We start from the raw sequence: 52,438 nt of genomic DNA on the forward strand, positions 1-52,438 counted from the left end.
CGGTACCAGATACGGGCTGCGCCCGCAAGGGGAGATTTACCACGAAACGGAGATGTGGGTAAAGTCCTGCAAAAATCCCCTTGATCGGGTTTCGGGGTCTAGTATACTGGAAGCCGTACCTCACGAGGAGGGAAGCTATGAAAGGACGCGGTTTGGCAACCCTAAGCCTTTTGGCCCTTGGCCTTTGGGCCTGCACGCCTCCGCCCCCGCCTCCCCCTCAAGGCCTCCAAGGCCACGTCTTCACCAGCTCCAGCGCCGGAGGGCAGCCGGTCCACGGGGCCAAGGTGGTGGTGAAGGTGAGCAACCAGACCCTCCAGGCCACCACCGGTCTGGACGGGGGTTTTGCGCTCCAAATCCCGGGCAACGCCCAGACCTTCACCCTCACCGTCATCCCCCCGGCGGGCCAGGGAATGGCCGCCCTCACCTACGAGAACGTCCCCGTGGCCGCCTACAAGTCTCCCTACGGGGCCGCCTCGGAGATGAACATCTACCTCCCGGCCCCGGCCTCGAGGACGCTCCCCGGCTACCCCGCGCGCACGGGGTACGTGGCGGGCACGGTGACCCTAGACGGCAACCCGGTGGCGAGCACTACCCCAAGAGGGCTTTCCCAGCTTTTTGACCCGCCCACCCCTTGCGAGGACGGCCTGGTGGTCTTCGGGGGTTCCCGCACCGTAACCACCGACGGCAGCGGCCAGTACCAGATCCCCGTGACCTCCACCAACAACCTCTACGCCGCTTCAGGAAGCCTTTGGGCCGGAAACTACACGGGAACCGATACGGGGAATTGCAACACCGCCACCGAGTACTACTGGAGCGAGTTCCAATACATCCCTGAGGTCAGGGTGTACCTGAACGGCTCCACCACTTCCCAAAACGTGGCCCTAGAGGCCTTTGACCCCGGGATCAACTCCAGCCGGGTCGTTTCCCTCCAGGTAACCCACGATTACTCCGGCCTTTCCGGGTTCCACTTTAACCCCAACGACAGCAGCTGGAACGCGTACGCCGTAAGCATACCTTCCTTTGTTCACGCCATCCACTCGGGGGAGGTAGAGCTGGGGCAGTATTACTTCTTCGGAGAAAGCTCCAAGACCCTCCGGGTATACAAGATTTCCTCGGGAACCACCTCCCAGCAAATCTCCCTTTCCCATGGGGCCTTACGCTTTGACCCCAACACGTTCACTCTCCAAGACGCTTCCTTTGTTTACCAGTGGCGGGACGGCACCAACCTCAACCAAGGCCTCACCGCCACCTTCCTGGACACCCCCAAGCTCCAGGTAAACGACGGGGCGACCCTAGGCACCAACCCCACCCTCTCCTGGAACCCGGTGAACGGGGCCAAGGTCTACGTGGTCTCGGTGTACGATGCCCAAGGCGCCCTGGTCTGGGCGGGCTTCACCCCCAACACCTCCATCACCGTGCCCATCGGCCTACAAAGCGGGGCCACTTACTTCTGGGACGTCTACACCGACGACCAGACGGAGATACTGGACTACATCGGCATGGACCCCGCAGCCTTGCAAGCCAGGCTTTACGTGGACCTAAACCACTACCCACGCCTGAAGGGCCTCCAGACCTCCCCGGTCAACCGCTACCGAGGCGAGCTGGCCCGGGCCTTCCGGGAAACCCTGGGGTACCTTCCCGGTCCCCAGGCCGCCTACCAGGACCTCCTACAAAACGGTTACCGGGAAAGCGTGAGCGAAACCCGCTCCTTCACGGTCCAGTAAGGAGGTAGCCATGCGCTTCTGGAAGAACCTGATCCCTCTTGTTCTACTGCTTGCCGCCTGCGGCCAAAACCCGCAAACCCAGACGCCCTCCCTCGGGCCCCGGCTCACCTCCATCGGGGGCGAGCCCGCGGTGGCGGGGGAGATCCTGGTGAAGTACAAGCCCGGCCTCCACCCACAAAACCTAGCCCCCTTGGGGCAGAGCGTGGCCGTTCAAAGCCTCTCCGACCCCGCTTGGGGAAGCCTGGTGCGGGTGAAGGTCCCCGAAGGCCAAGAGGAAGCCTATATCCAGGCGTACAGCGCACACCCCGAGGTGGAGTACGCCGAGCCCAACTACTGGGTGACCAACCCTGCCCGGGAGGTCCTTTCCACGCTAAGCCTGCCCCAGAAGCCCCAGGGTCTAAGACCCCAGGCCTACTCGGATAACGTGACCGACCCCTACTTCACCAACGTTCCGCCGGGGGACCCCTTGGCGGCCACAGGGGCGGACGGCACGTCCTACACCAACGTCCCTTACCTCTGGGGCATCCACCGCATCCGGGCCCCGAAAGTCTGGGACCAGGGCTACCGGGGCCAGGGGGTGGTGGTGGCCGTGGTGGACGAGGGGATAGACCTAACCCACCCCGATCTCCAGGCCAACCTTTGGACCAACCCCAACCCCAATAGTGCTACCTGCCCCGGCCTCCACGGCTACGATTTCGTGGACGACGACCCCGACCCGTCCGACTCCGGCGGCCACGGCACCCACGTGGCGGGCACCATCGCCGCCGCGGCCAACGGGCAAGGGGTGGTGGGCGTGGCCCCCGAGGCCAAGCTCATGGCCCTGCGGGGCCTTGGCTACTTCGGCGGCACCAACTACATGCTGGTCCGGGCCCTCAAGTACGCCGCCGACTGCGGGGCGAAGGTGGTGAACAACTCCTGGGGCTCCGGGGCCCGGAGCAAGGCCTTCCTGGACGTCCTGCAGTACGGCACGGGCAAGGGGGTGGTCTACGTCTTTTCCGCCGGTAACAGCTACCGCTCGGGCAACCGGCCCTCCTACCCGGTGAGCTACAGCACCCTTATCCCCGGGGTCATCGGCGTGGGGGCCAGCAGCAACGACAACCGCCGGGCGGGCTTCTCCAACGCCGGCCCCTACGTGACCGTGGTGGCTCCTGGGGCGGCGATCCTCTCCACGGTGCCCGTGGCCCAAAACCCCGGCGACCCCTACGCCTTCCTGCAAGGCACCTCCATGGCTTCCCCCCACGTGACCGGGGTGGTGGCCCTCCTCCTCTCCGCCAAGCCCAGCGCCACCCCAGAAGCCATCCGCCTCACCCTGGAGCAAGGGGCCAACGCCACACTCACCGCCCAGGCCGCCAAGCCCGACTACGCCGCCGGGGGGCAGTACGGCTACGGCCTGGTGGACGCCAAGGCCAGCCTGGATATCCTCCTCGGCCAGTAGGCGATACCCGGTTGGGGCCCCCGGTCTGACCCGGGGGCCCTTTCGGCAAAAAGGAGGCCTATGCGTTGCAAAGCTCTTCTGTTCTTGCTACTCCTAGGGCTCGCCCTGGCCCAAGCGCCCGTTCCCCGGCCCAGGCCCCCCGAGGAACCCAAGCCCGCCTGGTCCTTGCGAATAGAGGTGGCCAAAGCCGGTGTGCCCTTGCCGGGGGTCCTGGTTCTACTCCAGGAAATAGCCCCCAACCGCCTGCCCATCCGGCAGACCCACCCGCGGCTCACCGGCCCCGAGGGCTGGGTGGAGCTTCCCCTCGAGGCCAGCCCGGAGCGCTTCCTCCTGCTCCTCTATAGCCGCGAGGAAAACCTCAGGCTCCAGGCGCCCCTTCACCTTCTCCTGGGCACCTGGAGCCTGGGCCCCTACCGCCTAAGCCTGGCGCTGCGAGCGCCCTAGAGGTGAATGGGCTTCTCCCACGCCGCCAAGGCGGCCTCCTTGAGGATCTCGGAAAGGGAGGGGTGGGCGTGGGGGGCGCGGCCTAAGTCCTCGGCGCTGGCCTTGAAGAAGATGGCCAAGCTGGCCTCGGCCAGGATGTCCCCCGCCCGGGCCCCGATGGCGTGGACCCCCAGGATGCGGTCCGTCTTGGCGTGGGCCAGGACCTTGACGAAGCCCTCCGTCTCCCCCATGGCCCGGGCGCGGCCGCTGGCGGAGTAGGGGAACTTCCCCACCTTGTAGGGGATGCCCTTCTCCCTTAGTTCCTCCTCGGTGTAGCCTACCCCGGCGATCTCGGGGTGGGTGTAGACCACGCTGGGGATGGCCTGGTAGTCCACGTGGCCAAACCCCGTGGCCATGTGCTCCACGGCGGCGATGCCCTCTTCGCTGGCCTTATGGGCCAGCATGGGGCCCCTTATGACGTCCCCGATGGCGTAGATGTGGGGCACACGGGTCCTTAAGTGCTCGTCCACGGGGATCCTCCCCCGCTCGTCCGTGGAAAGCCCGGCGTTTTCCAGGGAAAGCCCCTCGGTGTAGGGCCTCCGGCCCACGGCCACGAGGACCCGGTCCGCCTCGAGGACCTCGCCCCCCTCCAGCTCCACCCGGGCCCCCTTGGCCTGGGGCACCACGGCGGTAACCCGCACCCCGGTGCGGATGGCGAGGCCTTCCTTCTTGAAGACCCTTTCCGCCGCCCGGGAAAGCTCGGCGTCCATGGTGGGGAGGATCCGGTCCATGTACTCCAGGACGAGGACCTCCGCCCCCAGGCGGTGCCAGACCACGCCAAGCTCCAGCCCGATCACCCCGCCCCCCACCACGATGAGCCTCTTCGGCACCTCGGGGAAGGAAAGGGCCTCGGTGGAGGTCACCACCCTTTCGTAGTCCACCTGGGCCCAAGGGGGGATGAGGGGGGTAGAGCCTGTAGCGATGAGGATGAAGCGGGCTTCTAGCTCCTCTCCCGTTTCCTCCACCAGGACCTTCCGCTCCGAGAGGAAGCGGGCCGTGCCCTGGTGGCGGGCGATGCCGTTTTTCTTGAAGAGGAACTCAATGCCTTGGGTGTTGGCCTGGACCACCTTGTCCTTGTGGACCATGAGGGCGGGAAGGTCCAGGCTAAAGCCCTTCACCTTGGCCCCAAGGAGGCCCTTTTTCACCTCGTAGATCCGCTCGGTGGTCTCTAGGAGGGCCTTGGAGGGGATGCACCCCACCCGGAGGCAGGTCCCCCCGAGGGCCCTCTCCTTCTCCACCACCCCCACCTTCATCCCCAGCTGGGCGGCCCTGATGGCGGCCACATACCCGCCGGGGCCAGCGCCGATGACCAGGAGATCGTACACGCTACACCTCCAGAAGCAGGCGGACCGGGTTTTCAATGAGCTCCTTCACCCGGCGGAGGAAGGTCACCGCCTCCCGCCCGTCCACGATGCGGTGATCGTAGGAGAGGGCCAGGTACATCATGGGCCTTATGACCACCTGGCCGTCCCGGGCCACGGGCCTTTCCTGGATGGCGTGCATGCCCAGGATGCCCACCTGGGGTGGGTTGAGGAGGGGGGTGGAGTTCAAGGAGCCGTAGATCCCCCCGTTGGTGATGGTGAAGGTGCCCCCCATGAGCTCCTCGGGCTTGAGCTTCTTGGTGCGGGCCCTTTCGGCGAAGTCGGCGATCTGCCGCTCAATCTCGGCGAAGGAGAGGCGGTCGGCGTCGCGGATCACCGGCACCACCAGCCCCTCGCCCCCGCCCACGGCGATGCCAATGTCGTAGTAGCGGTGGTAGACGATGTGGTTGTCCCGGATCTCGGCGTTGAGCTCGGGGATCTCCTTGAGGGCCTGGACCACGGCCTTGACGAAGAAGCTCATGAAGCCCAGCTTGACCCCGTGCTTCTTCTGGAAGGCCTCGCCCAACTCCTTCCTAAGGGCGATGACCGCCGACATGTCCGCCTCGTTGAAGGTGGTGAGCATGGCCGTGGTCTGTCGGACCATGAGGAGGCGCTCGGCGATCCGGCGGCGAAGGGGCGTCATGGGCACCGCCTCGCTCACCCGCCAGGGCCTGTCGGCGGGGGCCTGCGTGGGGGTGGAGGGCGGGGGCGCGGGGCGGGCGGGGGGAGGGGGCGGGGCTTCCTGGGGCTTGGCGGGGGCGCTCTCCAGGTGGCGCAGCACGTCCTCCTTGAGGATCCGCCCCCCAAGGCCCGTCCCCTGGACCTCCGCCGGGAAGACGCCCTTTTCCTGCATGAGGCGCTCGGCGGCGGGCATGGCAAGAGGCCCTTGGGCGGGCTCCTTGGGGGCCTCGGCGGGGGCCTGGGCCTGGGGCTTCGCCTCCGCTGCCCCCGCCTCGAGAAGGGCGATGGCCTCCCCCACCCGGGCGGTCTCCCCGGTCTGCTTCAGGATCCGCTTCAGGGTCCCGGCGAAGGGGGCGGGGAGCTCCAGGGTGGCCTTGTCGGTGATGAGCTCCACCAAAGGCTCGTCCTGGGCGAAGCTTTCCCCTTCCTTCTTGAGCCAAGCGCCGATCTCCACTTCTACGATGCTTTCGCCCACGGAGGGCACCTTGAGTTCCTGCACGGCTACCTCCTTACCTGAACGCTTCCTCTAAAAGCTCTTCCTGCTCCAGCTTGTGGACCTTGGAGGAACCCACGGCGGGGCTTGGGGACTCGGGCCGGGCCACCACGGAGAAGGGGTGGCCGTAGATCTCCCCGCAGAAGCGGGCGGAGAGGTACCACCAGGCCCCCTGGTTGATGGGTTCCTCCTGCACGTAGACCACCGGCACCTTCTTGGGGTAGAAGCCCAGGGCCTCCTTGAGCTCGGCCTCGGGGAAGGGGTAGAGGAGTTCCAGCCTCAGGATGGCCACGTCCTCCGCCTGAAGCTCCTTGCGCTTCTGCAGGAGGTCGTAGTAGACCTTGCCCGAGGTGAGGAGGACCTTCCGCGCCCCCTTGACCCTCTCCGGGATCACCTTCTGGAAGCGCCCCTCCGCAAGCTCCTCCAGGGCGGAAACCACCTCGGGGTGGCGAAGGAGGCTCTTGGGGGTCATGACCACCAGGGGCTTGCGGATCTTCCGCTTCACCTGGCGGCGGAGGAGGTGGAAGAACTGGGCGGGGGTGGTGGGGTAGGCCACCTGGAGGTTGTCCTTGGCCCCAAGCTGCAAGAAGCGCTCTAGCCTCGCGGAGGAGTGCTCGGGGCCTTGGCCCTCGAGACCATGGGGCAGGAGGAGCACAAGCCCGGAAAGCCGTTGCCACTTGGCCTCGGCGCTCGCCAGGAACTGGTCTATGTAGACCTGGGCCACGTTGACGAAGTCCCCGAACTGGGCCTCCCAGAGGACGAGGCCCTCGGGGTAGTCCAGGCTGTAGCCGTACTCAAACCCCAAGACCCCGGCCTCGGAGAGGGGGGAGTTGTAAATCTCCACCTCCGCCTGGCCCTCGGCCAGGTGCTGGAGGGGAATGTAGCGCTCCCCGGTGCGGTGGTCGTAAAGGGCAGCGTGGCGCTGGGTGAAGGTGCCCCGAAGGGCGTCCTGGCCCGTGAGGCGCACCCGGTGCCCCTCCACCGCCAAGGTGGCGAAGGCCAGGGCCTCGGCGGCGGCCCAGTCCACGGGCCGCTTCTCCTCGGCCATCTCCCGGCGGGCCTCGAGGAAGCGCTTGAGCTTGGGGTGCACCTGGAAGCCCTCCGGCACCGAGCTAAGCCGCAACAGGAGGTTCTTAAGCCCCTCCTTGGGGAAGGAGGTGTCCGCCTCGGGCACCAGGTGGTCGGGCCCCCCCACGTAGCCCTGCCACACCCCGCCCAGGGCGCTGTAGACCACGGGGGTGGCCTCGGCCTTCACCCGGGCGAACTCGCTTTCCAGCCGCTCCAGGTAGGCCTCCTCCCAGGCCTTAAGCTCCTCCTCGGAGACCAGGCCCTCCGCCAAGAGCCTCTCGGCGTAGACCCGCCAGGGCTCGGGCTTCTTGGCGATGAGGGCGTACATGGGGGCTTGGGTGAAGGTGGGCTCGTCCGTCTCGTTGTGCCCGCGGCGGCGGTAGCCCACCAGGTCAAGGACCACGTCCTTGCCGTAGCGGCTCCGGTACTCCAGGGCGAGGGCGAGGACGAAGAGGAGCTCGTCCAGGGCCTCGGCGTTCACGTGGAAGATGGGCGCCCCCACCATCTTGGCGATGTCCGTGGGGTAGCGGCCGGAGGTGTACTCCGAGGGCAGGGTGGTGAAGCCCAGCTGGTTGTTGGCCACGATGTGGAGGGTGCCCCCCACCCGGTAGCCGGGAAGCTGGGAGAGGTTTAGGGTCTCCTGGACGATCCCCTCTCCGATGAAGGCCGCGTCCCCGTGGACCAAGACGGCGAGGCCCCGCTTCCTCTCCCGGTCGCCGAAGCGGTCCTGCTTGGCCCGAACCCTCCCCAGGGCCACGGGGTTCACGAACTCCAGGTGGCTCGGGTTGAAGTTGAGGGAGATGTGCACCTTGCCGAAAGGGGTCTCCACGTCCGTGGAGTGGCCCAGGTGGTACTTCACGTCCCCCACGTACCCCTCGGGGAAGAGCTCCTCAAACTCCCGGAAGATCGCCTCAAAGGGCTTCTCCACCACGTGGGCCAGGACGTTGAGCCGGCCCCGGTGGGCCATGCCCAAGACCACCTCCCGCACCCCGAAGCGGGCCGCCTCCTGGACCGCCTCCTGGAGGAGGGGGATGAGGCTTTCCAGGCCCTCCACGCTGAAGGTCTTGGCCCCCAGGTACTTCCGTTGGAGGAAGGCCTCAAAAAGGCTCGCCTGGAGGAGGCTCCGCAAGACCCGCCGCCGCACCTCGGGGGCGGGCTTGGGCCAAGGGGCCTCAATCCGGGAAAGGAGCCACGCCCTTTCCTCGGGTTCCACGTGGGCCAGCTCAAACCCCACGGGGCCCAGGTAGGTGGCCTCGAGGCGCTCAAGGAGCTCCCCCAGGGTGGGGGCGCCGAAGAGGGGGGGAAGGGGCCTTTTCAGGTCCTCCGGGGAGAGGCCGTGGGCCTCGAGGGAAAGCGCCTTGGGCCTCGGCCGCTCCCGACCCAAGGGGTCGGTCCGGGCCGCCAGGTGCCCGAGCTCCCGGTAGGCCTGGCGCAAGGCCTCCACCTTGAGGAGGAAGGCGCCGTCCACGGCCTCGGCCATGGGCACCGGGGGCCTGGGTTCTCGTCGGCCGTCCTCCCAGGACTCCAGGGTGAGGGCCGAGAAGTACCGCCGCCACTCCTCCGGCAGGGAAAAGGGATCCTCCAGGTACGCCCGGTAAAGGGCCTCCAGGTAGCCTTGGCTTTCCAGCGTGAGCTCCATGCCTCGCCTCCAGGGGGGCGGTATACCCCTTCATCTACGCTACACCAAAAACCGGTGTAGGTGCGCCGCCCCTTACAATGGGGGCATGGTGCTTCGCGAACGCCAGGGAGGGGTGCTCCTCCTCACCCTCAACCGGCCTGAAAAGCTCAACGCCCTGACCGCCGAGCTTCTGGAAAGCCTTTACCAAAGCCTAAAGGAGGCCAACCAAGACCCTTCCGTGAGGGCGGTCCTCCTCACGGGGGCGGGCAAGGCCTTCTCGGCGGGGCAGGACCTCAACGAGTTCGGCGAGGAGAAGCCCGACTACGAGGGCCACCTCCGCCGCTACAACCGGGTGGTGGAGGCCTTGAGCGGCCTGGAGAAACCCCTGGTGGTGGCGGTGAACGGACCGGCGGCGGGGGCGGGGATGAGCCTCGCCCTCTGGGGAGACCTGCGCTTGGCCGCGGTGGGGGCGAGCTTCACCACCGCCTTCGTGAGGATCGGCCTGGTCCCGGACTCGGGGATGAGCTTTCTCCTGCCCCGCCTGGTGGGCCTGAGCAAGGCCCAGGAGCTTCTTTTCCTCTCCCCCAGGCTCTCGGCGGAAGAAGCCCTCGCCCTGGGCCTGGTCCACAAGGTGGTCCCGGCGGAAAGCCTCCTGGAGGAGGCCCTGGCCCTGGCCCAGACCCTGGCCCAGGGGCCCACCCGGGCCTACGTCCTCACCCGGAAGCTCCTCCTGGAGACCTACCGCCTCTCCCTCACCGAGGCCCTCTCCCTCGAGGCCATCCTCCAAGGGGAGGCGGGCCGGACCCAGGACCACGAGGAAGGGGTCAGGGCCTTCCGGGAGAAGCGCCCGCCCCGCTTCCAGGGCCGATGATCCGCTACCTCCAGGGCCAGGTCCTGCGGAAGGAGGAAGGGGGGTTCCTCCTCCGGGTGGGGGGGGTGGGGTTCTGGGTGCAGGCCCCCGCACCCTTCCTAAAGACCTTGAAGGAGGGGGATGAGGTGGCGGTCCACACCCACCTCCAGCTCAAGGAGGAGGGCCTTTTCCTCTACGGCTTCCCCGAGGAGGCAAGCCTCAAGCTCTTTGAGCTCCTCCTCTCGGTGAGCGGGGTGGGCCCCAAGGTGGCCCTGGCCCTTCTCTCCGAACTTCCCCCCAAGCTTTTGGCCCGGGCCCTGGCGGAAGGGGACACGAAGCTCCTCGCCTCGGCCAGCGGTGTGGGCAGAAAGCTTGCGGAAAGGATCGCCCTGGAGCTCAAAGGCAAGGTCCCCGCAAGCCTCCTAAGCGGGGAGCAACCGGACAGCGCCGCCGCCGAGGAGGCCATCTTGGCCCTGGCCGCCCTCGGCTTCAAGGAGGCCCAGGCCCGGGCCGCGGTCCTGGACCTCCTGGCGCAAAACCCCAAGGCCAAGGCCCAGGACCTCATCAAGGAGGCCCTGAAGCGGCTCCGTTAAGGGGAAGGACAAGCCGGACCCGAAGCCCCGAGGGCCGGTTGGGGAGGAGCTCCAGCCTCCCCCCATGGGCCTCGGCCACCTTCTTGGCCACGGAAAGCCCAAGCCCCTCCCCGGGCTTGGGCGAGGCCCGGAAGAAGGGCCTTCCCGCCGCCTTTAGGGCCTCCTCGGGCATGCCCGGCCCCTCGTCCTTCACCTCCAGAAGGAGGGTGTCTCCCTGCGTGGCTAGCCTCACCTCCACCCCCTTGCCTTCCCCGTGGAGGAGCGCGTTTCGGACGAGGTTCCGCAGGGCCTGGGCGAGGAGGAGGGGGTCGCCCTGGTAGGGGAGGGTTTCGGGCCCCTGGTAGGGCACCCCGAAGGCCCTGGCCTCCTCCCGGGCGAGGGCGGCGAGGTCCAAGGGCACGGGCGTCACCCGGCCTTCCCGCGCCAGGATGAGGAGGGCCTCCACCAGCCGCTTCATGCGGAGGAGTTCTTCCTTCGTGGCCTGAAGGGCCTCACCCTCGGACAAGTAGCCCGCCTCCGCCGCCTCCAGCTGGGCCAGGGCGGCGGCCACCGGGGTCCTGAGCTCGTGGGCGGCGTCTTGGGTGAAGCGCTTTTCCCGCTCCACAAAAGCCTGTAGCCGCTCCAGCATGTGGTTGAAGGCCTCCGCCAAGGCCCTAAGCTCCCCCCCGCCCTCCGGGGCCACCCGCAGGGAGAGGTCCTGGGCCTCGGCCACCCGCCGGGCCACCTCTGTGAGGCGGGAAAGGGGCCTTAGGGCGGCCCCCGCCAGGCTTTGGGCCAGGAGGGCGAAGCCCAGGGTGAGGAGGGCCCCCACCCCAAAGAGGGCCAGGCGGAAGCGGCTTAGGGCCAAGGCGGCCCCGGGGTCGTACCGGGCCACGCTCAAGGTACCCCCGGGAACAGACAACACCAAGACCCGCCACCCCTCCCGCCAGTAGCCCCCCGGGGGGAGGTCGGGGAGGTCGGGGAAGTTGGGGCTTTGCTGCCGGGCCTCCCCGCGGACCAGGCGGAAGGCGAACTCCCCTCTAGGGGGCCTCCGCCCCTGGGAAAGGGCCTCCACGTAGAAGAGGAGGGAGCGGTCCAGATCCGCCTCCACCAGGCGCTTAAAGGCCAGGTAGCTCAAGGACCCCTGGAAGAGGAGGGCGAGGCCGATGGCCAGGGCGAAGAAGAGGGCGAGGCGGGTTCTAAGGCTCATTCCCAAGCCGGTACCCCCCAGGCACGGTGCGCACCACCTCAGGGGAAAGCTTCTGCCTCAGGTAGTGGACGTAGACCTTCACCGCCCCCACCTTCTCGGGGTCGCCGAAGACCTTCTCCGCCAGCGCCTCGGGGGAAAAGACCCGGCTCGGGTTCAGGGCGAAAAGCTCCAGGAGGGCGAACTCCTTCAAGGAAAGGTCCACCCGCCGCCCCTCCCAATAGGCCGCCCGCCCCGCCAGGTCCACCTCCAAGCGCCCGAGGCGCACCCGGCTTTCCTTCACCTCCGAAGCCCGGCGCAAAAGGGCCCGCGCCCGGGCGAGGAGCTCCTCCAGGTGGAAGGGCTTCACCAAATAATCGTCCCCCCCCAGGTCCAGGCCCAAGACCCGGTCCTCCAGGGCGTCCCGGGCGGTGAGGAAGAGGATGGGGCCCTTGTAGCCCGCTTCCCGCACCTCCTTGGCGAAGCGGAAGCCCCCGTCGGGGTCCAGGGGAAGCCGCACGTCCAAAACCAGGAGGTCGGGCTCCAGCTCCAAGAAGGCCTCCCGGGCCTCCTCGAGGCTTTGCGCCCAGCGGACCCCCCACCCCTGGGCCCTGAGGGCCCCCAAAACCGCCCGGCCCAGGTGGGGCTCGTCCTCAAGAAGGAGCACCTGCACGCCCCCAGTATTCCCCAAGGCGGTTAGCCAGGGGTTATCCCCTGGAGGAAGGCCAGCACCGGGTCCACCGCCTCCCGGGGGAGGTAGAGGGTGCCCTTAAGCCCACCGGGGCCCAGGGCGCTGGGCACGAAGCGGACCCCGGGGAACGCCTCTTCCAAAGCCCTCCAAGCCGCCTCCGAGGGCAGGGAGGCCTCGAGGCCCAAAACCTCCCCCTTAAAAACCGAGCTCCCCGCCAAGGCGGCGTTGGGCACCCAGACCTCGCCCATAGGTCCCTGAAGGCAGACGTGGCTTAGGGTGATCTCCTGCACCTTCCCCTGGTGGGGCACGCCCCCCAGGTGGAACCGCACCCCCTCCCCCACCCGCACCGCCCCGCTGAAAAGGAGGAGGAAGCCGGAAAAGACGTTGGCCAGGGCAGTCTGGGCGGCAAGCCCCACCAAAGCCCCCACCACGGCCCCCCCGGCCAGGAGGGCCGTGGGCGGGTAGCCCAAAGCGGCGAGACCCAAGGCGGCCACCCCCAGGTACCCGAGGACCTCCAGGAGAAGCACCCCCGGCAAAAGCCCCTCCTGCCCCGCGGCCCGGAGAAGCCCCCGGCCGGTTTCCGCCAAGCGCCGCACCAGGAGGACCCCAGCCAGGGTGGCCCCCAGCGCCGCATAGGGGCGGAGCCAGGAAAACCCAAGCCCCTCCCACAAGGGAAGAAGCCCCAAAAGGAAAAGGAGCCCCAAACTGTAGGCCAGCCAATGCCCCATGAACCCAAGTTAACGCTCGGCTAACCGCCCGCTCCTACCCTTTAGGCCATGGGCCGGCATGGAGCCAGATGGGAAGGGGTTTTGGGAAGCTTCCTGGAGGTCCAGGTGGAGGCCCCCTTTCTTCACAGGGAGCGGGTCTTCCGGGCGGTGCTTGAGGAGGTGGCCCGCCTCGAGGGGGTCTTCAGCCGCCACCGGGAAAGCGAGCTCACCCGCCTCCTTGGCCAAGGAGGCGGCAGGCCAAGCCCGGAGATGCGGGAGGTCCTGACCCTCGCCCTTAAGCTCCAGGAGGCCACGGGAGGCGCCTTCCATCCCGACCCCCGGCACGGGCGGGACACCCCGGGCATCTGGAAGCTTTTCCTGGACCTCTCCGCGGCCTTCCTGGCCCTGGTGAGCCTCACCGGGCTTCTCCTCGGGTGACCCTGCCCCGGACCCGCAAGGCCGCCCTCCTCACCTTGGCCCTCGGGGGCTTGGGGTTTTTGCTCCTCGCCCTCTGGGCCGCCCGCTAGCCCAGATCGTCCAGGGCCTCCCGGAAGCCCCGGGGGGCCGCCAGATACCCCCCTTCGGCCACGGCCAGGGGGAAGAGGCGCTCCAAGGAACCTTCCAGAAAGACCACCCGGCGCCCCGAAAAAAGCCTCACCCCTTCCGGCGTAGCCGCCTCTAGCCCCCGGGGGAAAAAGGCCAAGAACCCTTCCCTTGGGGCCTCCTCCCCCTGGTCCAGGAAGAGGGCTTTGGGCTCCAAAAAGCCCAGGAAGCGGGCCCGGTTCACCTCCCGCCTTAGGGCCTGGAGGGCCTTGGGGCTTGGGGCCCCTTGGAAGAGAAGGAGGTCGGCCTCGTGGGAAAACCCCACCAGGCTATAGGCCCGGAGGAACCCCTCCTTGGCCTGCCAGCGGGCGAGGAGGGCGGCGAAGTCCTCTTTAAGGTGCTCCTGGAGCTCGGCCTCGAGGCGGCGGAACTCGGGCAGGAGGCGGAAGAGGCTTAAGGACCAGAACACCCTTCAGTCTACCCCCAGGAAGCGGGCGAGGGCCTCTTGGGAGAGGTACTTCCCCACATAGAAGGGCCCAAACTCGCCGAAGCGGGCCGAGACCTCGTCAAAGCGCATCTCGTAGACGATCTTCTTGAACTGGATGGGGTCCTCGCTGAAGAGGTCCACCCCCCACTCCCAGTCGTCCAGGCCCTGGGCCCCGCTGATCACCTGGAGGACCTTCCCCTGGTACTTCCTCCCCGTCTCCCCGTGGGCCTTCATCAGCTGGGCCCTTTCCTTGGCGGGGAGCATGTACCAGTTGTCCTGGCCCTGGCGGCGCTTGTTCATGGGGTAGAAGCAGACGTACCCCCCCTTGGGCACTTTGGGGGTGAGGCGGGGCTTCACGTAGGGGCTTTCGGGGTCCAGGGGGCCCGTCTGGCTTCCCAGCTCCACCACGGAGTAAAAGCCGTAGGCCGGGCGCAAGAAGCGGGCGAAGGCGCTCTTGTTGAGGGCCTCCTCCACCTCCAAGAGGGCGTCCAGGCTCTCCCGGAGGTTCAGGAAGAGGAGGTCCGCCTTGTGGGTGACCACCTGGTACACCCCAAAAGCGCCTTTCCCCTCGGCCTCCACCCGCTCCCAGGCGGAAAGGAGGCCCTTTAGCTCCTCCCAGGCCTCCCGCCGGGCCTCCTTGGGGGCGGAAAGCCACCCGGGGAAGTCCAAAAAGCGGAAATCGTGGAGGATGTGCCAGCCCTCGAGGGTGAAGGTAGGCTCGGGAACATGCCTCTCCATGCCCCCATGATACCGGTATAGTAGCGGTATGGCCCTGGTTCATGTAGCGCTGGTTCTGGTCCTGGTGGCCCTTTTGGGGCGCTACGGGGGCTGGCTTTTCGCCCGGCTGGCCCAGGCAGTCCCGGGCGCCCGGAATGACCTTTTCTTCCGCCTTCTGGGCTACGCCTGGTGGGCCCTTTTGGTCCTGGCGGGGGCCTCCTACCTGGTCCACGCCCTCGGCCTCCCCTACGAGCCCTTCCGCTCCTGGGGGGAAGGCCTGGTGCGCTGGGCCGGGGCCAAGGGGGTGGCGGCCTTGGGGGTTCTGGCCCTCACCTACCTGGCCTACCGCCTCACCCCCCTCCTTCTGGGGTGGCTTCCTCCCCCGGAGGAAGGGGAGCTCACCCGCGAGGTGGTGCGCCGCAAGACCCTAAGGACCGTGGGGGAGTCGGCCCTTAAGGTGGTGGTCCTGGTCCTGGGAGGGCTTTTCTTCCTCTCCAACCTGGGCCTCAACGTGGCCGCCCTCCTGGCGGGGGCCGGGGTGGCGGGGCTTGCCGTGAGCTTCGCCGCCCAGAACCTGATCCGCGACTTCATCAACGGCTTTTTCATCCTCCTGGAGGACCAGTACGGGGTGGGGGACATCGTCCAGATCGGGGGGGTGGGGGGGCAGGTGGAGCGCTTCAACCTCCGCCTCACGGTGCTTAGGGACCTGGAGGGGCGGGTTCACTTCATCCCCAACTCCGAGGTGCGCCAGGTCACCGTCCTCACCCAGGAGTGGAGCCGGGCGGTGGTGGATGTGAGGGTGGCCTACAAGGAAGACGTGGACCGGGTCCTCGAGGTCTTCCGGGACGAGGCGGACCGGCTCTACCAGGACCCCGAGTGGCAGGAGCGCTTCACCGCTCCCCCCGAGGTCCTGGGGGTGCAGGACCTGGTGGACTCCGCCGTGGTCATCCGGGTCCTCTTCAGCACCAAGCCCGGCCAACAGTGGGCGGTGGCCCGGGAGTTCCGCCGCCGCATCAAGAAGCGCCTGGACCAGGAGGGGATGGAGATCCCCTTCCCCCACCGGACCCTTTACTTCGGCGAACCCCTTAAGGTGAAGCAGGAGGGCTAAATGGACGTGGCCGGCGTCATCCTGGAAGCCTTAAGGCCCCACCTGGGGCCAAGGGCGGAGGCGGTGCTGGAAGAGGGGCTTAAGCGGCTGGGCAGGGGGGCCCGGGAGCTTTCCCCCGAGGACGGGGCCCTCCTCCTCAAGGGCCTCGTCTTCCGGGAGCTCCAGGGGCGGCTTAGGCCCGAGGAGGCCAGGCGGGTGGTCCAGGAGGCCCTAAGGCGCCTCGAGGGCCAAGGGCCCTCCCTGGAGGAGCTGGAAAAGGCCCTGAAACGCTTCGGCCTCTACGTGGACTGGCCCGAGGTGGGGCGGCTTAGGGCCCTTTGGAACCGGCTCCGCCAAAGCCCCGACCCCGCCCTTCTCGGGGAGGCCAAGGCCCTGCTGGAGGCCCTGGAAGAGCGGCTGGAGGAAGCCCTCCTCCGCCAGGCCAAGGACCTGGCCTACCTGGAGGAAAGCCTGGAGCGGGTGCGCCACCTGGGAGGGGCCAAGGTGCGCCGCCTGGAAAACCTGGTGGCCACCATCCGCAAGGCCCAGGAGGAAGGCATCTGGGCCCAAGGGGAGGTGGAACGGGCCCGGGGCCTGGCCCTGGACTTGAGGAAGCTCCTGGAGTCCAGCGCTGTCCAGGCCCCCACCCTGCCGGAGATGGTCTTTGAAACCCAGGAGTTCTCCCCCGAGGAAGAGGTCTACCTCACGGTGGAGGACGCCTCGGAGCTGGAAGGGGAGCTCGTGGTGGACCTGGGCACCCTCCCTGAGGAGGCCGCCCAGAGGATCCTGGCCCTGGAGGTGGAGGAGGAAAGGCGGAGGCTGGAGGAGCTTCTCGCCCGCTACGGCCACCTCCTGGAAAGGACCACGGTGAGCCCCCTCCTCGCCGAGGTCCAGGCCCTCCTCGAGGCGGGAAAACCGGCCGGAGAGCGGCTTAAGGCCCTGGAGGAAGCCTTCAAGGAGGCGGAGGCCAACTTCCGGGCGGAAAGAAGGGCCCGCCTGATCCAGCTCCAGGAGGCCCTTAGGGCGCTTCCCCTTCCCCCGGAGGAGAAGGCCTCCCTCCAAGAGACCCTGGCCCTGGCGGAGGAGACCCTGAAGGAGGGGGGCTACCCCGACCTCGCCCCCCTGGAGGCGGAGCTTGGGCGCCTCGAGGCCCTGGCCCAGGCGCGGGAGGCGGAGGAAAAGCGCCTCTTGCAGGAGAAGGAGGCCCTCCTCCGGGAGCTCGCCCAAAAGGGAGAGGCCTTCCAGGACCTCCTAAAGGAGCTCCAGGCCCTAGGCGGGCCCGCCCTACGGGAAGGCCTAGACAGGATCCGGGCCCGCTACGCCGAAAGGCTTAAGGCCCAGGGGGAGGAGGCCCAGTACCGGGGCAAGCTGGAAGAAGCGCAAAAAGCCCTGGAGGCCCTCAGGGAGGAGGCCAAGGCCCTAGGCCTAGAGGGCCTTCTGGAGGAGGCGGCCCTCCTCCTTGCCCAAGGCAGGCTCCCCGACCTGGAGGGCCTGAAGGCCCGGCTCCAAGAGGCCAAGGAGGAGGCGAGAAGGCGCGCCCTGGAGGAGCTTTCCCGCCTCCAGGCCCTGGCGGAGCGCTTCCGGGGCTTCGGGGGGGAGGCGGCCCTCAAGGCCCTGGAGGAGGAGAAGCAAAAACCCCTCCCCGACCCCACCCCCGTCGCCCGGACCCTCCACGCCTTAAGGCGCCGCCTCGAGGCCAAGCGGGAGGAGCTCAACACCCGCCTCACCGCCTTCTTCCAAGCCCAGGCCCGCCTGGAGGGCTTCCAAAGCGAGACCGCCCGCCGCCTAAAACCCCTCCTCGCCACCCTGCGAAGCGCCCGAGACCAGCTCCCCCGCCTCGGGCCCAAGGGGGTTTTGCAGGTGGAAAAGACCCTAACCCAGGCGGAAGCCCTCCTCAAGGAGCTGGAGAAGGAGGCCGAGGCCGCCAAGGCCCTCCTCCAGGAGTTCCGCTCCGCCGACCTCGAGGCCCTCCTCGGGGCCCTGGAGGTCTCGGAAGACCCCCTCGCCCCCTTGCGCCTGCCCGGGGTGGAGGCCCTAGGCTACCTGGAAGACGCCCCGCCCCTTCCCCCGGAGGCCCTTAGGCCCTTGGTCCTGGCCCTGGACCGGCTGGACCAGGCCCTAAAGGACACCCGGAAGGCCACGGTGGTCCTCCTTCGGGAGAAGGCCTTGGTGCTAAGCCCCCACCGGGGGAAGAACCTGGTGGCCCTCCTGGAAAAGCCCAGCCTCTCCGCCTTCCTCCAGGAGCTTTCCTCCTAGTGCTACACTAAAGGATAGTGACCGCGACCGAGGCCCTCTGGGAACAACTCGCCCCTCGCCTCGCCTACTTAAGCCCCGAGGAGTGGGCCAAGGTGAAGGCCGCCTACCTCTTCGCCGAGGAGGCCCACCGGGGACAGCTTAGGCGAAGCGGGGAGCCCTACATCACCCACCCCGTGGCGGTGGCGGAGATCCTGGCCTCCTTGCACATGGACGCCGACACCATCGCCGCGGGCCTCCTCCACGACACCATGGAGGACTGCGGCGTCCCCGCCGAGGAGCTGGAAAGGCGCTTCGGAACGGCGGTGCGCCGCCTCGTGGAGGGGGAGACCAAGGTCAGCAAGCTCTACAAGCTGGCGAACCTCGAGGGGGAGGAGAAGCGGGCCGAGGACCTCCGCCAGATGTTCATCGCCATGGCGGAGGACGTGCGCATCATCATCGTCAAGCTGGCGGACCGCCTCCACAACCTGCGCACCCTGGAGCACATGCCCCCCGAGAAGCAGAAGCGGATCGCCCAGGAGACCCTGGAGATCTACGCCCCCCTGGCCCACCGCCTGGGGATGGGGCAGATCAAGTGGGAGCTGGAGGACCTCTCCTTCCGCTACCTCCACCCCGAGGCCTACCACCAACTCCTCGCCCGCCTCCAGGAGACCCAGGAGGCCCGGGAACGCCTGGTGCAAAAGGCCGTGGCCCTCCTAGAGGAGGCCCTAAAGCAAGACGAACTCCTTCAGGGCCAGCTCCAGGAGTTTGAGGTCACGGGCCGTCCCAAGCACCTCTACTCCATCTGGCGGAAGATGCAGCGGGACGGCAAATCCTTGGAGCAAATCTATGACCTTCTGGCGGTGCGGGTGATCCTGGACCCCAAGCCAAGCCCCACGGAGGAGGCCAAGGCCATCCGGGAAAAGCAGGTCTGCTACCACGTCTTAGGCCTCGTCCACGCCCTCTGGCAGCCCATCCCGGGCCGGGTGAAGGACTACATCGCCGTGCCCAAGCCCAACGGCTACCAAAGCCTCCACACCACGGTGATCGCCCTGGAGGGCCTGCCCCTCGAGGTCCAGATCCGCACCCGGGAGATGCACCGCATCGCCGAGTACGGCATCGCCGCCCACTGGCTTTACAAGGAGGGCCTCACCGACCCCGAGGAGGTGAAGCGCCGGGTCTCCTGGCTCAAGAACATCCAGGAGTGGCAGCAGGAGTTCAGCAGCTCCCGGGAGTTCGTGGAGGCGGTAACCCGGGACCTTCTGGGGGGGAGGGTCTTCGTCTTCACCCCCAAGGGCCGGATCATCAACCTGCCCAAGGGGGCCACCCCCGTGGACTTCGCCTACCACATCCACACCGAGGTGGGCCACCACATGGTGGGGGCCAAGGTCAACGGCCGCATCGTCCCCCTCTCCTACGAGCTGCAAAACGGGGACATCGTGGAGATCCTCACCGCCAAAAACGCCCGCCCCTCCAAGGGCTGGCTGGAGTTCGCCAAAAGCCGCACCGCCAAGAGCAAGATCCGCCAGTACTTCCGCGCCCAGGAGCGGCAGGAGACCCTGGAGCGGGGCCAAGGCCTCCTGGAGCGCTACCTCAAGCGCAAGAGCCTCCCCAAGCCCACGGACAGCCAGCTGGAGGAGGCAGCCAAGCGGCTCGGCCTCCCCCCTTCCCCGGAAGAGCTCTACCTGGCCTTGGCCCTAAACCGCCTCACCCCCAGGCAGGTGGCGGAGAAGCTCTACCCCACGGCCCTCCTCAAGCCGGAGAAGCCCAAGCCCACGCCCCAAAACCAGTGGGGCATCCGCCTGGACCAGGACCTCCAGGCCCCCATCCGCCTGGCCTCCTGCTGCGAGCCCATGAAGGGGGACAGCATCCTGGGCTTCATCACCCGGGGCCGGGGGGTGACGGTCCACCGGGCGGACTGCCCCAACCTGAGGCGCCTCCTCCAGGGCCCCGAGGCGGACCGGGTCATCCCCGCCTACTGGGAGGGGGTGGGGGGGAAGGTGGTGACCCTCGAGGTCCTGGCCCAGGACCGGGCCGGCCTCCTAAGGGACGTGATGCAGGTGGTGGCGGAGGCGGGGAAAAGCGCCCTGGGCTCGGAGACCTGGATCCTGGGCCCCATCGCCCGCATAAGGCTCCGCCTCACCCTCCAGGACGGGGAGCGGGAGGCCCTGGCGGAGGCCCTAAGGGGGGTGAAGAGCGTCCAGGAGGTGCGGTGGCTCTAAAGGGGCCGCACCCACACCTCCCGGGTCCTCGGCCCGTCAAACTCCGCCAGGAAGACCTGCTGCCAGCGCCCAAGCCTAAGCCTCCCCCCCTCGGCGAAGAGGAGGAGGTGGACCCCGGTGAGGAGGCTTTTCAGGTGGGCGTGGGTGTTCCCCTCGGCGTGGCGGTCCTTGGGGTGAAGCCGGGGGGCGAGTTCCTCCAGGCGGGCCAAAAGATCGTGGGCCACGTCGGGGTCGGCCCCCTCCTGGACGAGGAGGCCGCAGGTGGTGTGGGGCACGAAGAGAAAAACGAGCCCAGTGTGCCCCTGCAAAACCTCCTCCACCGCCCGGGTGATGTTCACCAGGCCCTCTTTGGGGGTGCGCACCTCCAGCCGGCGCATGCCCTAAGGTTAGCCCAGGCGGGTGGTCCTGAGGAAGAAGCTCTTCTGCACGGGGAAGGTTCTGTCCAGACTGCCGAAGGCCTCCTCGGCCCAGGGGTAGAGGCGGTCCATGGCCTTGCGGTGCACCTCCTCCGGCACCCCTTGGGTGAAGGAGTAAAGCCTTTCCTCCAGGGCCTCGAGGGCGTCCCTGAGGGAGCGCTCCTCCTTCCAGGCCACCACCTGCCGGGTCTTGGGCTTAAGCCCCAGGCGCTTCAGGGCCTCCTCCACCTCCTGAAGGCGCCTCTGGTGGAGCCCCCGCTCCACCCGCACCCCCTCGGCCTCCACAAAGGCCCGCCACGCCTCCTGCAGGCGCCACTCCACCTCGGCCTCCACCCGGTCCCACCCCTCCAGGAGGACCCCGCCCGGCTTCAGCACCCGGAGGGCCTCCGCCAGGGCCTTGGGCCAGTCGGGAAGGAGGTGCCAGAGGTGGACGGCGATCACGGCGTGCACGCTCTCGTCGGGAAGGGGAAGGGCCCGGGCGTCCGCAAGGAGGAGGCGCACCTTGCGCATGACCCCCGCCGCCTTCTGGCGGAAGACCTCCAGCATCCCCGGGTCCTTGTCCAAGGCCACGTAGGCGTACCCCCGGGCGATGAGGGGAAGAGCGATCCGCCCCGTGCCCACGCCCAGCTCCAAAAACACCGGGTCCTCCCGGCCGGAAAGGGCCGAGGTCATGGCGGTGGCGATGCGGCCCGCCACCTCCGGCGGGTAGGCCCGGAGGCGGTCGTAGGCGTAGGCCATCCGGGTGAGGGCGCTGGCCATGGCCACCCTTATTGTACGGGGTATACTCTGGGGGATGAAAGGGTTAATCCTCGCCGCGGGCAGGGGGACGCGGCTTCGCCCCCTCACCCACACCCGCCCCAAACCGGTGATCCGGGTGGCGGGCCGCCCCATCCTCCACTACGCCGTGGAGAACCTGAAGGAAGCAGGGGTGGAGGAGATCGGGGTGGTGGTCTCCCCCGAGACGGAAAAGGACATCCGGGAGGCTCTTTCCGGGCGCGAGGTCCGCTACGTCCTCCAGGAGGAGCCCCAGGGCCTGGCCCACGCCGTGGCCGTGGCCCGGGACTTCCTGGGGGATAGCCCCTTCGTCCTCTACCTGGGGGACAACCTCTTCCAAAAGGGCATCCGGCGCTTCCTCGAGGCCTTCCGCCCCGGGGTGAGCGCCGTCATCGCCCTGGTGCGGGTGGAAGACCCAAGGCAGTTCGGGGTGGCGGTGCTGGAGGGGGAGAGGATCGTGCGCCTTCTGGAAAAGCCCAAGGAGCCCCCTTCGGACCTGGCGGTGGCCGGGGTCTACGTCTTCACCCCCGAGGTCTTTGAGGTCATCCGGGAACTCAAGCCCTCCGCCCGGGGGGAGTACGAGATCACCGACGCCATCCAGGGCCTCATTGACCGGGGAAGGAAGGTGGTGGGGGTGGAGGTGGAGGGCTGGTGGAAGGACACGGGCCGCCCCAAGGACCTCTTAGATGCGAACCGCCTCCTCCTGGAGGAGCTTTCCCCGAAGGTGGAGGGGGAGGTCCTGGAAAGCGAGCTCACGGGAAGGGTGGTGGTGGAAAAGGGCGCCAGGGTGGTGAAAAGCACCGTCATCGGCCCCGCCTTCATCGGGGAAGGGGTGGTGGTGGAGGAGGCCTACATCGGGCCTTTCACCTCCTTGGGGCCGGGGGTGCGGGTGGTGCGCTCGGAGGTGGAGTACTCCATCCTCGAGGACCACGCCCGCCTGGAGAACGTGGCCTTGCGCCTCCAGGAGAGCATCCTGGGGGTGGGGGCGGAGGTGCGAAGCCGCAACAGCCTTCCCCGGGCCCACCGCCTGATCCTTGGGGACCTCTCCCAGGTGGAGCTGGCGTAGATGGCGGGGCTCCTTTCCCTCCTCACGGAGTCCTGGCAAAGCGGCGAAGCCCTGGCGAGGCGGCTTGGGGTGAGCCGGGCCGCCGTCTCCAAGGAGGCCAGGCGGCTCCTCTCGGAAGGCTACCCCGTGGAGGTCTCCCGCCAGGGCTACCGGATCCTCCCCGGCACCCCCCTCCCCCACCTCTTCCACCCCAGAGGGCGGCTCGGAAGGCCCTACCGCTACCTGGGCCGGGTGGGGAGCACCCAGGACGCCCTCAGGGCCTGGGCCGAGGAGGGGGCCCCCGAAGGGGCGCTGGTTCTCGCCGAAGTCCAGGAAAGGGGCCGGGGCCGACGGGGCCGCCCCTGGGCAAGCCGCCCCGGGGCAAGCCTCACCTTCTCCCTCCTCCTAAGGCCAAGCCTCCCCCTTCCCGCCCTGGGGCTCCTTCCCCTCCTTGCGGGCCTCGCCCTCGTTGAGGCGGTGGGGGTGGGGGGGCTCAAGTGGCCCAACGACCTCCTGGCCCCCGACGGCAGGAAGCTCGCCGGGGTCCTCCTCGAGGCCAAGGCCGAGGGGGAGGAGGTGGCCTACGCCCTTTTGGGCGTGGGGGTGAACGTAGCCTGGGCCCCGGAAGGGGCCGCCTTCCTCCAGGAGTTCACCCCCCTTTCCCGGCGGGAGGTCCTGGAAGCCTTCCTCCTCCGGCTGGAAGGCCTCCTCCCCCTCCTGGAAACCCCCGAGGCCTTCCTGGCCCGCTACCAGAAGGCCTCCTACACCCTGGGGCGCCCTGTGCGGGTGCGCACGGCCAAGGGGGTGGTGGAGGGCCTGGCGGAGGCGGTCTTCCCCGACGGGAGCCTCCTGTTGGGGGGGGTGGGGGTGGCGGCGGCGGAGGTGGAGCTTCTGCCCTTGATTGAGTGAGTTAGGCTTAGATTTTCCTAAGCGTTTGTGCTAGCATAAGGGCAGGTATGTTCGCCCGGATCTTCACCAAGGAAGAAGCGGACGCCCTCCTGCCCGAGATCCGGCGGGTCCTCTCTCAGATGCGCCAGGCCAAGAGGGAACTCCAGGAGGCCCAGGCCCGCCTCCCCGAGGCCCGGGGACTTGAGCGGCGGGCCCTGGAGGAGGAGGTCCGCTTTCTCTTAGGCTCCCTCGAGGCCGACGCCCGCTACCTCGCCTCCTTGGGGGTCTTCCTCAAGGACCTGGAAAGGGGCCTCGTGGACTTCCCCGCCCGGGTGGGGGGCGAGGTGGTCTTCCTCTGCTGGCAGGAGGGGGAGCCGGAGGTTTCCCACTACCACCCCCTTTCCGGGGGCTTCGCCGAGCGCAGGCCCCTCGCGGAGGAAGCCCCTACCCTTCCCCATAAGGCCCGCCCCGGCGAAAGGCGTCCAGGCGCCTGAGGTCCTCGCGAATGAGGTCGTCCCGGCCCGCCAAGGACTCCAGGTGGTGCCTGAGCTCGTGGAGGAGGGTTTCCCACGCCTCGGCCTCCCAGTCAAACCCCTCCCCCGCCACCGCCAGAAAGGAGCCGTAGTAGAGGGCGATGTGCCGCCCAAGCCCCTCAAAGCCCCCGAAGGCCGAGGGCGGCCCTGGGTCCAGGTACTCCCCAAGGCGCCACACCCCTTCAAGCCCCGGCTCCGGCTTGGCCTCGGGGAAGACGTGCACCCCCTGAAGCCCCCGCTTGAAGTCCTCGGGAACCTCCTCCCAAAGCCTCTCCACCAGCTCCACGAAGGCCTCGTAGGTCATGGCCGGTGGTAGGGGTGGCCCGCCCGCAAGGTCAGGACCCGGTAGAGCTGCTCCATGAGGACGAGGAGGGCGAGCTCGTGCTGCAGGGTGAGGGGGGAGAGGGAAAGGAGGAGGTCGGCCGCTTCACGCACCCCCTCGAGGTGCCCCTCCGCCCCGCCCACCAGGAAGGCCACCCGCTCTCCTTCCCAGGAAAGGAGCCTCCGGTAGAGCTCCTCCGTGGTCAGAAGCTTTCCCCGCTCGTCCAAGACCACCTTCCGGTGGCCCTCCGCCTTAGGGAGGAGCTCCTCCTCTTTCCGAACGAAGACCAGATCCAAAGGCGCGTACCTCCGCACGCGCCCCGCATACTCCTCCACCCCGAGCCGGGCGTAGGCCAGCCTGGGCCTCCCCACCGCCACCACCCGCAGGCGCACCCCCTCATCCTAACGGGGTATACTCAGGGGGAAGGGAAAGTGGGACCCTAACCCACCCCGAAAAGGAGGCCAACGCCCTTACCCAGGGCGGGCTTCCCGGCGCCACAAGCGCCAAGAAGGAGGGCGTCATGGTCAAGGAGACCCATCGGTTTGAGCCCTTCACCCAGGAGCCCATAAGGCTCATCGGGGAAAGGGGAGAGTGGCTTGGGGACTTCCCCCTGGACCTGGAGGGGGAGAAGCTACGCCGCCTCTACCGGGACATGGTGGCGGCCCGCCTTTTGGACGAGCGCTACACCATCCTCCTCCGCACGGGCAAGACCAGCTTTATCGCCCCCGCCGCCGGGCACGAGGCGGCCCAGGTGGCCATCGCCCACGCCATCCGGCCGGGCTTTGACTGGGTCTTCCCCTACTACCGGGACCACGGCCTGGCCCTGGCCCTAGGCCTCCCCTTAAAGGAGCTCTTCGGCCAGATGCTGGCCACAAAGGCCGACCCCAACAAGGGCCGCCAGATGCCCGAGCACCCGGGCTCCAAGGCCCTCAACTACTTCACCGTGGCGAGCCCCATCGCCTCCCACGTGCCCCCCGCCGTGGGAGCGGCCATCAGCATGAAGCTTCTGCGCACGGGCCAGGTGGCGGTCTGCACCTTCGGGGACGGGGCCACCAGCGAAGGGGACTGGTACGCCGGCATCAACTTCGCCGCCGTGCAGGGGGCGCCGGCGGTCTTCATCGCCGAGAACAACTTCTACGCCATCAGCGTGGACTACCGCCGCCAGACCCATAGCCCCACCCTGGCGGAGAAGGCCCACGCCTTCGGCATCCCCGGCTACCTGGTGGACGGGATGGACGTCCTGGCCAGCTATTACGTGGTGAAGGAGGCGGTAGAGAGGGCCCGAAGGGGGGAGGGTCCAAGCCTCGTGGAGCTCAGGGTCTACCGCTACGGCCCCCACTCCTCCGCCGACGACGACAGCCGCTACCGCCCCAAGGAGGAGGTGGAGGCCTGGCGCAGGAAAGACCCCATCCTCCGCTTCCGGCGCTTCCTCGAGGCCAGGGGCCTCTGGAACGAGGAGTGGGAGGAAACCCTCAAAGAGGAGATCCGCGCCGAACTGGAGCGGGGCCTCAAGGAGGCGGAAGAAGCGGGCCCCGTGCCCCCCGAGTGGATGTTTGAGGATGTCTTTGCCGAGAAGCCCTGGCACCTCAAGCGCCAGGAGGCCCTCCTTAAGGAGGAGCTCTAGGGGGTGGGTATGGCCCTCATGACCATGGTGCAGGCCCTGAACCGGGCCCTGGACGAGGAGATGGCCCGGGACGAGCGGGTGGTGGTCCTGGGGGAGGACGTGGGGAAGAGGGGCGGGGTCTTCCTGGTCACCGAGGGGCTTTTGCAGAAGTACGGCCCCGACCGGGTCATGGACACCCCCCTCTCCGAGGCGGCCATCGTGGGGGCGGCCTTGGGCATGGCCGTCCACGGGCTAAGGCCCGTGGCCGAGATCCAGTTTGCCGACTACATCTTCCCCGGGTTTGACCAGCTGGTGAGCCAGGTGGCCAAGCTCCGCTACCGCTCCGGGGGGCAGTTCGCCGCGCCCTTGGTGGTGCGCATGCCCTCCGGGGGCGGGGTGCGGGGCGGGCACCACCACTCCCAAAGCCCCGAGGCCCACTTCGTCCACACCGCCGGGCTCAAGGTGGTGGCGGTCTCCACCCCCTACGACGCCAAGGGGCTCCTGAAGGCCGCCATCCGGGACGAGGACCCCGTGGTCTTCCTGGAGCCCAAAAGGCTCTACCGCTCGGTGAAGGAGGAGGTGCCCGAGGAGGACTACGTCCTCCCCATCGGCAAGGCCGCCCTAAGGCGGGAGGGGAAGGACCTCACCCTCATCGGCTACGGCACCGTGATGCCCGAGGTCCTAAAGGCGGCGGAGGAACTGGAGAAGGCCGGGGTCTCGGCCGAGGTCCTGGACCTGAGGAGCCTCATGCCCTGGGACTACGAGGCGGTGATGAACTCCGTGGCCAAAACGGGAAGGGTGGTCCTGGTCTCCGACGCCCCCCGCCACGCCAGCTTCGTCAGCGAGGTGGCCGCCACCATCGCCGAGGACATCCTGGACATGCTCCTCGCCCCGCCCATCCGGGTCACGGGGTTTGACACCCCCTACCCTTACGCCCAGGACAAGCTCTACCTGCCCACCGTCACCCGCATCCTCAACGCCGCCAAGCGGGCGCTAGACTACTGATATGCCAAGGGAAATCATCTTCCTCGTGGAAGAAGCGGAAGAAGGTGGGTTTGTCGCCCACGCCTTGGGGGAGGCCATCTTCACGGAAGGAGAGACCTGGGAAGAACTCAAGGAAATGGTCCGGGATGCGGTCCGGTGCCACTTCGGCGAAGCGGCACCCCCGATCATCCGGCTGCACTTCGTTCGCCAGGAGGTCCTTACCCCGTGAAGCTTCCCCGCAACCTCACCGGGGAAGAGCTCGTTAGGAAGCTAGCCCGCCTAGGCTATCGGGTGGAGCGGCAGACCGGAAGCCACGTGCGCATGACCTGGGAAGGCCCTAGCGGCCCACACGCCATCACCATCCCCCTTCACCGTCCGCTCAAGGTGGGTACCCTGGCCGGCATCCTAAAAGTGGTGGCGGAAGCCCACGGAAGAGACCGCCAAAGGCTCCAAGAGCTTCTGAATCTATGAAAGGAGGACCATGCCCAAAGAAATCCTCATGCCCGAGCTGGCCGAAAGCGTGGTGGAGGGCGAGATCCTGAAGTGGCTGGTGGAAGAGGGAGACTACCTGAAAAAGGACCAGCCCTTCGTGGAGGTCATGACCGACAAGGTCACGGTGGAGCTACCCTCTCCCTTTGAGGGGGTGCTCCTCAAAAAGCTTGCCAAGGAAGGGGAGGTGGTCAAGGTCCACGCCCCCATCGCCCTCGTGGCCGAGCCCGGGGAGGCGGTGGAAGGCGTGAAGGAAACCCTTCCGGTCCAGGCGGTGGAGGAGCGCTCCATCGTGGAGCCCGGCCTGCCCGAGAAGGAGGAGAAGGAGGACCTCTCCCTCTTCAAGCCCGACCCCACGCAGGTGGCGGTGAAAAACCCCTTCCTCTCCGGGGAAAAGCCCAAGGAAGAAACGAGGCCCCAAGGCCGGGTCCTGGCGGTGCCCGCCGCTAGGAAGCTCGCCCGGGAGCTCGGAATCCCCATTGAGGAGGTGCCGGGCTCGGGGCCCTTAGGCCGGGTCCGGGTGGAGGACGTGCGGGCCTACGCCGAGCGGAGAAAGGCCCCTCCCGAAAGGCCCGTGGAGACACCCCAGACGCTTCCTTCCGGCTTCCCACCCCCGCCCAAGTACGCCCCGCCCAAGGGCTACGAGTCCCTGGAGGAGCGGGTGCCTCTAAGGGGCATCCGCCGCACCATCGCCCAGGGGCTTTGGCAGAGCCACCTCTACACGGTGCGCACCCTCAACGTGGACGAGGCCGACCTCACGGAGCTCGTGGCCCTTCGCGAGCGCCTCAAGCCCGAGGCCGAGGCCCAAGGGGTCAAGCTCACCTACCTGCCCTTCATCGTCAAGGCGGTGGTGCGGGCCCTGAAGAAGTTCCCCATGCTGAACACGAGCCTGGACGAGGAGCGGCAGGAGATCGTCTACAAGCGCTACTACCACATCGGCCTTGCCGTGGCCACGGAAAGAGGCCTCATCGTCCCCGTCCTGCGGGACGCCGACCGGAAAAGCGTCCTGGAAATCGCCCGGGAGATCGCCGAGCTTTCCCAGAAGGCCCGGGAAGGCCGCCTCTCCCCGGAGGAGGTCTCGGGGTCCACCTTCACCATCACCAACATCGGCTCCGTGGGGGCCACCTTGAGCTTCCCCATCATTAACCTGCCCGATGCCGCCATCCTGGGCGTCCACTCCATAAGGAAGCGCCCTTGGGTGATGCCCGACGGCTCCATCCAGGCCCGGGACATCATGTTCCTCTCCCTCTCCTTTGACCACCGCCTGGTGGACGGGGCCGAGGCGGCCATGTTCACCCGGGAGGTCATAAGGCTCTTGGAAAACCCGGACCTCCTTCTTCTGGAAATGTAGGATGGCAGCTATGAAGAGCTACGACCTCATCGTCATCGGCACCGGCCCGGGCGGCTACCACGCCGCCATAAGGGCCGCCCAGCTTGGCCTCAAGGTCCTGGCGGTGGAGGCGGGCGAGGTGGGAGGGGTGTGCCTCAACGTGGGCTGCATCCCCACCAAGGCCCTCCTCCACGCCGCCGAGACCCTCCACCACCTGAAGGTGGCCGAGGGCTTTGGCCTGAGAGCCAAGCCGGAGCTGGACCTGGGAAGGCTTGGGGCCTGGCGGGACCAGGTGGTGAAAAAGCTCACCGGGGGGGTGGGGACCCTCCTCAAGGGAAACGGGGTGGAGCTCGTGCGGGGCTTCGCCCGGCTAACGGGCCCCAAGGAGGTGGAGGTAAACGGCGAGCGCTACGGGGCGAAAAGCCTCATCCTCGCCACGGGAAGCGAGCCCATGGCGCTTCCGGGCTTCCCCTTCGGCGAGGACGTCTGGGACTCCACCCGGGCCCTAAGGGTGGAAGAAGGCATCCCCAAGCGCCTTCTCGTCATCGGCGGGGGGGCGGTGGGCCTCGAGCTCGGCCAGGTCTACCGCCGCCTGGGGGCGGAGGTTACCCTCATTGAGTACATGCCGGAGATCCTCCCCAATGGCGACCCCGAGACCGCTGCCCTCCTAAGGCGCGCCCTGGAGAAGGAAGGGATAAGGGTGCGCACCAAGACCAAGGCGGTGGGCTACGAGAAGAAAAAAGACGGCCTCCACGTGCGCCTCGAGGCCGCCCAGGGCGGGGAGGGGGAAGAGGTGGTGGTGGACAAGATCCTGGTGGCCGTGGGCCGGAAGCCCCGCACCGAGGGCCTCGGCCTGGAAAGGGCTGGGGTCAAGGTGGATGCCAAGGGCTTCATCCAGGTGAACGCCCGCATGGAGACCAATGTCCCCGGGGTCTACGCCATCGGCGACGCCGCCAGGCCCCCCCTCCTCGCCCACAAGGCCATGCGGGAAGGCCTCGTGGCCGCCGAGAACGCCGCCGGCAAGGACAGCGCCTTTGACTATCAGATCCCAAGCGTGGTCTACACCTCCCCCGAGTGGGCCGGGGTAGGCCTCACGGAGGAAGAGGCCAGGAAGGCAGGCTACAAGGTGAAGGTGGGGAAGTTTCCCTTAGCCGCATCGGGAAGGGCCCTCACCCTAGGCGGGGCCGAGGGGATGGTGAAGGTGGTGGGGGATGCCGAGACCGACCTCCTCCTCGGAGTCTTCATCGTGGGCCCCCAGGCAGGGGAGCTCATCGCCGAGGCCGCCTTGGCCCTGGAGATGGGGGCCACCCTCACGGACCTCGCCCTCACCGTCCACCCCCACCCCACCCTCTCCGAAGGGCTCATGGAGGCGGCGGAGGCCTTCCACAAGCAGGCCATCCACATCCTGAACCGCTAGGCCCCCGTCCTGACCCGGGGCCCCCACCGTGGCTTTCGCCACGGTGGGACACTCTAGCGGATCTCCGCCCCGCCCCAGTGCTCCAAAAGCCTCAGGGCCTCCACGTGGTCGGCCTCAGGACCCAGCTCCCGCTTGGCCATCTCGTAGACCTCGCGGGTGAGGCGCAGGAGGGGGCTTGGGGCCTTCTCCCCGTCCAGGACCCCCATGGCGATCCCCAGATCCTTCACCAAAAGCCCCAAGGCGAAGGTCTTGGGGAAGGCCCGGGTGAGGACCCTTTGGGGGATGAGGTTCTCCGTGGCGTTGGAGCGGCCCGAGGAGGCGTTGATGACCTCTAGGGCCTTCTCCGCCAAAACCCCCTGCTTCACCAAGGCGAGAAGCCCCTCCCCCGCCGCCCAGAGGTTCACCGCGAGGAGGGCGTTGTTGATGGCCTTCACCGCATGCCCCGCCCCCACGGGGCCCACGTGGACCACCTTCTTGGCGTAGGCCAAAAAGGGTTTGATCCTCTCCACCGCCTCCTCGGGGCCCCCCAGCATCACCGTGAGGGTGCCCGCCTCCGCCCCCGAGGTGCCCCCGGAGACGGGGGCGTCCAGGTAGGTGACCCCCTTTTCCCTTAGCCTTTCCGCAAGCCTCCGGCTCGCCTCGGGCTCGCCGCTCGTGGCGTCCACCCAGTAGGTGCCCTCCTGGAGGAAGGGGAAAAGGGCCTCGGCCACCTCGTAGACCTCCTTGGTGGTGGGCAGGCAGGTGAAGATCACCCGGGCCTCGGCCACCCTCTCCAAGGGCACCGCCTCGGAGCCGAACTCCCTTTGGTGCCTAAGGGCCTTTTCAAAGGTGCGGTTCCAGACCAGGGTGGGGAAGCGTCGCGCCAAATGCCCCGCCATGGGGTAGCCCATGGCCCCAAGACCGAGGAAGGCCACCTTTTCCATGGCTCCTTTTTACCAGACCCTTAGGGCCTTGGCGAGGCCCCTCAGGACAAGGAGGAAAAGGAGGCTAAACCCCATGGCCACGCCCAGAAAGACGAAAAACCCCACCCCGAAAGCCCCGCCCAGGACCATCTGCCTCAGCCATAGCCCCGCGGGGAAGGCGAAGAGCCAGGTGAGGAGGAGGTTTTGCCAGGTGGGCCTCCGGTAGGTGCCGAAGAAAGGAGCAAGGAGAAGCCAGACGAAGAGGACGGGGAGGACGTTACGGGCAAGGCCCCCCAAGGAGAGGGGCAGCCCGTGGGCGAGGAGGCCCACCCCAGCGAAGAGGAGGAGGGCAAGGAGGTCCAGGAGAAAAAGGGCCGTCCCCCGGCTCATCTTTGGGTGGCCTCTAGGAAGACCCGGTCCGCCCGGTAGGAGCTCCGCACCAAGGGCCCGGCGAAGACCTCTCTAAAGCCAAGCTCGTACCCCCAGGCCTCGTACTTCTTGAAGTCCTCGGGGGGCACGTAGCGCACCACGGGGAGGTGGGCGGGGGTGGGCCTCAGGTACTGGCCCAGGGTGAGGATGTCCACGCCCACGGCCCGGAGGTCCCGCATGGCCTCGAGGATCTCCTCCTCCGTCTCCCCCAGGCCCAGCATGAGGCTGCTCTTGGTGAGGATGTCGGGCCGCACCTTTTTGGCGTGTTCCAGGACCCTTAGGGTTTGCTCGTACCCCGCCCGGGGGTCCCGGACCTTGGGGGTGAGGCGGCGCACCGTCTCCAGGTTCTGGGCGTAGACCTCGGGGTTGGCGGCAAGGACCGTCTCCACGGCCCTTAGGTCCCCCTGGAAGTCGGGGGTCAGGGCCTCCACCAAGACCCCGGGGGCCCTTTCCTTGATGGCCCTTATGGTGGCGGCGAAGTGGGAAGCCCCGCCATCCGGAAGGTCGTCCCGGTCCACGCTGGTTAAAACCACGTACCGCACCCCCATGCGGGCGATGGCCTCGGCCACCCGCTTGGGCTCCTCGGGGTCCACGAGGCCCCTGGGGTTTCCGGTGTGGACGGCGCAGAACTTGCAGGCCCGGGTGCAGATGTCCCCCAGGATCATGACGGTGAGGGTGCCGTGGGTCCAGCACTCCCCGATGTTGGGGCAGAGGGCCTCCTGGCAGACGGTGTGGAGCTTTAGCTCCTGCACCAGGGCCTTTAGGGCCTGGTACTTGGGTCCGGTGGGCAGGGTGGCCCTAAGCCAGGCGGGCTTGTTCCGGTCCACGGGCTCGGGCCGGGCCTGGGCCAGGCCCCGCCTCACCACCTTGAGCTCAATGACCTCCCCCGTGGGGGCAAGGAGTTCCACGGTCTCAAACTTGGGTTTCATGGGCTTTCCCTTCCCAGACGGGCCTTAGGCCGAAGACCTGGGCGAAGGCCTCCACCACCTTGGCCTTGGCCTCGGCCATGGGGACCTTGCGGCCCAAAAGCTTTTCCAAGGAGGTTACCCCCTTCCCCTTAAGGCCGCAGGGGATGATCACCGTGAAGTCGTTGAGGTCGGTGTTCACGTTCAGGGCGAAGCCGTGGAAGCTCACCCCCTCCTTCACCGCCACCCCGATGGCGCAAAGCTTCTCCTCCCCCACCCAGACCCCCGCGTACCCGGGGGTGGGGTAGGCGGAGATCCCGTAGGCCGCCGCTACCCGCACGATGGCCTCCTCTATCTGCCGGAGGAAGCGGCGCACCTCCCGCCCCACGGGGAAGATGGGGTAGCCCACGAGTTGCCCGGGGCCGTGGTAGGTCACGTCCCCGCCCCGCTCCACCCAGTAGAGCTCAAAGCCGTTCTCCCGGTACCAGCTTTCGGGGAAGAGGAGGTTCTCCCCCGTGGCCTTGCGGCCCAAGGTGATGACCCTGGGGTGCTCCAGAAGAAGGAGGGTGGGGGGGCGGCTTCCCGCCACCACCTCCCGGTGGACCCGCTTCTGGTAGGCCCAAGCCTCCCCGTAGGGCACAAGGCCGAGGTCCTCCACCCGGAACTCCACGCCCTAAGGATACGCCCCCAAAGCCCGCCCGTCCAAGGGATGGGCCACAAAGCCAAGCGGCCGCAGGGAGGTTTCGCAACACGGGGTGCCCGAAACGGGGCTTGGGAAGCCCCTTCTGGGGCCCCCACCGCGGTGGGGTACTTAAACCCCCAGAAACCGGGCCATAAGCCGGTCCCGCAAGGAAGTAGGTAGGAGGCGCAGAAGAAGGGTCTCCCGGGCCCTCCCGGGGTGGGCCACCAGGTAGCGGGCCTTCGGGCTTGGGCTTTCCAGGGCCTTTAGGACGGCCTCCGCCACCCTTTCCGGGGGGAGCCCCCTCTTGGCGCTCCTTTCCGCCACCTTCCGGGCCACCTCCAGGTAGCGGCCATAAACCCCTTCCGTCCCCGGGGGCGGGGGCTTGAGGTAGCCTTCGGCCCGCCTTAGGGAGCGCTCCCAGATGGGGGTGGCCACGGAGCCGGGCTCTACGAGGACCACCCGGACCCCGAAGGGCCGAAGCTCCACCCGAAGGGCGTCCGCCAGGGCCTCGAGGGCGAACTTGCTGGCGGCGTAGGGCCCCATGAGGGGCAGGGCCACAAGCCCCGAGACCGAGCCCATGAGGACCACCCGCCCCTTGGCCGCCCGCAGGTGGGGCAAGAAGGCCTGGACCGTGGCCAAGGCCCCGAGGACGTTCACCTCCAAAGCCTCCCGGAAGGCGGAAAGGGGCACGAGCTCCAAGGGCCCCGCCACGGCGATGCCGGCGTTGACCACAAGGCCGAAAAGCCCGGCGGGCACCGCCTCCGCCGCCCGCCTCAGGTCCTCCTCCCGGGTCACGTCCAGGAAAAGGGGCTCCACGCCAAGCCCCTTCAGGGCCTCGGCGTCCTCCGCCTTCCGCACCCCGCCCAAGACCCTGTAGCCCCTTTCGGCCAGAAGCCTTGCGGTGGCGAGGCCGATGCCGCTCCCCGCGCCGGTGATGAGGACCGCTCTTTCCATTTGCACCCAGTTTACGCCGGAGAAACAGGGTGGTAAAATCCCGGCCAAAGCCATGTTCGGCCGCCAGGTGCAGCAGGCCATCTACCTCAAGGGGCTCCTTGGGGAAAGGGCCCGGGTCCCCGTGCGCCCGGAGGGGCTCGAGGAAGCGGCCCAAAGGCGCATGTCCCCCGAGGCCTTCGCCTACGTGGCGGGCGGGGCCGGGGTGGAGTGGACCATGGAAGCGAACCGGGAGGCCTTCCGCCGCCTCCGCCTCTTCCCCAAAATGCTCCGGGGGGCCAAGCCCCCTAGCCTTAGGGTAGACCTCTGGGAGAGGGCCTGGGCCGCCCCCCTCTTCCTCGCCCCCATCGGGGTTTTAGAACTTGCCCACCCCTTGGCGGAGCTCGCCGCCGCAAGGGCCGCCGCCAGGAGGGGCCTTCCCTTCATGGTCTCCAACCAGGCCTCCTACCCCCTGGAGCGGGTGGTGGAGGCGGCCAAGGCGGTCAACCCCGAGGCCGTCGTCTTCTTCCAGCTCTACCACTCCACCGACCCCAAGGTGGTAAAAAGCTTCCTCCGGCGAGCCGAGGAAGCGGGGTGCGCCGGGGTGGTCCTTACCTTGGACACAGTGCAGCTTGGCTGGCGGCCAAGGGACCTGGACCTCGGCCACCTTCCCTTCCTCAAGGGACAGGGCCTGGCCATCTACCTCACGGACCCCGCCTTCCTGGAGGCTTTGGACGAGCCCCTGGAAGGCCCCGCCTTCCGCCCCAGGCCCACCCCCGCCCTCCTTAAGAACCTCCTCGCCCTAAGGCGGGCGGGAAGGCGCTTTGGGCTGAGCCTTTCCCAGATGCAAAAGGCGGTGCGCCGCTTCGTGGCCACCTACTCCTACCCGGAGCTTTCCTGGGACGACGTGGCCCGCCTGCGGGAGGCCACCTCCTTGCCCCTCCTCCTCAAGGGCATCCTCCGCCCCGAGGACGCCGCCCGAGGGGTGGCCCTGGGGGTGGACGGGATCTACGTCTCCAACCACGGGGGCAGGCAGGTGGACGGAAGCCTTGCCGCCCTCGAGGCCCTCCCCCAGGTGGTCCAGGCGGTGGAGGGAAAGGTCCCGGTCCTTTTGGATAGCGGCGTCCGCACCGGGGCGGACGTGGCCAAGGCCCTGGCCTTAGGGGCCAAGGCGGTGGGCCTCGGACGGCCCTACGTCTACGGCCTGGCCCTTGCGGGGGAGGAAGGGGTGGGGGCGGTTTTGGACCACCTCCTGGCGGAACTGGAGCTCACCCTGGCCCTTTCGGGGGTGGGAAGCCTAAAGGAGGTGGGCCCAGGCCTCCTAAAGCCTTAGGGCGGGGTCTTCCCCCGCCCTTTGCGGCCTGCCGGTCCTTGGCCTACTGGGCCACCACGCTCACCTTGAGCTGGATGGGGACCTCGGGGTGGGGCTTGTAGGTGAGGGTGTACTCCCCCAGCTCCTTGATGGGCCTTTCCAGCTGGAGGCGCTTGGGGTCAATGGTGATCCCGTGCTGGCGGGAAAGGGCCTCGGCGATGTCCTTGGCGGTGACGGAGCCGTAGATCTTGTTCTCCCCCGCCCGCACCGGGATGGTGAGGGTGAGGTTTTCCAGGATCTCCTTGAGCCTTTCCGCCTCCGCCTTGCGCTCCGCCAGGCGCTTGGCCTGGGCGCGGATCTTGGCCTCGAGGGCCTTCAGGTTGCTCTCCGTGGCCAGAACCGCCAGGCCCCGGGGCAGGAGGTAGTTCCGGGCGTAGCCGGGCTTCACGTCCACCACCTGCCCCACGTCGCCCAGGTTCTCCAGGGGCTCTAAGAGAATGACCTTCACGGCTCACCCCCTACTTCCGCACCAGCTTCTCGGTGAAGGGCAAAAGCCCTAGGATCCTCGCCCGCTTGATGGTCTTGGCCAGGATCCGCTGCTCCTTGGCGGAAAGCCCCGTACGGCGGCGGGGAAGGATCTTCCCCGTCTCCGACAGGAACCGCTTCAGCACCTCCACGTTCCGGTAGTCCCTGAGGTCAAACTCCCCCAGGGTGGCCTTGACCTTGGCCTTGCGGGAAGGGCGCTTCTGCGCCTCCTTCTTGGGTTTCGCGTTCTTCTCGCTCAAAACGGCAACTCCTCCTCCGGCGGAAAGTCTTCCAAGCCTTCGTCAATGTCCATCCCACCCGTCTGGTCCTTAGGGGGCTTGCTTCCGCCGGCCTGGGCAAGCCCACGGGTGGGGTGCTCCAGACGGAGCGCCTCCACACGGGTCTGGAAGCGGCGCTCCCCGTCGGAGCCCGTCCAGGAGTCGTTCACCAACCGGCCGATCACCAAAAGCCCGTCGCCTTTCCTAAGCTCCCCGGCCCACTCCGCCAGCTCGCGCCAGGCCTGAACCTCTATGAAGTGGGTTCTCTCCTCCTCAGGGGCCTGCCCCCGGCGGCGCTCGTTCACCGCCAGGCCGAGCCGCACCACCGCCGTCCCCTGAGGGGTGTAGCGCAGATCGGGGTCCCGGGTGAGGTTGCCCATGAGGATCACCTGGTTGAGGGCGCGGCGGAGGCGGGGCTGGTTTTTGGCGTCTTCCAGGGTCTCCCGTCCCCGGGCGTCCAGGGGGTCTATGAAGTCCGCCCGCACCTGGACCTCGCTCCGCTTCTCCCCGTCCCGCTCCCACTGGCGGTACTCTAGCCTTCCCTCCACGAAGAGGAGCTGGCCCCTTTCCAGGACATCCCCCCACATCTCCGCCTGGCGGCCCAAAAGCCGCACCCGGTGGTACCAAGGAATCTCCCGCTCCTGGCCGGTCTCGTCCGTGAGGGTATCCTGCCCCGCCAGGCTCAGATCCAAGATGGCCAACCCCCCCGGGGTGTAGCGCATGTCCGGGCGGTGGGTGAGGGTTCCGATCAAAAACACGCGGTTCAGGCCTCGCGCCATGGGAACAGTTTACGCGCTGACGGGGAAGGGCTCCTGGGACTTGACCACCATCACCCTACGAACGTTGTCGCGGACGCGGAGCTCCCGGGCCAGGTCGTTCACCCGGTCCTCGGGCATCTCCACCTGGTAGAAGAGGAAGTAGCCCTGGGGATCCTTGGCGATGGGGTAGGCCAGGCGACGGGTACCCCACTCCTCCACCTTAAGCACCTTCGCCCCGTAGGCCTCGAGGGCCTTCCCGATGATCTCCTTCTCCAGGGCGAGCTGGTTTGGGTCCAGGTTGGGGTTCAGAATGATGTTCACCTCGTACTTGCGCATCTCCACCTCCCTTCCGGGCCCGGCAGGCCGCACAAGCCTAGATTATAGCCCATGCCCTTCTAAAAGATCCAGGGCCCCCTCTGGGGGCCCCTTTTGGCTCCGCGGGCAGGATTCGAACCTGCGACCAACCGGTTAACAGCCGGCCGCTCTACCAGCTGAGCTACCGCGGACCGACCGCAGGAAGCACTATACCAAGCCTTCCCCCAAGCGTCAAGGGAAAGGCCCCGGGATGCCCGGGGCCTCCTCCCTAAAGCTTCTTCAGGGCCTGGGTGAGCTGGGTCAGGACCTGCTGGGCGTCCCCGTAGAGCATCCGGGTGTTGTCGGCGTAGAAGAGCTCGTTCTCCACCCCGGCGAAGCCCTTCCCCTGCCCCCGCTTGATGACGATGACGTTCTTGGCCTTGTCCACGTCCAGGATGGGCATGCCGTAGAGGGGGCTCCCGGGGCGGCGGGCGGCGGGGTTCACCACGTCGTTGGCCCCGATGACCACCGCCACGTCCACCGTGGGAAACTCGGGGTTGATCTCCTCCAGGTCCTTGAGCTTGTCGTAGTCCACCCCGGCCTCGGCCAGAAGGACGTTCATGTGCCCCGGCATCCGTCCCGCCACCGGGTGGATGGCGAACTTCACCTCCACCCCCCGGGCCTCGAGGAGATCCGCCAGCTCCTTCACCTTGTGCTGCGCCTGGGAGAGGGCCATGCCGTAGCCGGGGACGAAGACCACCTTGTTGGCGTAAGCCAGCATGACGGCGGCGTCCTCCACGTCAATGGGCTTGAGGCTCCCCTTGACCTCGCCCGCCTCCTGCTCCACGCCAAAGCCCCCCACCAGGACGCTCCACACGGAGCGGTTCATGGCCCTCGCCATGAGCACGGTGAGGAGGGTGCCCGCCGCCCCCACCAGGGTGCCCGCCACCATGAGGGCCGGATTTCCCACAGCGAAGCCCTCAAAACCCACCGCTATCCCGGTGAAAGCGTTATAGAAGGAGATGGCCACGGGCATGTCCCCCCCGCCGATGGGCAGGGTCATGAGGACGCCGAAGAGAAGGGCCAGGAGGAAGAAGAGGACGATGCTCGCCGTGGCGTCGTTCCAAAGGAGGGAAAGCCCGAGCACAACGGTGAGGGCCAGGGCCAGGGCGTTCACCACCTTCTGCCCAGGGAAGAGGATGGGGCGGCTTCGCATGATCCCCTGGAGCTTGGCGAAGGCGATGAGGCTTCCCGTGAAGGCCACGCTCCCGATGAGCCCGCCCAGGATGGCCAGGGCCATAAGCCCGGTGTTCTCAAAAGCCCCCTTCAAAAGCTCCACCGCGGCGATGGTGGCGGCCGCCCCACCCCCCATGCCGTTGTAGATGGCCACCATCTGGGGCATGTCCGTCATGGCCACCTTCACCGCCGCCCACCAGGCCACCGCCGAGCCCAGGAGCAAGGCCAGGAGCATGAGGCCGAAGTTTCCCATCCCCGGCCAGAAGAAGGTGGCCAAAACGGCCAAGACCATGCCAAAGCCCGCCCAGACGATGCCGCTTTTGGCGGTGGTGGGGTGGGCCATGCGCTTTAGCCCCACGATGAAGAGGATGGCCACCACGAAGTAGGCCGCCTGGATGAGGTCCATTACTGACCACCCCCCTTGCCGGGCTTCTTCTCAAACATCTCCAGCATGCGCACCGTGACCGCATACCCCCCGGCGGCGTTGGCCGCCCCCAGGATCACCCCCAGGAAGCCGATGGCCTTTTCCAAGCCCGTCTCCGCGTGGCCCAGGACCACCATGGCCCCCACCACCACCACCCCGTGGATGAAGTTGGACCCGGACATGAGGGGGGTGTGAAGGATCACGGGCACCCGGGTGATGAGCTCATAGCCCAAAAAGGCGGTGAGCACGAAGATGTAAAGCGCCGACCAGAAGCCGAACTCCATCACGCACCTCCCAGAAGGGCCTTGGTGGGCCCGTGCAGGATCTCCCCTTCCCGCATGAGAAGGGCCCCCTGGATGATCTCGTCCTCCCACTTAGGGGCGAACTCCCCTTTTTCTATGAGGAGGCCGGAGAGGTTGAAGAGGTTCTTGGCGTACATCTCCGAGGCGTGGACGGAAAGCTCGCTCGGCAGGTTCAAGGGGCCAAAGATCCGCACCCCCCGCACCTCCACCAGTTCCCCGGGTTTGGTGAGAACGCAGTTGCCCCCACTCTCGGCGGCCAGGTCCACCACCACGGTCCCGGGCTTGAGTCTCTCCACCATGTCCTCGGTGAGGAGGATGGGGGCCCGGCGGCCCGGCACCTGGGCGGTGGTGATGAGGACCTCCATCCCCGCCACGTGCTCCCTTAGGGCCTCGTGCTGGATGCGCTTTTCCTCCTCGGTGAGCTCCCGGGCGTAGCCCCCTTCCCCTTCGGCGCTGATGGGAAGCTCAATGGGCTTGGCCCCCAGGGAAACCGCCTGCTCCACCGCCGCCTTGCGCACATCGTAAGCGAAAACCTGGGCCCCCAGGCGCTTGGCGGTGGCGATGGCCATGAGCCCCGCCACCCCCACCCCCATGACCATCACCTTGGCGGGGCGGATGGTGCCCGCCGCCGTGGTGAGCATGGGGAAGAACCGGGGGGAAAGCCTGGCGGCGTGGACCGCCGCCAGGTACCCCGCCACCGTGGCCTGGCTGGAGAGGGCGTCCATGCTCTGGGCCCGGGTGATGCGGGGGATGAGCTCCATGGCGATCACCGTGGCCTTCTTCGCCTGCAGGGCCCGCACCAGCTCCAGGTTCTTATGGGCCTGAACGAAGCCCACCACGATGGCCCCGGGCTCGAGGGCCCCGATCAGGTCCTCCGGGGGGGGCTGGACGGTAAAGAGGAGGTTGGCCCCCTTTAGGAGCTCCCCTCGCTCCACCACCTCCGCCCCCGCCTCCTGGTAGGCGGCGTCCGGGTGGTAGGCGCCCTCCCCGGCGCCCCGCTCCACCCGCACCCGGGCCCCGCCCTTCACCAGGCGGGCCACCACCTCGGGCACCAGGGCCACCCTGCGCTCTCCTGGAGCCCTTTCCTTGGGAACCGCGATGGTTACCATAGGACCTCCTCTGGGGGAAGTATACCAGCCGAGGTAAGGACGCCTGCTTTCCGCCTCGGCCGCGCTCTACACCACTCCGAAAGGAGAGCTACACTTCCTGTACCGCAAAGAAAAAACCCCCACCTGGCCTTCCCGAAAGCACCTCCCCGTGGAAAAATACCGCCATGCGCCCCTCCGGGCCCAAGATCGCCGCCGTGCTCCTCGTGGGCATCCTGGCCATCAGCTTCGGCAGCATCCTGGTGCGGCTCGCCCTTCAGGCCGCCCAGGACCGAAGCCTCGCCTTCAGCCTGGTGATGAGCGCCGGGCGCCTGGGTTTGGCCGCGCTTCTCCTGGCCCCGGGCTGGACGAGGCCCCTAGGAAGCCGGGCCGGGCTTCCCTTCGCCGCGGCCGCCGGGGCCTTCCTCGCCCTCCACTTCGCCTTCTGGATCACCTCCCTCTCCTACACCTCCGTGGCGGCCAGCACCGCCTTGGTGACCACGAACCCCGTCTGGGTCACCCTTTTCGGCTGGGTCTTCTTCGGGGAAAGGCCCTCGGGAACCACCCTCTTAGGGGTGGGCGTGGCCCTTCTCGGGGGGCTTCTCATCGGGCTTGGGGACGCCGGGGAGGGCAAGGGGACCAACCCCCTCCTCGGGGACCTCCTGGCGGTTTTGGGGGCGGTGGCCGTCTCCTTTTACTTCCTCTTGGGACGGGAAGCCCAGCGCAAAGGGCTTTCCACCCTGGAGTACGTCCGGGTGGCCTACACCGTGGCGGCCCTCCTCCTCCTCCCCCTCCCCTACCTCTTCGGCGGCGGGTACGGGGGGTATCCCTTGGCGGTCTACGCCTACATCCTCCTCATGGCCCTCCTGCCCCAGCTGGTGGGCCACACCAGCTTCAACTGGGCCACGCGGCACATCCCCCCGGTCCTAGTCACCCTGGCCATCCTCTTTGAACCCGTGGGGGCAAGCCTCCTGGCCTTCCTCCTCTTCGGGGAGCTCCCCGGGGTGCAGGTCCTCCTCGGGGCTTTGGTCCTCCTCCTGGGGGTGGGCCTGGCGGTGGTGGGGGGTAGGCGGTGAGCTACGTGGCCCTGGCGGCCCTGCTTTGGGGGCTTGGGGGGGCCTTGGCGGGGCGGTTCATGCGGGAGATCCCCCCCGAGGTCCTCATCCCCTTGCGCTTTCTCCTGAGCTTCCTCCTCCTTTTCCCCCTGGTCCTGAGGCACCCCCCCTCCCGGGCGGAAGGCCCCAGGCTCCTAAGGGTGGGGCTTGCCCTCTCCGGGGCCCAGGCCTTTTACTACCTGGCCATCCACGCCACCACCGTGGCCACGGGGATCTTCCTCCAGTACCTGGCCCCTTCCCTCCTCACCCTCTACGCCCTCCTCAAGGGGGAGAGGCTTCCCGGGCGGGCGCTTTTTGGAGTGGGGCTCGCCCTCCTGGGCGCCTACTTCCTGGTGGTGGGCCCTGAGGGGCTTAAGGGCGGGGCGGTGGGGCTCGCCTTCGGGCTCCTTTCCGCCCTCTCCTTCGCCCTTTACGCCGCCTTCTCCCACGGGCTCAAGACCCCGGCCTTCGTGGCCTTGGGGGTAGCCACGGGGGTGGGGGCGCTCCTCTCCCTGCCGGTCCTCCTCGCCCACCTGGCGGAGGTCATGGCCCTAAGCCCGTCCCAGTGGGGGGCGGTGGCCTACCTGGTCACCCTGGGCACCGTGGTGCCCTTCGGCCTCTTCCTCATGGGGGTGCGGACCCTCCCGGCCCGCACCGCCACCCTGGTGGCCATGCTGGAGCCGGTGGCGGGGGCCCTCTTCGCCTGGCCCCTGGCGGGGGAGCCCATCCAGCCCTTGGGGTTTTTGGGAGGAGTCCTTATCCTGGTGGGAGTAGGGCTCAACCGGAGGTGATATGGCGGCGCGGGTTTTCCTTCTCTTCACCCTGGGGTATTTCCTCTCCTACTTCTACCGTTCGGCCAACGCGGTCCTCGCCAGGGACCTCTCCCAGGAGCTGGGCTTGGGGCCGGCGGAGCTCGGCTTCATGACGAGCCTCTTCTACCTGGCCTTCGCCGCGGCCCAGCTCCCCCTGGGGGGGCTTTTGGACCGGGTGGGGCCCCGGACCGTCACCCCGGCCCTCCTTCTGGTGGCGGCTTTGGGGAGCGTGGTCTTCGGCCTCGCCCAAAGCTTCCCCGTTTTGGCCCTGGGCCGGGCCCTGATCGGAGTGGGGATGGCGGCGGCCCTCATGGGTTCCCTGAAGGCCTTTAGCCTCTGGTTCCCCAAAAACTACGCCACGGTATCCACCCTCCTGGTGGGCCTCGGGGCCACAGGGGGGCTCGTGGCGGCCACCCCCTTGGCCCTCCTAAAGGAAACCCTGGGCTGGCGGGGGGTCTTTCTCCTGGGGGCTTTGGTGGTGGTCCTGGTGGCCCTGGCCATCTACCTAGGGGTGCGGAACACCCCTCCCGGCGTCCCTTGGCCCAAGGCGCGGGAGGAAGGGGGGTTTGGGGAGGTCCTCCGCAACGGGAGGCTTCTAAAGGTGGCCTTTTTGGCCTTCGCCTTCACCGGGTGCTTCCTCGCCCTCCAGACCCTCTGGGCCGGGGGCTACGCCTACCATCTGGGCCTCACCGCCCTGGAGGTGGGCAACCTCCTTTTCCTCTACTCGGGGGGAGCGGTTTTGGGCTTCCTCGTTTCCGGCTACCTGGCGGACCGCTTTGGGACGGCCCGGGTCCTCCTTTTCGCCGCCCTCTTCTTCGCCCTGGGCCTCGCCCTGCTTCTCCTTAAGCTCCTCGTCCTGGCCTACCTCTTCCTAGGCTTCTTCGGGGCCTTCAACATCCTCACCCTCACCCAGGCCCGGGAGCTGGTCCCTTCCCACCTGGTGGGCCGGGGCACCACCTTGGTGAACCTCTTCGGCATTGGGGGGACCTTCCTCCTGCAGTGGGGCATCGGGGTGGCGGTGGGGGCCTTGGGGTACGGGGCGGCCTTTCTTGGGCTTTTGGGGCTTCTGTTCCTGGCCCTTTTCCTCTACCTGCCCCTCCTTCAAAACTCCGGGTGAAAGAGAAGCCGCCCCATCCTGGCCACCCGTTCGGTCCAGTCGGGCCGAGGAGGAGGAAGGCTTGGGGGAAGGACCGGAGGCCGCTCCCTTGTGCCTAAGAAAAGCCAGGGGTGGGAAAAAAGCCGCCTCGGCCCGGAACGGTAGACCAGAAGCCGGCCCCGGCCAACCCACACGTAAAGCTGGGGCCGGGAAACCCCAAGGGCACGCGCCACCTCGTCCAGGGGCATAAGGTCCTGCCATTGCGTCAGGGCTAAAGCGGCGGTCCTCTCCAACCGGAGGAGGAGGGCCTCCCCCAGAAGGGAGGCCAGGGGCACCCAGTCCCCCAGGTCCAAAGACCGGATAAGGGCCAGAGGTTCAGGAGGGGGAAACCGGTCCTGCAAGCCACGGTCCGCCCTTTCCAGGGCCTGGTAGTACCGCCTCCGGTCCGCCTCATCCAGGCCCTTAACCACCAAGGGGGGAAAGCCGAGGCGGATGACCAAGTAGTTGAGGAGCAGGCGGCCCACCCGCCCGTTCCCATCCCGGTAAGGGTGGATGGCCTCAAAAAGGGTGTGGATCTTGGCTATGGCCTCCAGGAAGTCCCGCTCCTGCAAAAGGGTCTGGGCCACCCGCACAAAGGCCCTGAGGTACTCCGTGGCCTCGAGGGGAGGGATGACCTTGGCCCCTTGGATGCGGCGTTCCAGACCGTCTGCGGGCCTGCCCCGCTCCCGTTCCAGGGGCGTCTCCCTGAAAAGCTGGCCGTGGATGTTGTTGATAAAGGCTAGGTCCAGATGCCAGATCCCTTCCTGAGCGTCCTGGAGAGCCTGCTCGTACACGAACTGGGCAGTTCGGAAATAGTTGAAAACCTCCACCGACCCTTTGCGGCCCTTGAGCACCTGGCGCAACTCCCGCTCGTCAGCGAAATGACCTTCTATGGCCAAGGAGTGGCGGGTGTCCTCCTGGAGCATATACAACCACTCCCCGTTGGCCACCTGGATAAGGTCTAGCTTCATCCCGCCGAAGCGGTCCAAAAGAACCCGCCGCTCTTCCAGAGCCCGGCGGATTTTGTTATATGCCCTCTTGGTATCCTCCTTCACCTCTGGCCATTATAGCCCCATATGAAGCCCACAAACTTCCCTTCACACGGCATGATAGTCAAACGGCCCTACCCCCGAGCAACTAACGGGTTTATGGTAAACTTCTTCCATGCTGGCCCAGGTGCGAAGCTACGCCCTCCTCGGCCTGGACGCCATTCCCGTCACCGTGGAGGTGGACGTTAGCCCGGGGCTTCCCACCTACGCCCTGGTGGGCCTGCCCGACAAGGCGGTGGAGGAAAGCCGCGAAAGGGTGCGGGCGGCCCTGAAAAACGCCGGCTTCCCCTACCCCCAGGCCCGGGTGGTGGTGAACCTGGCCCCGGCGGAGCTCAGGAAGGAGGGGAGCCACTTTGACCTGCCCATCGCCTTGGGGCTCCTCGCGGCCCAAGGGGTGGTGCCCCTGGAGGCCCTTTCGCCCTTCGCCGTGGCCGGGGAGCTGGGCCTAGACGGGAGCCTAAGGCCCGTCCCGGGGGCGGTGAACCTGGCCCTGGGGGCCCTAAGGGAGGGGAAAAAGCTCCTCCTGCCCCTGGAGAGCGCCAAGGAGGCGGCCTTGGTGGAGGGGGTGGCGGCCCACGGGGCCAAGACCCTGGAGGAGGCGGTGGCCTTCCTGCGGGGGGAGAAGGACTTGGGGGAAGCGGTCCCCGAGGAGGGCCTCGAGGCTTTGGAGGTTTTGGACCTGAGGGACGTGAAGGGGCAGGCCAAGGCCAAAAGGGCCTTGGAGATCGCGGCGGCGGGCTTCCACCACCTCCTCATGGTGGGAAGCCCGGGCTCGGGGAAGACCATGCTGGCAAGGCGCCTCCCCTTCCTCCTCCCGCCCCTCTCCCGGGAGGAGGCCCTCGAGGTCACCCGCATCCACTCCGCCGCCGGCAAGCCCGTGCGGGGCCTCATCCGCACGCCCCCCTTCCGCGCCCCCCACCACACGGTGAGCTACGCCGGCCTCATCGGGGGCGGGGCCATCCCCAAGCCCGGGGAGGTCTCCTTGGCCCACCGGGGGGTGCTCTTTTTGGACGAGTTCCCGGAGTTTTCCCGGGAGGTCCTCGAGGCCCTGCGCCAACCCCTGGAGGACGGGGTGGTCACCGTGGCCCGGGCCCGGGCGAGCCTCACCTTCCCCGCCCGCTTCCTCCTGGTGGCGGCCATGAACCCCTGCCCCTGCGGCTGGCACGGGGACCCGGAACGCCCCTGCACCTGCACCCCCGCCGCCCAGAAGCGCTACGCTGGAAGGATCTCGGGGCCCCTCCTGGACCGCTTTGACCTGGTGGTGGAGGTGCCCCGCCTCACCCCCAAGGAGCTCGTCCACGCCCCGGAAGGAGAGCCCACGGAGGCGGTACGCACCAGGGTCCTAAGGGCCCGGGAAAGGATGCTCGCCCGCCAGGGGAAGCCCAACGGGGAGCTTGCGGGAAGGGCCCTAAGGGAGCACGCCCGCCCCACCCCACCGGCCGAGGCCCTCCTCCAGGAGGCGGCCAAGCGGATGCTCCTTTCCGCCCGGAGCTACGACCGGATCCTCCGGGTGGCCCGCACCGTGGCCGACCTCATGGGGGCGGAGCGGGTGGAGGAGGCCCACGTGGCCGAGGCCTTGGCCTACCGCCGAAGCCTTTAGCCCAGAAGGGAGGTAAGCCAAGGGACCAGGGCCTCCGCCGCCTGGGGGTTGGTGGCCAGGGGCACCCCGTGGACGTCGCAGACCCTAAGGAGGGCCTGGACGTCGGGCTCGTGGGGCTGGGCGGTGAGGGGGTCGCGGAAAAAGAGGACCGCTAGGATCCTGCCCTCCGCCACCCGGGCCCCCATCTGCTGGTCCCCGCCCAAAGGGCCCGAGAGGAGCCTTTCCACCGCAAGCCCCGTGGCCTCGGCGATGCGCTTCCCCGTGGTCCCCGTGGCCACCAGGGGGAAGCGGGCGAGGAGTTCCCGGTGCTTCAGGCAAAAGGCCACCATGGCCTCCTTCTTGGCATCGTGGGCGATGAGGGCTAGGGCCTTCATGGGGGCATTGTACGCTTGGGGCATGGAGCCCCTCACCTTCAAGGAGGCGCAACGGCAGGTGGACGCCTGGATCTCCCGGTTCCAGGAAGGCTACTTCCCTCCCCTTCTGATGCTGGCCCGCCTGGCGGAGGAGCTCGGGGAGGTGGCCCGGGTCCTGGCCCACCGCCACGGCAAGAAGCCCAAGCCGGGGGAGGTGGAAGGGGACCTGGCGGAGGAACTCGCCGACCTCCTCTTCGTCCTCATCTCCCTGGCCAACCGGGAGGGCATTGACCTGGAGGAGGCCTTCCGCAAGGTCATGGCCAAGTACGAGGCCCGGGACCGGGACCGCTGGAGCCCCAAGCACCCCCCGGGCCCTTAGAATGACGCCATGGAACCCCTCCTGGTGGCCCAGGGCCTGGCCAAGCGCTTCGGGACCCTCGAGGCGGTGCGGGGAGTGAGCCTTGCCCTCTGCCCCGGGGAGATCCTGGCCTTTTTGGGCAAAAACGGCGCCGGCAAGACCACCACGGTGAAGATGCTTTCGGGCCTCCTCCTGCCCGATGGGGGAAGCGTGCGCCTTTTGGGCCAAGACCCCTTCCGAAACCCAGGGGCCCTCCGCCACCTGGGGGCGGTCCTGGAGGGGAACCGCAACACCTACTGGCGCCTCACCCCCCTGGAGAACCTGGTCTACTTCGGCGTGGCCCGGGGGCTAAGGCTTTTCCAGGCCCGAAGGCGGGCCATGGTCCTCCTGGAGGAGTACGGCCTTCTGGAGAAGGCCCACACCGAGGTGCGCCACCTCTCCCGGGGCATGCAACAGAAGCTGGCCCTCCTCCAGGCCCTCGTCCACGACCCCGAGGTCCTCCTCTTGGACGAGCCCACCCTAGGCCTGGACGTGGAGACCGCCTTGCGGGTCCAGGAGAAGGTGCGGGCCCTGGCCCAAGGGGGCAAGGCCATCCTCCTCACCACCCACCAGATGGAGGTAGCCGAGGCCCTGGCCCACCGCATCGCCATCATCCACCGGGGGAGGATCGTCCTCGAGGGGACCAAAGGGGAGATCCTCGCCCGCTTCGCCGGAAACCACTACGTGTTGGAGCTGGAAACCCCCCCACCCCAAGAGGTCCTAAGCCGCCTCCGGGCCTTGGGGGTGGAAGGGGAGGGCCCTTTCCTTTACAGGGGGGACGGGGAGGGGCTTTGGCGGGTTCTGGAGGCCCTAAAGCCCCTGCCCCTCAAGCGGGTGGCCCGGGCGGAGGCGGACCTATTGGAGGTATTCCTCAAGGTGGTGGAGCATGCTTGACCTCTTCCTGGTGGAGCTTTGGCGGAGCCTCCTCATGCTCCGACGCTACCCCTTAGAGCTCCTGGGGGCCGTGGTCACCTTGAGCCTCATCTTCTACCTGCTCTTCCTGGGAGCGCGGTTTTTGGCGGGGCCAGGGGCCGAGTTTGGAGGGAAGCTCGAGGCGGTCTTGGTGGGCTACCTTCTTTGGACCTTCACCCTGGGCGCCTACAACGGCCTCGCCTTCGGCCTCACGGAGGAGGCCCAGACGGGCACCTTAGAGCAGGTCTTCCTCACCCCCTATGGCCCCATACCCCTTTTCCTGGTGCGCAACCTAGCGGAGCTTTTGGGCCACGCCCTTTTGGTCCTCCTGGTGGCCCTTTGCCTCATGCCCCTCACCGGGGCTAAGCTCGCCTTTCCCCCCCTCGTGATCCTTCCCTTCCTGGCGGTGCTCCTGGGAGGCTACGGCCTGGGCTTCGCCGTGGGAAGCCTCGCCCTTCTCTACAAACGGGTGGGGCAGCTTCTGGGGCTTTCCCAGTTCCTCCTCCTCTTCCTCCTTCAGGCCCCCGGAGAAGGCCTCTTCGCCCTCTTGCCCCTAACCCCCGGGGCCGCTTTGGCCCGGGAGATGATGGCGGAAGGGGCCCCCCTTAGGCCCTGGGCCCTCCTCCTCGCCTGCCTCAACGGCGGGGCCTACCTGGGGCTAGGCCTTATCCTCTTCGCCCAGGCGGTGCGCCGGGCCAAGGCCACGGGGCTCCTCCATGGGTACTAGGGCCCTCCTCCTGGCCTTGGGGCCGGCGGCGGCCCTAGGGCTTGGGCGGTTCGCCTACGCCCTGGCCCTCCCCTTGATGCTCCAAGCCTGGGGGCTTTCCTACGCCCAAGGGGGGCTTTTGGGAAGCGCCAACACCTTGGGCTACCTCCTGGGGGCGCTTGTAAGCCACCGCCTCCTGGGGCGGGTGGGCTACCGGAAGGGGTTCTTCCTGGCCCTCTTCCTCCAGGTCCCCCTCCTCGGCCTCACCGGGGCCTTCGGCTACGCCCCCGCCCTGGCCTTAAGGCTTCTGCAAGGGGTCCTCGGGGCCTGGGTCTTCGTGGGCGGGGCCGCCCTCCTCATGGCCCTGGGGGGCTCGGGGAGGGCCCTTGGGGCCTACTACGGCGGCGTGGGGCTTGGGCTTCTCCTAAGCCCCTGGCTTTTCCTTGGGGTCCGGGACCCCCTCGAGGCCTGGGTCCGGCTGGGCCTGGGGGCGGGGGTTCTAGGGCTTCTCGCCCTCCCCGCCCTCCCCCTCCTCCAAGAGCCCCCGCCCCCGGCCCGGGGGGAAGGGAACCTAAGGCCCATCGGCCGCCTCCTCCTGGCCTACGGCCTCTACGGGGCCGGGTACATCGGCTACATGACCTTCGTCACCACGGCGGTGGAAAGCTGGACCCTCCTTTTCACCCTTCTCGGGGCCTCCGCCCTCCTCACAGGGGTGGTCTGGGGACCCTGGGTGGAGCGGGTGGGGGGAAGGCGGGGGCTTTTCCACGTCCTCCTGGTGCTCTTCTTGGGAAGCCTCCCCCCCTTGGCCCAGAAGCTTCCCGCCCTAAGCGCCCTCCTCTTCGGCCTCTCCTTTTTAGGGGTGATCACCGCCCTCACCCAGGCCTTCCGGGCCCTCCTTCCCCCCTCCGCCTGGCCCGGGGCCATGGGGCTTTCCACGGCGGCCTTCGCCCTGGGGCAGGCTTTGGGGCCGGCGGTGGCTGGGTTCTTCGCCGAGATGGCGGGCCAAGGGGAGGGGGCGCTTTGGGCGGCCAGCGCCCTTCTCCTCTTGGCCCTCCTTTCCCTTTGGCCCAGGGGCTAGAGGCCGTAAAGCCGGGCGAACTTCCTCTCCAGGTAGTCCAGGAAGGCCCGGGCGCTTGGAGGCTCCCCGGTCACCCGCTCCACCAGGGCCTTGGGGCGGAAGCGGCTCCCCTCGGCGTGGATCCTCTTCCGGCTCCAGTCCAGGAAGGGGCGGAACTCCCCTTGGGCGAAGAGGGGCTCCAGGGGGCCAAGCTCCGCCTCCGCCTTCTGGAAGAACTGGGCGGCGTAGAGGTTGCCCAGGGTGTAGGTGGGGAAGTAGCCGAAAAGCCCCCCCGCCCAGTGCACGTCCTGCATGACCCCGTCCTTGTAGTCCTTGGGGGCCACCCCCAGGTAGGCCCAGTACTTCTCCGCCCAGGCCCCGGGGAGGTCCTCGAGGCCAAGCTCCCCCCGGAAAAGGGCGAGCTCCAGCTCCAGGCGCACCAGGATGTGGAGGTTGTAGGTGACCTCGTCCGCTTCCACCCGGATAAGAGAGGGCTCCACGGCGTTGATGGCGAAGTGGAAATCCTGGAGGCGCACGTCCCTTAGGCTGGCGAAGACCTCCTTGGCCCGGGGGAAGAAGCGCTCCCAGAAGCCCAGGGAGCGGCCCACCAGGTTCTCCCAGGTGCGGCTTTGCGACTCATGGACCCCCAAGGAGACCGCCTCGCCCCTCGGGGTGCCCCAGTGCTCCTTGGGCAGGCCCTGCTCGTAGAGGGCGTGGCCCATCTCGTGGAGGGTGCCGAAGATCCCGGCGTTGAAGAAGTCCTCGTAGTAGCGGGTGGTGATGCGCACGTCCCCGGGGCCGATGGCGATCTCAAAGGGGTGGGCGGTGGGGTCTAAGCGGCCGGCCTCGAGGTCGTACCCGCAGGCCGCAAGGAGTTCCAGGGCGAAGGCCCTCTGCGCCTCCTGGGGGTAGGGGCGGTGGAGGATGCCCGTGTCCGGGCGCTTTGGGCTTCCCAGGATGCGGTCAAGAAGCCCCTTGAGGCCCTCCTTGAGCTCCTGGAAAAGGGGAAGAAGCTCCTTCGCCCGCATCCCGGGCTCGTACCCGTCCAGGAGGGCGTCATAGGGCTCCCCGTAGGGCGGGTCCCCCGGGGCCGGGGGGAGGCCGGAAAGGATCTCCGCCTTCTCCTTGGTGAGGGCGAAGACCCGCCTGAGGTAGGGCAGGAAGCCCCGCCAGTCGTCCTTGGGCCTCGCCTCCTCCCAGAAGCTTTCGCTCTCGCTTTCCGCCTGGGCCAGTTCCACGGCGAGCCTTTCGGGGATGGCCCGGGCGCGCTCGTAGGCCTGGCGCCACTCCCGCACGTTCACGGCGGCGTCGGAAAGGGGGTCTTGCACCAGGCTAGACCCCTCCACTTTCTCCAGCCACTCCCCGATCCTGGGATCGGTGGTGCGCTGGTGGAGGAGCCGGGCCAGGGCGGCCATCTGCCGGGCCCGGTGCTCGTGCCCTTTGCGGGGAATCATGGTGCGCTGGTCCCAGGCGGCCAAGGCCCCCAAGGAAGCGAGATAGGCGGTCTCCCTCTGGAACTCCAAAAGGTTTTGGTAAGCGGTCTCCGGCGTCACGGGGCTATCTTACTCCAGCCCCGTGAAAACCTGGTGGAAGAAGCCCTCCTTCCCCGTAAAATGCCCCCATGTGGCCCCTCTTCGCCCTGGTCTTGGGCCTCGTGGTGGGCTCTTTTCTCAACGTGGTGATCCATAGGCTTCCCAAGGGGGAGTCCATCGCCTACCCCCCTTCCCGGTGCCCCGCCTGCGGGCATAGGCTTGGGGCCCTTGACCTGGTCCCCGTCCTCTCCTACCTCCTCCTAAGGGGGCGGTGCCGCTACTGCGGTGGCCCCATCTCCCCCCGCTACCCCCTGGTGGAGGCCCTTACCGGAGGGCTCTTCCTCCTCGCCGCCCTCTTCTTTCCCCCTGGAGTGGAGGCTTTCCTCGTCTTCCTCTTCCTCGCCTTTCTCGTGGCTCTCGCCTTCGTTGACCTGGACACCTTTGAGCTTCCCGATCCCCTCACCTACGGGCTTCTCTTCCTGGGGCTTCTTGCCTCCTGGGCCCTGGCCTTTCCCCTTCCCTTTAGGGAAAGCCTGGACGGGGCCCTCCTTGCTGCCGGGGGGCTTGGCCTCGTGGCGGGGTACGGGAACCTTTTCCTGAGGCGCTTCAGGGAGCCTAAGCCCGAGGTCCCCGTGGGCCCCCACCAGGTCCACATGGCGGCCCTCTTCGGAGCCCTTTTGGGCCCGGGGGTGGGGATGGCTCTGGCCTTCCTCTCCTGGGCCCTCTCGGGACGCACGGGCCGCCCCGTGGTCCTCCCCGACCGGCTCACCCTCCCCCTTTGGCCTTTCGCCCTCCTCCTCGCCCCCACCCTAGGCCTAGACCTCCTGGAAAACCTTAAGGGAAGCCTCCTCGCCGCCGGGGGGCTTGCCCTTGCCGGGGGGCTTTACTGGGCCTTCCGGCCCCTTCCCGAGGAAGAAGAGGAGCCCGTGGCCATGGGCTACGGGGACGTGAAGCTTTTGGGGGCCTTAGGGGCTTGGCTTGGGCCTTACGCTTTCCTGGCCCTATTCCTTGGGGTCTTCGCCGGAGCCCTGGTGGGCCTTCTCCTCAGGCAAAGGAAGCTTCCCTTCGGCCCCTACCTCGCCCTTGGGGGGGTGGTGGCCTTCTTCTTCGGGGAGGCCATTTTTGGGGCTTACCTCCGGCTTTTGGGCTTTTGAACGGGGGGTGGGCTTGCCCTCTCCTATCCTGAAACCATGAGGGACATAAGGGCATTCCTGGCGGCGCTTGGGCTTTTGGCCTTGGGCCTTGTCCTTTACACCTGGGCCTCCCCCTACCTCTTCCTCCGCAACCTCCAGGGGGCCATCCTCGAGGGGGACCGGGCCCGTCTGGAAAGGATGGTGGACTTCCCTCAGGTGCGGGAGGGCCTCAAGGCCCAGATCCACGCCCAGCTCCTCAAGGAGGTGGGGAAGGAAGTCCAGGCCAACCCCTTCGCTGGCCTCGCCTACCTTTTCGCCGCCGGGCTTGTGGACCCCTTGGTGGAGGCCCTCGTCTCCCCGGAGGGCCTCGCCGCCTTGGGCACCGGGGCCGAGCCCGGGGAGGCCCCCAAGGAGGAGGTGCGGAACTGGCGGCTCCGGTACCAGGGCTTCCGCACCGCCTACATCCACCACAAGGACGACCCCCAAAGCCGCCTCTACCTGGAACGCCAGGGGCTTTGGGGCTGGAAGGTGGTGCGGCTGGAGTTCCCCCTGGAGTAGCATGGCCCCCATGGAGCTTCTGGAGGTCCTGGCCAGAAGGCGGAGCGTCCGGCGCTTCAAACCCCTTCCCATCCCCGAGG

57 protein-coding genes and 1 tRNA gene (1 of these 58 cut by a window edge) are annotated in these 52,438 nt (G+C 68.0%); 30 read left to right on the forward strand and 28 right to left on the reverse strand.

Annotation, left to right across the window (positions count from 1 at the left end):
- Positions 1-137: 137 nt before the first annotated feature.
- Genes IEX93_RS05550 through IEX93_RS05560 form a run of 3 tightly spaced genes read left to right on the forward strand, consistent with a single transcriptional unit; the run spans position 138 to position 3,603 of the window.
- Positions 138-1,724, forward strand: coding sequence for a hypothetical protein (locus IEX93_RS05550; protein WP_188847253.1), 1,587 nt, complete (start codon positions 138-140; stop codon positions 1,722-1,724).
- A 10-nt stretch (positions 1,725-1,734) separates the two neighbouring features.
- Positions 1,735-3,159, forward strand: coding sequence for a S8 family peptidase (locus tag IEX93_RS05555; RefSeq protein WP_188847254.1), 1,425 nt, complete (start codon positions 1,735-1,737; stop codon positions 3,157-3,159).
- Positions 3,160-3,219: 60 nt separating this feature from the next.
- On the forward strand, positions 3,220-3,603 hold the full coding sequence (locus tag IEX93_RS05560; protein ID WP_188847255.1) for a hypothetical protein: 384 nt from the start codon (positions 3,220-3,222) through the stop codon (positions 3,601-3,603).
- Here the strand turns inward: IEX93_RS05560 and lpdA (IEX93_RS05565) are convergent.
- The 3 genes from lpdA (IEX93_RS05565) to IEX93_RS05575 are packed head-to-tail and all read right to left on the reverse strand — an operon-like array spanning position 3,600 to position 8,884.
- Positions 3,600-4,967, reverse strand: a complete 1,368-nt coding sequence (gene lpdA, locus IEX93_RS05565) for a dihydrolipoyl dehydrogenase (protein WP_188847256.1) — start codon at positions 4,965-4,967, stop codon at positions 3,600-3,602. The genes IEX93_RS05560 and lpdA (IEX93_RS05565) overlap by 4 nt on opposite strands.
- Position 4,968: 1 nt before the next feature.
- A complete protein-coding gene (gene odhB, locus IEX93_RS05570; protein WP_188847257.1) occupies positions 4,969-6,183 on the reverse strand; it encodes a 2-oxoglutarate dehydrogenase complex dihydrolipoyllysine-residue succinyltransferase in 1,215 nt (404 codons plus the stop codon).
- A 10-nt stretch (positions 6,184-6,193) separates the two neighbouring features.
- On the reverse strand, positions 6,194-8,884 hold the full coding sequence (locus IEX93_RS05575) for a 2-oxoglutarate dehydrogenase E1 component (protein WP_188847258.1): 2,691 nt from the start codon (positions 8,882-8,884) through the stop codon (positions 6,194-6,196).
- A gap of 85 nt (positions 8,885-8,969) precedes the next feature.
- Between IEX93_RS05575 and IEX93_RS05580 the strand changes: the two genes are divergently transcribed.
- Both IEX93_RS05580 and ruvA read left to right on the forward strand, forming a co-directional pair.
- Positions 8,970-9,734: an enoyl-CoA hydratase/isomerase family protein gene (locus IEX93_RS05580; RefSeq protein WP_188847259.1), complete on the forward strand. Its 765-nt coding sequence runs from the start codon at positions 8,970-8,972 to the stop codon at positions 9,732-9,734.
- Positions 9,731-10,306, forward strand: coding sequence for a Holliday junction branch migration protein RuvA (gene ruvA, locus IEX93_RS05585; protein WP_188847260.1), 576 nt, complete (start codon positions 9,731-9,733; stop codon positions 10,304-10,306). Before IEX93_RS05580 ends, ruvA begins: the two co-directional genes overlap by 4 nt.
- On the opposite strand, the gene IEX93_RS05590 is transcribed toward ruvA, so the two are convergent.
- From IEX93_RS05590 to IEX93_RS05600, 3 genes are read right to left on the reverse strand one after another with little or no spacing between them, the layout of a single operon-like run.
- Positions 10,278-11,495 carry a sensor histidine kinase gene (locus IEX93_RS05590; RefSeq protein ID WP_188847261.1) on the reverse strand — a complete coding sequence of 406 codons (1,218 nt, stop codon included), beginning with the start codon at positions 11,493-11,495 and terminating at the stop codon, positions 10,278-10,280. The two genes, ruvA and IEX93_RS05590, sit on opposite strands and share 29 nt — an antisense overlap.
- Positions 11,485-12,144 (reverse strand): response regulator transcription factor, encoded by a 660-nt coding sequence (locus IEX93_RS05595; RefSeq protein ID WP_188847262.1) that lies wholly within the window; start codon positions 12,142-12,144, stop codon positions 11,485-11,487. Before IEX93_RS05595 ends, IEX93_RS05590 begins: the two co-directional genes overlap by 11 nt.
- Positions 12,145-12,167: 23 nt before the next feature.
- Positions 12,168-12,890, reverse strand: a complete 723-nt coding sequence (locus IEX93_RS05600; RefSeq protein ID WP_188847263.1) for a mechanosensitive ion channel family protein — start codon at positions 12,888-12,890, stop codon at positions 12,168-12,170.
- Positions 12,891-12,938: 48 nt separating this feature from the next.
- Between IEX93_RS05600 and IEX93_RS05605 the strand changes: the two genes are divergently transcribed.
- Positions 12,939-13,307 (forward strand): FAD:protein FMN transferase, encoded by a 369-nt coding sequence (locus IEX93_RS05605; RefSeq protein WP_188847264.1) that lies wholly within the window; start codon positions 12,939-12,941, stop codon positions 13,305-13,307.
- Between the two features lie 85 nt (positions 13,308-13,392).
- Here IEX93_RS05605 and IEX93_RS05610 read toward each other — a convergent pair whose 3' ends face one another.
- Together IEX93_RS05610 and hemQ are read right to left on the reverse strand one after the other, a co-directional pair.
- Entirely contained in the window at positions 13,393-13,881 is a 489-nt protein-coding gene (locus tag IEX93_RS05610; RefSeq protein ID WP_188847265.1) for a chlorite dismutase family protein, read from the reverse strand.
- Between the two features lie 3 nt (positions 13,882-13,884).
- Positions 13,885-14,637, reverse strand: a complete 753-nt coding sequence (gene hemQ / locus IEX93_RS05615) for a hydrogen peroxide-dependent heme synthase (protein WP_188847266.1) — start codon at positions 14,635-14,637, stop codon at positions 13,885-13,887.
- Positions 14,638-14,665: 28 nt separating this feature from the next.
- Between hemQ and IEX93_RS05620 the strand changes: the two genes are divergently transcribed.
- The 3 genes from IEX93_RS05620 to IEX93_RS05630 are packed head-to-tail and all read left to right on the forward strand — an operon-like array spanning position 14,666 to position 20,157.
- Entirely contained in the window at positions 14,666-15,724 is a 1,059-nt protein-coding gene (locus IEX93_RS05620) for a mechanosensitive ion channel family protein (protein WP_188847267.1), read from the forward strand.
- The gene (locus IEX93_RS05625) at positions 15,725-17,959 is read left to right on the forward strand and encodes a coiled-coil domain-containing protein (protein ID WP_188847268.1); all 2,235 of its coding nucleotides are present in this window, start codon (positions 15,725-15,727) and stop codon (positions 17,957-17,959) included.
- A 17-nt stretch (positions 17,960-17,976) separates the two neighbouring features.
- Positions 17,977-20,157: a RelA/SpoT family protein gene (locus IEX93_RS05630; protein WP_229906101.1), complete on the forward strand. Its 2,181-nt coding sequence runs from the start codon at positions 17,977-17,979 to the stop codon at positions 20,155-20,157.
- On the opposite strand, the gene IEX93_RS05635 is transcribed toward IEX93_RS05630, so the two are convergent.
- Both IEX93_RS05635 and IEX93_RS05640 read right to left on the reverse strand, forming a co-directional pair.
- On the reverse strand, positions 20,154-20,534 hold the full coding sequence (locus tag IEX93_RS05635) for a secondary thiamine-phosphate synthase enzyme YjbQ (protein WP_188847269.1): 381 nt from the start codon (positions 20,532-20,534) through the stop codon (positions 20,154-20,156). The genes IEX93_RS05630 and IEX93_RS05635 overlap by 4 nt on opposite strands.
- Positions 20,535-20,543: 9 nt before the next feature.
- Positions 20,544-21,332, reverse strand: a complete 789-nt coding sequence (locus IEX93_RS05640; protein WP_188847270.1) for a class I SAM-dependent methyltransferase — start codon at positions 21,330-21,332, stop codon at positions 20,544-20,546.
- 34 nt (positions 21,333-21,366) lie between these two features.
- On the opposite strand from IEX93_RS05640, the gene IEX93_RS05645 reads away from it, so the two are divergent.
- Genes IEX93_RS05645 through IEX93_RS05655 form a run of 3 tightly spaced genes read left to right on the forward strand, consistent with a single transcriptional unit; the run spans position 21,367 to position 23,774 of the window.
- Positions 21,367-22,413 carry a glucose-1-phosphate thymidylyltransferase gene (locus IEX93_RS05645; RefSeq protein ID WP_188847271.1) on the forward strand — a complete coding sequence of 349 codons (1,047 nt, stop codon included), beginning with the start codon at positions 21,367-21,369 and terminating at the stop codon, positions 22,411-22,413.
- A complete protein-coding gene (locus IEX93_RS05650; RefSeq protein WP_188847272.1) occupies positions 22,414-23,301 on the forward strand; it encodes a biotin--[acetyl-CoA-carboxylase] ligase in 888 nt (295 codons plus the stop codon).
- 47 nt (positions 23,302-23,348) lie between these two features.
- Positions 23,349-23,774 (forward strand): DUF2203 domain-containing protein, encoded by a 426-nt coding sequence (locus tag IEX93_RS05655; protein WP_188847273.1) that lies wholly within the window; start codon positions 23,349-23,351, stop codon positions 23,772-23,774.
- On the opposite strand, the gene IEX93_RS05660 is transcribed toward IEX93_RS05655, so the two are convergent.
- The gene (locus tag IEX93_RS05660) at positions 23,725-24,117 is read right to left on the reverse strand and encodes a metallopeptidase family protein (protein WP_188847274.1); all 393 of its coding nucleotides are present in this window, start codon (positions 24,115-24,117) and stop codon (positions 23,725-23,727) included. The genes IEX93_RS05655 and IEX93_RS05660 overlap by 50 nt on opposite strands.
- Complete coding sequence (locus IEX93_RS05665) at positions 24,114-24,527, reverse strand: 23S rRNA (pseudouridine(1915)-N(3))-methyltransferase RlmH (protein WP_188847275.1); 414 nt, start codon at positions 24,525-24,527, stop codon at positions 24,114-24,116. Before IEX93_RS05665 ends, IEX93_RS05660 begins: the two co-directional genes overlap by 4 nt.
- Before the next feature lie 128 nt (positions 24,528-24,655).
- Here IEX93_RS05665 and IEX93_RS05670 point away from each other — a divergent pair, with 128 nt between their 5' ends.
- The 6 genes from IEX93_RS05670 to lpdA (IEX93_RS05695) are packed head-to-tail and all read left to right on the forward strand — an operon-like array spanning position 24,656 to position 29,958.
- On the forward strand, positions 24,656-25,759 hold the full coding sequence (locus tag IEX93_RS05670; RefSeq protein WP_188847276.1) for a thiamine pyrophosphate-dependent dehydrogenase E1 component subunit alpha: 1,104 nt from the start codon (positions 24,656-24,658) through the stop codon (positions 25,757-25,759).
- A gap of 9 nt (positions 25,760-25,768) precedes the next feature.
- Entirely contained in the window at positions 25,769-26,743 is a 975-nt protein-coding gene (locus IEX93_RS05675) for an alpha-ketoacid dehydrogenase subunit beta (RefSeq protein WP_188847277.1), read from the forward strand.
- Between the two features lies 1 nt (position 26,744).
- Positions 26,745-26,951, forward strand: a complete 207-nt coding sequence (locus tag IEX93_RS05680) for a 2-oxoisovalerate dehydrogenase (protein ID WP_188847278.1) — start codon at positions 26,745-26,747, stop codon at positions 26,949-26,951.
- Positions 26,948-27,193 (forward strand): type II toxin-antitoxin system HicA family toxin, encoded by a 246-nt coding sequence (locus tag IEX93_RS05685; RefSeq protein WP_188847279.1) that lies wholly within the window; start codon positions 26,948-26,950, stop codon positions 27,191-27,193. The genes IEX93_RS05680 and IEX93_RS05685 overlap by 4 nt, the downstream gene beginning before the upstream one ends.
- A gap of 10 nt (positions 27,194-27,203) precedes the next feature.
- A complete protein-coding gene (locus IEX93_RS05690) occupies positions 27,204-28,562 on the forward strand; it encodes a dihydrolipoamide acetyltransferase family protein (protein ID WP_188847280.1) in 1,359 nt (452 codons plus the stop codon).
- Between the two features lie 10 nt (positions 28,563-28,572).
- Positions 28,573-29,958: a dihydrolipoyl dehydrogenase gene (lpdA, locus tag IEX93_RS05695; protein WP_188847281.1), complete on the forward strand. Its 1,386-nt coding sequence runs from the start codon at positions 28,573-28,575 to the stop codon at positions 29,956-29,958.
- Between the two features lie 53 nt (positions 29,959-30,011).
- On the opposite strand, the gene IEX93_RS05700 is transcribed toward lpdA (IEX93_RS05695), so the two are convergent.
- From IEX93_RS05700 to IEX93_RS05720, 5 genes are all read right to left on the reverse strand, one after another.
- Entirely contained in the window at positions 30,012-30,881 is an 870-nt protein-coding gene (locus tag IEX93_RS05700; protein ID WP_188847282.1) for an NAD(P)-dependent oxidoreductase, read from the reverse strand.
- 9 nt (positions 30,882-30,890) lie between these two features.
- Positions 30,891-31,250: a DUF3054 domain-containing protein gene (locus IEX93_RS05705; protein WP_188847283.1), complete on the reverse strand. Its 360-nt coding sequence runs from the start codon at positions 31,248-31,250 to the stop codon at positions 30,891-30,893.
- Positions 31,247-32,218 carry a lipoyl synthase gene (gene lipA / locus IEX93_RS05710; RefSeq protein ID WP_188847284.1) on the reverse strand — a complete coding sequence of 324 codons (972 nt, stop codon included), beginning with the start codon at positions 32,216-32,218 and terminating at the stop codon, positions 31,247-31,249. The genes IEX93_RS05705 and lipA overlap by 4 nt, the downstream gene beginning before the upstream one ends.
- Positions 32,202-32,864: a lipoyl(octanoyl) transferase LipB gene (lipB, locus tag IEX93_RS05715; protein ID WP_188847285.1), complete on the reverse strand. Its 663-nt coding sequence runs from the start codon at positions 32,862-32,864 to the stop codon at positions 32,202-32,204. The genes lipA and lipB overlap by 17 nt, the downstream gene beginning before the upstream one ends.
- 141 nt (positions 32,865-33,005) lie before the next feature.
- Entirely contained in the window at positions 33,006-33,830 is an 825-nt protein-coding gene (locus IEX93_RS05720; RefSeq protein WP_188847286.1) for an SDR family oxidoreductase, read from the reverse strand.
- 52 nt (positions 33,831-33,882) lie between these two features.
- On the opposite strand from IEX93_RS05720, the gene IEX93_RS05725 reads away from it, so the two are divergent.
- Complete coding sequence (locus IEX93_RS05725) at positions 33,883-35,139, forward strand: alpha-hydroxy-acid oxidizing protein (RefSeq protein WP_188847287.1); 1,257 nt, start codon at positions 33,883-33,885, stop codon at positions 35,137-35,139.
- Positions 35,140-35,182: 43 nt separating this feature from the next.
- Here IEX93_RS05725 and rplI read toward each other — a convergent pair whose 3' ends face one another.
- The 8 genes from rplI to IEX93_RS05765 all read right to left on the reverse strand — a co-directional run bounded on the left by rplI (position 35,183) and on the right by IEX93_RS05765 (position 40,044).
- A complete protein-coding gene (gene rplI, locus IEX93_RS05730; protein WP_188847288.1) occupies positions 35,183-35,626 on the reverse strand; it encodes a 50S ribosomal protein L9 in 444 nt (147 codons plus the stop codon).
- 10 nt (positions 35,627-35,636) lie between these two features.
- Positions 35,637-35,903, reverse strand: coding sequence for a 30S ribosomal protein S18 (gene rpsR / locus IEX93_RS05735; protein ID WP_188847289.1), 267 nt, complete (start codon positions 35,901-35,903; stop codon positions 35,637-35,639).
- Positions 35,900-36,700, reverse strand: a complete 801-nt coding sequence (locus tag IEX93_RS05740; protein WP_188847290.1) for a single-stranded DNA-binding protein — start codon at positions 36,698-36,700, stop codon at positions 35,900-35,902. The genes rpsR and IEX93_RS05740 overlap by 4 nt, the downstream gene beginning before the upstream one ends.
- A 9-nt stretch (positions 36,701-36,709) precedes the next feature.
- Positions 36,710-37,015 carry a 30S ribosomal protein S6 gene (gene rpsF, locus IEX93_RS05745; protein WP_188847333.1) on the reverse strand — a complete coding sequence of 102 codons (306 nt, stop codon included), beginning with the start codon at positions 37,013-37,015 and terminating at the stop codon, positions 36,710-36,712.
- 94 nt (positions 37,016-37,109) lie between these two features.
- A tRNA-Asn gene (locus IEX93_RS05750) sits at positions 37,110-37,185 on the reverse strand.
- A gap of 77 nt (positions 37,186-37,262) precedes the next feature.
- A complete protein-coding gene (locus tag IEX93_RS05755) occupies positions 37,263-38,615 on the reverse strand; it encodes an NAD(P)(+) transhydrogenase (Re/Si-specific) subunit beta (protein ID WP_188847291.1) in 1,353 nt (450 codons plus the stop codon).
- Complete coding sequence (locus IEX93_RS05760) at positions 38,615-38,917, reverse strand: proton-translocating transhydrogenase family protein (RefSeq protein ID WP_188847292.1); 303 nt, start codon at positions 38,915-38,917, stop codon at positions 38,615-38,617. Before IEX93_RS05760 ends, IEX93_RS05755 begins: the two co-directional genes overlap by 1 nt.
- On the reverse strand, positions 38,917-40,044 hold the full coding sequence (locus IEX93_RS05765; RefSeq protein WP_188847293.1) for an NAD(P) transhydrogenase subunit alpha: 1,128 nt from the start codon (positions 40,042-40,044) through the stop codon (positions 38,917-38,919). The genes IEX93_RS05760 and IEX93_RS05765 overlap by 1 nt, the downstream gene beginning before the upstream one ends.
- A 164-nt stretch (positions 40,045-40,208) precedes the next feature.
- Here IEX93_RS05765 and IEX93_RS05770 point away from each other — a divergent pair, with 164 nt between their 5' ends.
- From IEX93_RS05770 to IEX93_RS05780, 3 genes are read left to right on the forward strand one after another with little or no spacing between them, the layout of a single operon-like run.
- A complete protein-coding gene (locus IEX93_RS05770) occupies positions 40,209-41,096 on the forward strand; it encodes a DMT family transporter (protein WP_188847294.1) in 888 nt (295 codons plus the stop codon).
- On the forward strand, positions 41,093-41,905 hold the full coding sequence (locus IEX93_RS05775; RefSeq protein ID WP_188847295.1) for an EamA family transporter: 813 nt from the start codon (positions 41,093-41,095) through the stop codon (positions 41,903-41,905). Before IEX93_RS05770 ends, IEX93_RS05775 begins: the two co-directional genes overlap by 4 nt.
- Position 41,906: 1 nt before the next feature.
- A complete protein-coding gene (locus tag IEX93_RS05780) occupies positions 41,907-43,043 on the forward strand; it encodes an MFS transporter (protein WP_188847296.1) in 1,137 nt (378 codons plus the stop codon).
- Here IEX93_RS05780 and IEX93_RS05785 read toward each other — a convergent pair.
- Positions 43,028-44,116: a Fic family protein gene (locus IEX93_RS05785; protein ID WP_229906102.1), complete on the reverse strand. Its 1,089-nt coding sequence runs from the start codon at positions 44,114-44,116 to the stop codon at positions 43,028-43,030. The genes IEX93_RS05780 and IEX93_RS05785 overlap by 16 nt on opposite strands.
- 109 nt (positions 44,117-44,225) lie before the next feature.
- Here IEX93_RS05785 and IEX93_RS05790 point away from each other — a divergent pair, with 109 nt between their 5' ends.
- Entirely contained in the window at positions 44,226-45,710 is a 1,485-nt protein-coding gene (locus IEX93_RS05790; RefSeq protein ID WP_188847297.1) for a YifB family Mg chelatase-like AAA ATPase, read from the forward strand.
- On the opposite strand, the gene mgsA is transcribed toward IEX93_RS05790, so the two are convergent.
- Positions 45,707-46,084: a methylglyoxal synthase gene (mgsA, locus tag IEX93_RS05795; RefSeq protein WP_188847298.1), complete on the reverse strand. Its 378-nt coding sequence runs from the start codon at positions 46,082-46,084 to the stop codon at positions 45,707-45,709. The two genes, IEX93_RS05790 and mgsA, sit on opposite strands and share 4 nt — an antisense overlap.
- A 22-nt stretch (positions 46,085-46,106) precedes the next feature.
- Between mgsA and IEX93_RS05800 the strand changes: the two genes are divergently transcribed.
- Genes IEX93_RS05800 through IEX93_RS05815 form a run of 4 tightly spaced genes read left to right on the forward strand, consistent with a single transcriptional unit; the run spans position 46,107 to position 49,156 of the window.
- Positions 46,107-46,442: a nucleotide pyrophosphohydrolase gene (locus IEX93_RS05800; RefSeq protein ID WP_188847299.1), complete on the forward strand. Its 336-nt coding sequence runs from the start codon at positions 46,107-46,109 to the stop codon at positions 46,440-46,442.
- 9 nt (positions 46,443-46,451) lie between these two features.
- Positions 46,452-47,354 carry an ABC transporter ATP-binding protein gene (locus IEX93_RS05805; RefSeq protein WP_188847300.1) on the forward strand — a complete coding sequence of 301 codons (903 nt, stop codon included), beginning with the start codon at positions 46,452-46,454 and terminating at the stop codon, positions 47,352-47,354.
- Positions 47,347-48,099, forward strand: coding sequence for an ABC transporter permease (locus IEX93_RS05810; protein WP_188847301.1), 753 nt, complete (start codon positions 47,347-47,349; stop codon positions 48,097-48,099). Before IEX93_RS05805 ends, IEX93_RS05810 begins: the two co-directional genes overlap by 8 nt.
- Entirely contained in the window at positions 48,089-49,156 is a 1,068-nt protein-coding gene (locus tag IEX93_RS05815; RefSeq protein WP_188847302.1) for a YbfB/YjiJ family MFS transporter, read from the forward strand. Before IEX93_RS05810 ends, IEX93_RS05815 begins: the two co-directional genes overlap by 11 nt.
- Here the strand turns inward: IEX93_RS05815 and IEX93_RS05820 are convergent.
- Positions 49,153-50,688 carry a carboxypeptidase M32 gene (locus IEX93_RS05820; RefSeq protein WP_188847303.1) on the reverse strand — a complete coding sequence of 512 codons (1,536 nt, stop codon included), beginning with the start codon at positions 50,686-50,688 and terminating at the stop codon, positions 49,153-49,155. The genes IEX93_RS05815 and IEX93_RS05820 overlap by 4 nt on opposite strands.
- A 68-nt stretch (positions 50,689-50,756) precedes the next feature.
- On the opposite strand from IEX93_RS05820, the gene IEX93_RS05825 reads away from it, so the two are divergent.
- The 3 genes in view from IEX93_RS05825 to IEX93_RS05835 are tightly spaced (at most 36 nt apart) and all read left to right on the forward strand, a layout consistent with a single transcriptional unit that may run on beyond the window.
- A complete protein-coding gene (locus IEX93_RS05825) occupies positions 50,757-51,821 on the forward strand; it encodes a prepilin peptidase (protein ID WP_188847304.1) in 1,065 nt (354 codons plus the stop codon).
- A 36-nt stretch (positions 51,822-51,857) separates the two neighbouring features.
- Positions 51,858-52,358, forward strand: a complete 501-nt coding sequence (locus tag IEX93_RS05830; RefSeq protein ID WP_188847305.1) for a DUF2939 domain-containing protein — start codon at positions 51,858-51,860, stop codon at positions 52,356-52,358.
- A 10-nt stretch (positions 52,359-52,368) separates the two neighbouring features.
- On the forward strand, positions 52,369-52,438 hold the 5' end (the start) of the coding sequence (locus IEX93_RS05835) for a nitroreductase family protein (RefSeq protein WP_188847306.1). It continues 851 nt past the right edge of the window; only the first 70 of its 921 coding nucleotides appear in the window; the start codon lies at positions 52,369-52,371; the stop codon falls past the right edge of the window.

Source organism: Thermus composti, from assembly GCF_014647535.1.
Classification (GTDB): domain Bacteria; phylum Deinococcota; class Deinococci; order Deinococcales; family Thermaceae; genus Thermus; species Thermus composti.

Excerpts from the sequence above, each read along its gene's own strand:
- IEX93_RS05550 (WP_188847253.1), top strand. The coding sequence starts at position 138 with ATGAAAGGACGCGGTTTGGCAACCCTAAGCCTTTTGGCCCTTGGCCTT.
- IEX93_RS05555 (WP_188847254.1), top strand. The coding sequence starts at position 1,735 with ATGCGCTTCTGGAAGAACCTGATCCCTCTTGTTCTACTGCTTGCCGCC.
- IEX93_RS05560 (WP_188847255.1), top strand. The coding sequence starts at position 3,220 with ATGCGTTGCAAAGCTCTTCTGTTCTTGCTACTCCTAGGGCTCGCCCTG.
- IEX93_RS05575 (WP_188847258.1), bottom strand. The coding sequence starts at position 8,884 with ATGGAGCTCACGCTGGAAAGCCAAGGCTACCTGGAGGCCCTTTACCGG.
- IEX93_RS05580 (WP_188847259.1), top strand. The coding sequence starts at position 8,970 with ATGGTGCTTCGCGAACGCCAGGGAGGGGTGCTCCTCCTCACCCTCAAC.
- ruvA (WP_188847260.1), top strand. The coding sequence starts at position 9,731 with ATGATCCGCTACCTCCAGGGCCAGGTCCTGCGGAAGGAGGAAGGGGGG.
- IEX93_RS05590 (WP_188847261.1), bottom strand. The coding sequence starts at position 11,495 with ATGAGCCTTAGAACCCGCCTCGCCCTCTTCTTCGCCCTGGCCATCGGC.
- IEX93_RS05600 (WP_188847263.1), bottom strand. The coding sequence starts at position 12,890 with ATGGGGCATTGGCTGGCCTACAGTTTGGGGCTCCTTTTCCTTTTGGGG.
- IEX93_RS05605 (WP_188847264.1), top strand. The coding sequence starts at position 12,939 with ATGGGCCGGCATGGAGCCAGATGGGAAGGGGTTTTGGGAAGCTTCCTG.
- hemQ (WP_188847266.1), bottom strand. The coding sequence starts at position 14,637 with ATGGAGAGGCATGTTCCCGAGCCTACCTTCACCCTCGAGGGCTGGCAC.
- IEX93_RS05620 (WP_188847267.1), top strand. The coding sequence starts at position 14,666 with ATGGCCCTGGTTCATGTAGCGCTGGTTCTGGTCCTGGTGGCCCTTTTG.
- IEX93_RS05625 (WP_188847268.1), top strand. The coding sequence starts at position 15,725 with ATGGACGTGGCCGGCGTCATCCTGGAAGCCTTAAGGCCCCACCTGGGG.
- IEX93_RS05635 (WP_188847269.1), bottom strand. The coding sequence starts at position 20,534 with ATGCGCCGGCTGGAGGTGCGCACCCCCAAAGAGGGCCTGGTGAACATC.
- IEX93_RS05640 (WP_188847270.1), bottom strand. The coding sequence starts at position 21,332 with ATGGCCAGCGCCCTCACCCGGATGGCCTACGCCTACGACCGCCTCCGG.
- IEX93_RS05645 (WP_188847271.1), top strand. The coding sequence starts at position 21,367 with ATGAAAGGGTTAATCCTCGCCGCGGGCAGGGGGACGCGGCTTCGCCCC.
- IEX93_RS05650 (WP_188847272.1), top strand. The coding sequence starts at position 22,414 with ATGGCGGGGCTCCTTTCCCTCCTCACGGAGTCCTGGCAAAGCGGCGAA.
- IEX93_RS05655 (WP_188847273.1), top strand. The coding sequence starts at position 23,349 with ATGTTCGCCCGGATCTTCACCAAGGAAGAAGCGGACGCCCTCCTGCCC.
- IEX93_RS05660 (WP_188847274.1), bottom strand. The coding sequence starts at position 24,117 with ATGACCTACGAGGCCTTCGTGGAGCTGGTGGAGAGGCTTTGGGAGGAG.
- IEX93_RS05670 (WP_188847276.1), top strand. The coding sequence starts at position 24,656 with ATGGTCAAGGAGACCCATCGGTTTGAGCCCTTCACCCAGGAGCCCATA.
- IEX93_RS05675 (WP_188847277.1), top strand. The coding sequence starts at position 25,769 with ATGGCCCTCATGACCATGGTGCAGGCCCTGAACCGGGCCCTGGACGAG.
- IEX93_RS05680 (WP_188847278.1), top strand. The coding sequence starts at position 26,745 with ATGCCAAGGGAAATCATCTTCCTCGTGGAAGAAGCGGAAGAAGGTGGG.
- IEX93_RS05690 (WP_188847280.1), top strand. The coding sequence starts at position 27,204 with ATGCCCAAAGAAATCCTCATGCCCGAGCTGGCCGAAAGCGTGGTGGAG.
- lpdA (WP_188847281.1), top strand. The coding sequence starts at position 28,573 with ATGAAGAGCTACGACCTCATCGTCATCGGCACCGGCCCGGGCGGCTAC.
- IEX93_RS05700 (WP_188847282.1), bottom strand. The coding sequence starts at position 30,881 with ATGGAAAAGGTGGCCTTCCTCGGTCTTGGGGCCATGGGCTACCCCATG.
- IEX93_RS05705 (WP_188847283.1), bottom strand. The coding sequence starts at position 31,250 with ATGAGCCGGGGGACGGCCCTTTTTCTCCTGGACCTCCTTGCCCTCCTC.
- lipA (WP_188847284.1), bottom strand. The coding sequence starts at position 32,218 with ATGAAACCCAAGTTTGAGACCGTGGAACTCCTTGCCCCCACGGGGGAG.
- IEX93_RS05720 (WP_188847286.1), bottom strand. The coding sequence starts at position 33,830 with ATGGAAAGAGCGGTCCTCATCACCGGCGCGGGGAGCGGCATCGGCCTC.
- IEX93_RS05725 (WP_188847287.1), top strand. The coding sequence starts at position 33,883 with ATGTTCGGCCGCCAGGTGCAGCAGGCCATCTACCTCAAGGGGCTCCTT.
- IEX93_RS05740 (WP_188847290.1), bottom strand. The coding sequence starts at position 36,700 with ATGGCGCGAGGCCTGAACCGCGTGTTTTTGATCGGAACCCTCACCCAC.
- rpsF (WP_188847333.1), bottom strand. The coding sequence starts at position 37,015 with ATGCGCAAGTACGAGGTGAACATCATTCTGAACCCCAACCTGGACCCA.
- IEX93_RS05755 (WP_188847291.1), bottom strand. The coding sequence starts at position 38,615 with ATGGACCTCATCCAGGCGGCCTACTTCGTGGTGGCCATCCTCTTCATC.
- IEX93_RS05760 (WP_188847292.1), bottom strand. The coding sequence starts at position 38,917 with ATGGAGTTCGGCTTCTGGTCGGCGCTTTACATCTTCGTGCTCACCGCC.
- IEX93_RS05765 (WP_188847293.1), bottom strand. The coding sequence starts at position 40,044 with ATGGTAACCATCGCGGTTCCCAAGGAAAGGGCTCCAGGAGAGCGCAGG.
- IEX93_RS05770 (WP_188847294.1), top strand. The coding sequence starts at position 40,209 with ATGCGCCCCTCCGGGCCCAAGATCGCCGCCGTGCTCCTCGTGGGCATC.
- IEX93_RS05780 (WP_188847296.1), top strand. The coding sequence starts at position 41,907 with ATGGCGGCGCGGGTTTTCCTTCTCTTCACCCTGGGGTATTTCCTCTCC.
- IEX93_RS05790 (WP_188847297.1), top strand. The coding sequence starts at position 44,226 with ATGCTGGCCCAGGTGCGAAGCTACGCCCTCCTCGGCCTGGACGCCATT.
- mgsA (WP_188847298.1), bottom strand. The coding sequence starts at position 46,084 with ATGAAGGCCCTAGCCCTCATCGCCCACGATGCCAAGAAGGAGGCCATG.
- IEX93_RS05800 (WP_188847299.1), top strand. The coding sequence starts at position 46,107 with ATGGAGCCCCTCACCTTCAAGGAGGCGCAACGGCAGGTGGACGCCTGG.
- IEX93_RS05805 (WP_188847300.1), top strand. The coding sequence starts at position 46,452 with ATGGAACCCCTCCTGGTGGCCCAGGGCCTGGCCAAGCGCTTCGGGACC.
- IEX93_RS05810 (WP_188847301.1), top strand. The coding sequence starts at position 47,347 with ATGCTTGACCTCTTCCTGGTGGAGCTTTGGCGGAGCCTCCTCATGCTC.
- IEX93_RS05815 (WP_188847302.1), top strand. The coding sequence starts at position 48,089 with ATGGGTACTAGGGCCCTCCTCCTGGCCTTGGGGCCGGCGGCGGCCCTA.
- IEX93_RS05825 (WP_188847304.1), top strand. The coding sequence starts at position 50,757 with ATGTGGCCCCTCTTCGCCCTGGTCTTGGGCCTCGTGGTGGGCTCTTTT.
- IEX93_RS05830 (WP_188847305.1), top strand. The coding sequence starts at position 51,858 with ATGAGGGACATAAGGGCATTCCTGGCGGCGCTTGGGCTTTTGGCCTTG.